49 protein-coding genes and 1 pseudogene (1 of these 50 only partly in view) are annotated in these 57,671 nt (G+C 38.6%); 37 read left to right on the top strand and 13 right to left on the bottom strand.

Going from position 1 to position 57,671, the window contains the following annotated elements; all coding sequences use genetic code 11:
- From rfbB to FZC41_RS08045, 18 genes are all read left to right on the top strand, one after another.
- A protein-coding gene (gene rfbB, locus FZC41_RS07960; protein WP_148566872.1) for a dTDP-glucose 4,6-dehydratase crosses the window boundary here: on the top strand, positions 1–33 show its final stretch. Its footprint begins 1,071 nt before the window's first position; 33 of the gene's 1,104 nt are visible here — the last part of the coding sequence; the start codon falls outside the window, past its left edge; it ends in the stop codon at positions 31–33.
- 66 nt (positions 34–99) lie between these two features.
- Entirely contained in the window at positions 100–909 is an 810-nt protein-coding gene (locus tag FZC41_RS07965) for an ABC transporter permease (RefSeq protein WP_148566873.1), read from the top strand.
- Between the two features lie 31 nt (positions 910–940).
- Positions 941–2,173, top strand: coding sequence for an ABC transporter ATP-binding protein (locus FZC41_RS07970; protein WP_148566874.1), 1,233 nt, complete (start codon positions 941–943; stop codon positions 2,171–2,173).
- Positions 2,151–4,427 carry a glycosyltransferase family 2 protein gene (locus FZC41_RS07975; RefSeq protein WP_148566875.1) on the top strand — a complete coding sequence of 759 codons (2,277 nt, stop codon included), beginning with the start codon at positions 2,151–2,153 and terminating at the stop codon, positions 4,425–4,427. Before FZC41_RS07970 ends, FZC41_RS07975 begins: the two co-directional genes overlap by 23 nt.
- A gap of 64 nt (positions 4,428–4,491) precedes the next feature.
- Positions 4,492–7,317 carry a GBS Bsp-like repeat-containing protein gene (locus tag FZC41_RS07980; protein ID WP_148566876.1) on the top strand — a complete coding sequence of 942 codons (2,826 nt, stop codon included), beginning with the start codon at positions 4,492–4,494 and terminating at the stop codon, positions 7,315–7,317.
- A gap of 189 nt (positions 7,318–7,506) precedes the next feature.
- Positions 7,507–9,462 carry a GBS Bsp-like repeat-containing protein gene (locus FZC41_RS07985; RefSeq protein ID WP_170253910.1) on the top strand — a complete coding sequence of 652 codons (1,956 nt, stop codon included), beginning with the start codon at positions 7,507–7,509 and terminating at the stop codon, positions 9,460–9,462.
- 90 nt (positions 9,463–9,552) lie between these two features.
- Positions 9,553–10,536, top strand: a complete 984-nt coding sequence (locus FZC41_RS07990; protein WP_148566878.1) for a glycosyltransferase family 2 protein — start codon at positions 9,553–9,555, stop codon at positions 10,534–10,536.
- A gap of 92 nt (positions 10,537–10,628) precedes the next feature.
- Positions 10,629–11,495 (top strand): glycosyltransferase family 2 protein, encoded by an 867-nt coding sequence (locus tag FZC41_RS07995; protein ID WP_148566879.1) that lies wholly within the window; start codon positions 10,629–10,631, stop codon positions 11,493–11,495.
- A gap of 24 nt (positions 11,496–11,519) precedes the next feature.
- Positions 11,520–12,917, top strand: coding sequence for an undecaprenyl-phosphate glucose phosphotransferase (locus tag FZC41_RS08000; RefSeq protein ID WP_148566880.1), 1,398 nt, complete (start codon positions 11,520–11,522; stop codon positions 12,915–12,917).
- A 23-nt stretch (positions 12,918–12,940) separates the two neighbouring features.
- Entirely contained in the window at positions 12,941–13,288 is a 348-nt protein-coding gene (locus FZC41_RS08005; RefSeq protein ID WP_148566881.1) for an EamA family transporter, read from the top strand.
- Positions 13,289–13,295: 7 nt separating this feature from the next.
- On the top strand, positions 13,296–14,018 hold the full coding sequence (locus FZC41_RS08010) for a glycosyltransferase family 2 protein (RefSeq protein WP_148566882.1): 723 nt from the start codon (positions 13,296–13,298) through the stop codon (positions 14,016–14,018).
- Positions 14,015–14,380 carry a DUF2304 domain-containing protein gene (locus FZC41_RS08015; protein WP_148566883.1) on the top strand — a complete coding sequence of 122 codons (366 nt, stop codon included), beginning with the start codon at positions 14,015–14,017 and terminating at the stop codon, positions 14,378–14,380. The genes FZC41_RS08010 and FZC41_RS08015 overlap by 4 nt, the downstream gene beginning before the upstream one ends.
- Positions 14,377–15,153: a glycosyltransferase family 2 protein gene (locus tag FZC41_RS08020; protein ID WP_148566884.1), complete on the top strand. Its 777-nt coding sequence runs from the start codon at positions 14,377–14,379 to the stop codon at positions 15,151–15,153. The genes FZC41_RS08015 and FZC41_RS08020 overlap by 4 nt, the downstream gene beginning before the upstream one ends.
- A gap of 34 nt (positions 15,154–15,187) precedes the next feature.
- On the top strand, positions 15,188–17,044 hold the full coding sequence (locus tag FZC41_RS08025) for a DUF2142 domain-containing protein (RefSeq protein WP_148566885.1): 1,857 nt from the start codon (positions 15,188–15,190) through the stop codon (positions 17,042–17,044).
- A gap of 162 nt (positions 17,045–17,206) precedes the next feature.
- A complete protein-coding gene (gene galE / locus FZC41_RS08030) occupies positions 17,207–18,178 on the top strand; it encodes a UDP-glucose 4-epimerase GalE (RefSeq protein WP_148566886.1) in 972 nt (323 codons plus the stop codon).
- Between the two features lie 46 nt (positions 18,179–18,224).
- Positions 18,225–20,393, top strand: a complete 2,169-nt coding sequence (locus FZC41_RS08035; protein WP_148566887.1) for a DUF7657 domain-containing protein — start codon at positions 18,225–18,227, stop codon at positions 20,391–20,393.
- Positions 20,394–20,491: 98 nt separating this feature from the next.
- On the top strand, positions 20,492–21,853 hold the full coding sequence (locus tag FZC41_RS08040) for a DUF3329 domain-containing protein (RefSeq protein ID WP_148566888.1): 1,362 nt from the start codon (positions 20,492–20,494) through the stop codon (positions 21,851–21,853).
- A 14-nt stretch (positions 21,854–21,867) separates the two neighbouring features.
- The gene (locus FZC41_RS08045; protein WP_148566889.1) at positions 21,868–23,232 is read left to right on the top strand and encodes a DUF6056 family protein; all 1,365 of its coding nucleotides are present in this window, start codon (positions 21,868–21,870) and stop codon (positions 23,230–23,232) included.
- A 90-nt stretch (positions 23,233–23,322) separates the two neighbouring features.
- Here the strand turns inward: FZC41_RS08045 and FZC41_RS08050 are convergent, their stop codons facing one another.
- Positions 23,323–24,321, bottom strand: coding sequence for an LCP family protein (locus tag FZC41_RS08050; RefSeq protein WP_243136674.1), 999 nt, complete (start codon positions 24,319–24,321; stop codon positions 23,323–23,325).
- 489 nt (positions 24,322–24,810) lie between these two features.
- Here FZC41_RS08050 and FZC41_RS08055 point away from each other — a divergent pair, with 489 nt between their 5' ends.
- The 6 genes from FZC41_RS08055 (at position 24,811) to FZC41_RS08080 (ending at position 30,731) form a co-directional block, all read left to right on the top strand.
- The gene (locus FZC41_RS08055; RefSeq protein ID WP_148566891.1) at positions 24,811–25,380 is read left to right on the top strand and encodes a hypothetical protein; all 570 of its coding nucleotides are present in this window, start codon (positions 24,811–24,813) and stop codon (positions 25,378–25,380) included.
- 4 nt (positions 25,381–25,384) lie between these two features.
- Entirely contained in the window at positions 25,385–26,908 is a 1,524-nt protein-coding gene (locus FZC41_RS08060; protein WP_148566892.1) for a hypothetical protein, read from the top strand.
- Between the two features lie 285 nt (positions 26,909–27,193).
- A complete protein-coding gene (locus FZC41_RS08065; protein WP_148566893.1) occupies positions 27,194–27,964 on the top strand; it encodes a transporter substrate-binding domain-containing protein in 771 nt (256 codons plus the stop codon).
- 152 nt (positions 27,965–28,116) lie between these two features.
- A complete protein-coding gene (locus FZC41_RS08070; RefSeq protein WP_148566894.1) occupies positions 28,117–28,782 on the top strand; it encodes an amino acid ABC transporter permease in 666 nt (221 codons plus the stop codon).
- The gene (locus tag FZC41_RS08075) at positions 28,763–29,494 is read left to right on the top strand and encodes an amino acid ABC transporter ATP-binding protein (protein ID WP_148566895.1); all 732 of its coding nucleotides are present in this window, start codon (positions 28,763–28,765) and stop codon (positions 29,492–29,494) included. The genes FZC41_RS08070 and FZC41_RS08075 overlap by 20 nt, the downstream gene beginning before the upstream one ends.
- Before the next feature lie 112 nt (positions 29,495–29,606).
- A complete protein-coding gene (locus FZC41_RS08080; RefSeq protein WP_148566896.1) occupies positions 29,607–30,731 on the top strand; it encodes a hypothetical protein in 1,125 nt (374 codons plus the stop codon).
- A 54-nt stretch (positions 30,732–30,785) separates the two neighbouring features.
- Here FZC41_RS08080 and FZC41_RS08085 read toward each other — a convergent pair whose 3' ends face one another.
- Entirely contained in the window at positions 30,786–32,024 is a 1,239-nt protein-coding gene (locus FZC41_RS08085) for a glycosyltransferase family 2 protein (RefSeq protein ID WP_170253911.1), read from the bottom strand.
- 291 nt (positions 32,025–32,315) lie between these two features.
- Between FZC41_RS08085 and FZC41_RS08090 the strand changes: the two genes are divergently transcribed.
- Genes FZC41_RS08090 through FZC41_RS08110 form a run of 5 tightly spaced genes read left to right on the top strand, consistent with a single transcriptional unit; the run spans position 32,316 to position 37,064 of the window.
- Entirely contained in the window at positions 32,316–33,185 is an 870-nt protein-coding gene (locus tag FZC41_RS08090; RefSeq protein ID WP_148566897.1) for an efflux RND transporter periplasmic adaptor subunit, read from the top strand.
- Positions 33,185–33,874: an ABC transporter ATP-binding protein gene (locus FZC41_RS08095; protein WP_148566898.1), complete on the top strand. Its 690-nt coding sequence runs from the start codon at positions 33,185–33,187 to the stop codon at positions 33,872–33,874. The genes FZC41_RS08090 and FZC41_RS08095 overlap by 1 nt, the downstream gene beginning before the upstream one ends.
- Positions 33,867–35,039: an ABC transporter permease gene (locus FZC41_RS08100; protein ID WP_148566899.1), complete on the top strand. Its 1,173-nt coding sequence runs from the start codon at positions 33,867–33,869 to the stop codon at positions 35,037–35,039. The genes FZC41_RS08095 and FZC41_RS08100 overlap by 8 nt, the downstream gene beginning before the upstream one ends.
- A 21-nt stretch (positions 35,040–35,060) precedes the next feature.
- Positions 35,061–35,732: a response regulator transcription factor gene (locus FZC41_RS08105; protein ID WP_148566900.1), complete on the top strand. Its 672-nt coding sequence runs from the start codon at positions 35,061–35,063 to the stop codon at positions 35,730–35,732.
- Positions 35,733–35,750: 18 nt separating this feature from the next.
- Complete coding sequence (locus FZC41_RS08110; protein WP_148566901.1) at positions 35,751–37,064, top strand: HAMP domain-containing sensor histidine kinase; 1,314 nt, start codon at positions 35,751–35,753, stop codon at positions 37,062–37,064.
- An 83-nt stretch (positions 37,065–37,147) separates the two neighbouring features.
- On the opposite strand, the gene FZC41_RS08115 is transcribed toward FZC41_RS08110, so the two are convergent.
- From FZC41_RS08115 to FZC41_RS08130, 4 genes are all read right to left on the bottom strand, one after another.
- Positions 37,148–37,384 carry a hypothetical protein gene (locus FZC41_RS08115; protein WP_148566902.1) on the bottom strand — a complete coding sequence of 79 codons (237 nt, stop codon included), beginning with the start codon at positions 37,382–37,384 and terminating at the stop codon, positions 37,148–37,150.
- 221 nt (positions 37,385–37,605) lie between these two features.
- Positions 37,606–39,477, bottom strand: a complete 1,872-nt coding sequence (locus FZC41_RS08120) for an ABC transporter ATP-binding protein (protein ID WP_148566903.1) — start codon at positions 39,475–39,477, stop codon at positions 37,606–37,608.
- Positions 39,474–41,708, bottom strand: coding sequence for an ABC transporter ATP-binding protein (locus tag FZC41_RS08125; RefSeq protein ID WP_148566904.1), 2,235 nt, complete (start codon positions 41,706–41,708; stop codon positions 39,474–39,476). Before FZC41_RS08125 ends, FZC41_RS08120 begins: the two co-directional genes overlap by 4 nt.
- Entirely contained in the window at positions 41,705–42,175 is a 471-nt protein-coding gene (locus FZC41_RS08130; RefSeq protein ID WP_170253912.1) for a MarR family winged helix-turn-helix transcriptional regulator, read from the bottom strand. The genes FZC41_RS08125 and FZC41_RS08130 overlap by 4 nt, the downstream gene beginning before the upstream one ends.
- Positions 42,176–42,418: 243 nt before the next feature.
- Here FZC41_RS08130 and FZC41_RS08135 point away from each other — a divergent pair, with 243 nt between their 5' ends.
- Together FZC41_RS08135 and FZC41_RS08140 are read left to right on the top strand one after the other, a co-directional pair.
- Positions 42,419–43,132 carry an AzlC family ABC transporter permease gene (locus tag FZC41_RS08135; RefSeq protein ID WP_148566906.1) on the top strand — a complete coding sequence of 238 codons (714 nt, stop codon included), beginning with the start codon at positions 42,419–42,421 and terminating at the stop codon, positions 43,130–43,132.
- Positions 43,129–43,461: a branched-chain amino acid transporter permease gene (locus FZC41_RS08140; protein ID WP_148566907.1), complete on the top strand. Its 333-nt coding sequence runs from the start codon at positions 43,129–43,131 to the stop codon at positions 43,459–43,461. The genes FZC41_RS08135 and FZC41_RS08140 overlap by 4 nt, the downstream gene beginning before the upstream one ends.
- A gap of 95 nt (positions 43,462–43,556) precedes the next feature.
- Here the strand turns inward: FZC41_RS08140 and trmB are convergent, their stop codons facing one another.
- The 3 genes and pseudogenes from trmB to FZC41_RS08155 form a co-directional block, all read right to left on the bottom strand.
- Entirely contained in the window at positions 43,557–44,210 is a 654-nt protein-coding gene (gene trmB, locus FZC41_RS08145; protein WP_148566908.1) for a tRNA (guanosine(46)-N7)-methyltransferase TrmB, read from the bottom strand.
- A gap of 72 nt (positions 44,211–44,282) precedes the next feature.
- Positions 44,283–44,537: pseudogene (locus FZC41_RS08150) on the bottom strand (ATP-binding cassette domain-containing protein); the annotation flags it as partial.
- A 417-nt stretch (positions 44,538–44,954) separates the two neighbouring features.
- Positions 44,955–45,857, bottom strand: coding sequence for an SPL family radical SAM protein (locus FZC41_RS08155; protein ID WP_148566910.1), 903 nt, complete (start codon positions 45,855–45,857; stop codon positions 44,955–44,957).
- A 161-nt stretch (positions 45,858–46,018) separates the two neighbouring features.
- Between FZC41_RS08155 and FZC41_RS08160 the strand changes: the two genes are divergently transcribed.
- Positions 46,019–47,164, top strand: coding sequence for a transglutaminase domain-containing protein (locus FZC41_RS08160; protein ID WP_148566911.1), 1,146 nt, complete (start codon positions 46,019–46,021; stop codon positions 47,162–47,164).
- A gap of 51 nt (positions 47,165–47,215) precedes the next feature.
- On the opposite strand, the gene FZC41_RS08165 is transcribed toward FZC41_RS08160, so the two are convergent.
- Genes FZC41_RS08165 through thrC form a run of 3 tightly spaced genes read right to left on the bottom strand, consistent with a single transcriptional unit; the run spans position 47,216 to position 50,043 of the window.
- The gene (locus FZC41_RS08165) at positions 47,216–47,650 is read right to left on the bottom strand and encodes an ACT domain-containing protein (RefSeq protein ID WP_148566912.1); all 435 of its coding nucleotides are present in this window, start codon (positions 47,648–47,650) and stop codon (positions 47,216–47,218) included.
- A gap of 4 nt (positions 47,651–47,654) precedes the next feature.
- The gene (thrB, locus tag FZC41_RS08170) at positions 47,655–48,545 is read right to left on the bottom strand and encodes a homoserine kinase (RefSeq protein WP_148566913.1); all 891 of its coding nucleotides are present in this window, start codon (positions 48,543–48,545) and stop codon (positions 47,655–47,657) included.
- Positions 48,538–50,043: a threonine synthase gene (gene thrC, locus FZC41_RS08175; RefSeq protein WP_148566914.1), complete on the bottom strand. Its 1,506-nt coding sequence runs from the start codon at positions 50,041–50,043 to the stop codon at positions 48,538–48,540. Before thrC ends, thrB begins: the two co-directional genes overlap by 8 nt.
- Positions 50,044–50,183: 140 nt before the next feature.
- Here thrC and FZC41_RS08180 point away from each other — a divergent pair, with 140 nt between their 5' ends.
- The 5 genes from FZC41_RS08180 (at position 50,184) to leuD (ending at position 56,785) form a co-directional block, all read left to right on the top strand.
- Complete coding sequence (locus tag FZC41_RS08180; protein WP_148566915.1) at positions 50,184–51,440, top strand: homoserine dehydrogenase; 1,257 nt, start codon at positions 50,184–50,186, stop codon at positions 51,438–51,440.
- A 20-nt stretch (positions 51,441–51,460) separates the two neighbouring features.
- The gene (locus FZC41_RS08185) at positions 51,461–52,669 is read left to right on the top strand and encodes an aspartate kinase (protein ID WP_148566916.1); all 1,209 of its coding nucleotides are present in this window, start codon (positions 51,461–51,463) and stop codon (positions 52,667–52,669) included.
- A gap of 160 nt (positions 52,670–52,829) precedes the next feature.
- Positions 52,830–54,497, top strand: a complete 1,668-nt coding sequence (locus FZC41_RS17275; protein WP_170253913.1) for a C39 family peptidase — start codon at positions 52,830–52,832, stop codon at positions 54,495–54,497.
- A gap of 465 nt (positions 54,498–54,962) precedes the next feature.
- Positions 54,963–56,249, top strand: coding sequence for a 3-isopropylmalate dehydratase large subunit (locus FZC41_RS08195; protein ID WP_148566917.1), 1,287 nt, complete (start codon positions 54,963–54,965; stop codon positions 56,247–56,249).
- A 14-nt stretch (positions 56,250–56,263) separates the two neighbouring features.
- On the top strand, positions 56,264–56,785 hold the full coding sequence (gene leuD, locus FZC41_RS08200; protein ID WP_148566918.1) for a 3-isopropylmalate dehydratase small subunit: 522 nt from the start codon (positions 56,264–56,266) through the stop codon (positions 56,783–56,785).
- A gap of 227 nt (positions 56,786–57,012) precedes the next feature.
- On the opposite strand, the gene FZC41_RS08205 is transcribed toward leuD, so the two are convergent.
- A complete protein-coding gene (locus FZC41_RS08205) occupies positions 57,013–57,576 on the bottom strand; it encodes a PadR family transcriptional regulator (RefSeq protein WP_148566919.1) in 564 nt (187 codons plus the stop codon).
- Positions 57,577–57,671: the final 95 nt, after the last annotated feature.

Raw genomic sequence — 57,671 nt, forward strand, 5'->3', positions numbered from 1 at the left:
GCGTATTATCAGAAAATGTATTCAAAAAAGTAAAATAGTTCGGAAAAAAAGCACATTAGATTGTGCTTTTTCAATTAAGATTTATGATGAGGTGTTAATTTGTATTTATTCAAAGATTTATTGGAGTATTTCAAAGATTTATATCAGAATCGTGAACTGATCGCAAAATTTTCGAAAAATGATTTTAAGTCACGGTATGCCGGCTCGTTTTTAGGGATTCTATGGGCATTTATTCAGCCGACGGTTACCATTGCCGTGTACTGGGTTGTTTTTGGTCTGGGTCTGAAATCAAGCCCGGCTGGGGGGATGCCCTTTGTTCTGTTCCTGATAACCGGAATTATTGTCTGGTTTTTCTTTTCAGAAGGCCTGGTTAATGGAACAAACTGTTTTCGAGAATATAATTACCTGGTTAAAAAGGTGACTTTTAATATAAAAATATTGCCAACGGTAAAAATAATATCTTCTTTATATACCCATGCTTTCTTTATTGCCTTTGCAGTGGTAATGGTGCTGCTTTATGGGTATTCGATCACGCCCTATTTTTTGCAGATTTTCTATTATTTGTTTTGTTTAATTGTTTTTTTAACCGGACTAACTTGGGTAACGGCCTCATTACAACCCTTTTTTACGGATATTCTGCAATTTATCAATGTGGCAATGCAGGTCTTATTCTGGGGAACCCCTATTTTAGTACCGATTGAAACATATCCGGTTGGTTTATTACGGATTATGAAATTAAATCCCCTCTATTATATTGTGCAGGGATATCGGGAGTCCTTTTTCGGGCAAGGCTGGTTTTGGCAACATCCCGTGATGACGGCTTATTTTTGGGGATTTACATTTGTGCTGCTGCTGGTCGGGATTGCAGTTTACAGAAAATTAAGACCGCATTTTTCTGATGTCTTATAGAAAAGCGGATTCAGTATCTTTGGAGGACAAAATGTCAGAAGTGGCAATAAAAATAGAAGACGTAACGAAGATTTATCGTTTGTACAAACGTCCCATGGATCGATTGAAGGAATCCATGAGTCTGATTCGAAAGAAAGAATATCATCATAAATTTTATGCCCTTAAGAATATAAATTTGGAAATTCTTAAAGGAGAATCCATTGGCATTATTGGCAGGAATGGCTCGGGAAAATCGACGCTTTTAAAAATAATTTCAGGGGTTTTGACTCAAAGTGAAGGCAATGTTTATGTCGATGGAAAAGTTTCCGCGCTGTTAGAATTAGGAACGGGTTTTAATCCGGAATATACCGGAATCGAAAATATTTATGCAAATGGCCTGATCATGGGCTACAATAAAAAAGAAATGGACAAACGCGTTGACAGTATCATTGATTTTGCTCAAATCGGAGAATATATTGATCAGCCGGTAAAGACCTATTCAAGCGGAATGTTTGCTCGCCTGGCATTTGCGACAGCCATCAATGTTGATCCGGAAATACTCATCGTTGATGAAGTATTGGCCGTTGGTGATTCCAAGTTTCAGATTAAATGTATCAATAAAATGGAAGAATTTAAGGCATCAGGCAAAACGGTTTTGTTTGTTTCACATACCCTTGAACAAATTAAACGTTTTTGCACCAAAGGCGTTTGGATTGACAAAGGTGTGATGCGCATGGTTGGTGAAGTGAACCATGTGATTGATATGTATGAAAGCGAAATTTTAAGAGAGTCAATGGAACAAAAAGCAGCGGAGAGCGGAAGTTCACCAGTAAATATGGCAGAACTTGAAACGAATCTTGGAAAACTAAAATCAGTGAGCTGCAACAGCGAGGAACTGACAACTTTTGATGATTTTATCGTTGATATTGAGTATGAATTATATGATGATATTTCAAGTAAACCCTTAGTGGGAGTGGCATTCTATACCATTGATCGACAGTATATTTTTGGGCCCAATACCTATTTGGATGGAGTGGATATTCCGCAAACAAAGGGAATTCACCGCGTTTCCTATGTGGTGCCAAAATTACCGCTGCTGGGGGGGAAATACGAGGTTGATATTGGACTCTTTGCAAATAAAAGCATTGTAAATCTGGATTACAATACTTGTGCTTTTGTAATAACCGTTTCGGCCGATTATTTTACAGAAGGTCTGGTCCACATGGAACACCATTGGGAAATTATTGAAGAAGGGATTGAAAATGGAAAGAAAATCAGTTGTTGAACAAGAAGAGATAAAATATTTTATCGATAAAATAGTGAAAGATGAAGAAAATCATTGTGCAAGTGTTCAAGGATGGGCCTTTAATACCAAAACGAAGGAAACGGTTGAGCTCTATATCGTTGGTCATGAATCCGAAGGGGTTACCTTTAAACGGGATTTTAGAATTGATGTCAATAATAAGTATTGCTTGCCTGATGATGCAAAAGCCGGTTTTATTATTGAATTTGATGAAAAAACTTATGGTAAAATATTAAATCTGAAATTTAAGAATGGACAGGTATCAAAAGTAGTAAAATTAAATTTGAAGAAAAATTATGATTACCTGAAAAAGCCAAATCTTTTTAATGCAACAAGACTGGTTAATACAGCAACGAGGACAATTGGGTATTTTAGCCGAAATGGATTAAAGAACACAATCAGAAAAATCAAGTTTGAAGTTAAATATAAAAATCAGGAAAACTATAATTTCTGGATTGAAGTTCATGAAGATTATGATATAAAAAAAGTGCTGGACGATATCAGAAAATTTGACTATTCGCCTAAAATATCCATTGTGATGCCGGTTTACAATGTGGAAGCAGAGTGGCTAAGTGCCTGCATCGATTCTGTTTTAAACCAGCATTATAAAAACTGGGAATTGTGCATTGCCGATGATTGCTCAACGGATGAACATATCAAACCACTATTAGAATCCTATAAAAGACAAGATCCTCGAATAAAGGTTATTTATCGGGAAGAAAACGGACATATTTCCCAAGCTTCCAACTCAGCCCTGGAGATTGCGACGGGTGAATTTGTTGGACTTCTGGATAATGATGATACCTTGTCAGACTTTGCCTTATATGAAGTGGCGAAATTATTAAATGAACATCCGGAAGCAGATCTTATCTATAGCGATGAAGATAAATTAAGTGAAGACAACAAACGGAGCCAACCGTTCTTTAAAACAGACTGGGCACCGGATATACTATTGGCAACAAACTATATTTGTCATTTCGGTGTTTATCGAAAAACAATCGTTGATGAAATCGGCGGATTCAGAAAAGGATATGAAGGCGCCCAGGATTATGACCTGGTGCTGCGTTTTACTGAAAAGACAGATAAGATTTTTCATATTCAAAAGGTTCTGTATCACTGGCGGATGATCAGCAATTCCACGGCAGTCAATCCTGATTCCAAGGGTTATGCCTTTGAAGCGGGAAAAAAATCATTGGAAGATGCCCTCACGAGAAGAGGCATTAAAGGAAGCATTGCCCATGGCGCTTTTCCTGGGGTATACAATGTTGACTATGAAATTGTGGATGATGGATTGGTATCGATTATCATTCCAACCCGGGATAATGCCGTGGACCTGAAAGCCTGCGTGGATTCGATTTTTGAAAAAGCAGCAGATGAAAAATTTGAAATCATCATTGCTGATAATGGTAGTGAAAAAGAAGAAACCTTCAAATTATTTGAATATTATACGAAAAAGTATAAAGATCAGTTCAAAGTGGTTCGTCTGGATATGCCATTTAACTTTTCACGGATCAATAATCTGGCAGTTAAGGAATCAAACGGTAAATACCTGCTCTTTTTAAATAATGATATCAAAGTCATCACCCCAGGATGGATTAAGCGGATGATGAGTCTTGCTCAGCAGGAACGAATTGGTGCCGTCGGAGCGAAACTTTATTATCCGGATAATACCATTCAGCACGCTGGGGTTCTCCTTGGCATGGGGGGCGTGGCCGGACATGGTCATTGCGGATATCCTCGTGGGGATTACGGCTATTTTGGAAAATTAGTAATTAATAATAATTATTCGGCAGTGACTGCCGCTTGTATGATGGTGAAGCGCAAAGATTTTGATGCCGTTGGTGGATTTGAAGAAAAATTAACAGTGGCATTTAATGATGTTGATTTTTGTTTAAAACTTTATGCAAAAGGAAAATTTAATGTTTGGATCCATGATGTTGAATTGTATCATTATGAATCAAAATCCCGGGGATCTGAAGATACCTATCAGAAATATAAGCGCTTTAACAGTGAAATAGACTTCATGAAAAAACACTGGCTGAAATATGTAAAGAATGATCCCTTTTATAATACAAATCTTACCAGAGTTGATGGAAATTATGCGATTTGCGTTGATATTGTGGGTTATGTTAAAGGAAAAAAAACGGACTCTGATTTTGATGAAATTGAAGACGAAAAAAAAGTAAAAGATAAGCGTAACAAATGTAACAAAAAAATTGACGAGCATATTATTTAGTGATATTATCGTGACAAGTAAAATATAGAAATTTTCTATAATTATAGAAGAAAGGAGGATTATTTTGGAAAGTACGAAAAGCAGTAAAAGATTAGTAAGTATGGGGGTAATTATATTACTTTTGTTTCTAACAGCATTTTCATATTACAGTCCGAAAGCTGATGCGGCAGGACAGACAATCATTATCAATCCCGGACATCAGGTAGGAACAGATAGCGGTGCGGTAAACAGCACAACGGGCATTACCGAAGTTGGGCTTAACAATGCTTTGGCGATTAAGATTGTAACGACTTTGAGAAATAACGGTTATAATGCGATGCTGAGTCATCAAATTCCCGAGAATACAATGGGTTTGCCAACGTTGCTTGCGACGACAACGAATGATTCAACACAGATAGCTAATGCAGCCAATAAACTGGGGGCTGATTTATTAATCAGTGTTCATCATAATTCAGGTGGCACAGCAGCCAGCGGTTATGAGTTCTACTGGAGCAGTTATCACCCGTCCGTTGATACCAATGGGCTTTATGAAGTAACCGGTTTATGGTCAGATGGCTCGTCGGCAACATTGGATTCAACTCCTTGTGCAATAGCTTTGAAGTCCAAGGAATTGGCCAATCTTTTTAATACGAATTTTAAATCTTTGGACTATGTTCCCAGCAGAAATAAGATAGTTGAACGCGATGACGCTTTCACAAGAAAGACCAGCATGCCTTCAGTGCTAATTGAAGCGGGTTTTGTATCCAACGATGCTGAATCTTTGGCAATGGCCGACGGCGGCAATCAGCAAAAAATGGCAGATCAGGTTTTGGTCAGTATCAATCAGTTGTTTGGAAATGATACGAGTACGACAGTTATTACAGCCGACAGTGTCAAAGCAACGGTATCCGGGAGTCAGATTACTGCAACTGTCAGCGGGATTAATACACCGAACTCGGTAAAAACCATTCAGTTCCCGGTATGGAGTGATGCAAATGGACAGGATGATATAGTATGGTATACGGCAACCAAACAAAGTGATGGAAGTTACCAGGCAACCATAAATATTAGTGATCACAATAATGTTGGGGGAGTTTACAATGTTCATTGCTATGCAACAGATACTAATGGTAAGGTGTCAATGCTTGGCCATACGACGGTTGGCGTAGCGGTAGAAACCATGACTGCCAGTCTGACAACCAGTGTGTCTGGGGATAAGATTAATGTTAGTATAAAAGGCCTTGTAGCCCCGTATGGAGTAAAGACCATTTATGTGCCAATATGGAGTGAAACCGGTGGACAGGATGATCTAAAATGGTATACAGCGACCAAACAAAGCGATGGAAGCTATAATCTAAGTGTTGATATTAAAGATCATAATTACAACAGCGGAATATACAATGTTCATTGCTATGGCGTGGACAGTAGTGGAAATTATACTTTGTTGGGAACAACAACAGCTACTGTTAGCGGCAGCGTACAGACGATGACCGCCAGCACCGTTAGCAATAGTGTATCTGGTAATAAGATAACCGTAAGTATAAGTGGGCTGGCGGCGCCAAATGGTCTACAGACTATTTATGTGCCGACATGGAGTGATGTTAACGGACAGGATGATATCAAATGGTATACAGCAACCAAACAAAATGATGGAAGCTATAGTTTAACGATCGATATCAAGGATCATAATTATGATAGTGGGGTTTACAATATTCATATTTATGGTGTGGACGATACCGGAAAATATACATTCTTAAAGGCAATGACAACCAGTGAAATAGTTCCGGAAATAATGTCAACAAGCAGCATTAAAGCTAGCGTAAGCGGTAACCAGATTACGGCAACAATTCAAGGCATCACCTCACCAAATGGGGTTAAAAACATCAGTGTACCTGTTTGGAGTGAGACCGGTGGACAAGATGATATTAAGTGGTATTCAGCAACGAAGCAAAGTGATGGGAGCTATAGCGTAACAATTGATATTAAAGATCATAACTACGATTGCGGAACCTATTATATCCATTGCTATGGAACCGATACATCAAATTTGACGACATTTTTGGGAGATACCAGTGTTAATATAAGTACAACTCCGATGACGGCAAGTAAGATCACGGCTTCGTTTGCGGATAATATGATTACAGTTAATATCGATGGCATTACAGCTCCAAATGGAATTCAAAGTATTTTGGTTCCGACATGGAGTGACAATGGCGGACAGGATGATATTGTTTGGTATACGGCAACCAAACAAAGTAATGGAAGCTACCAGGTAACCATTGATGCAAAGAATCATAATGGAGACAGCGGACCATACTCCATTCATGTTTATGGCGTTGAAGCGGATGGTCGAAATGTATTCCTTGGAAATACGTCCGTGAGTGTGAGATATGTGGAAACACCTATTATGGGAGCGACCACGGTAACTGCGGCTGATTTGATCGCCTATTATAACAGAACCGGATGCACATATCCACAGATTTATACGAATATTGGTGTTAATCTGGAAACTTTTGTTAATATGTATATCCAAGAGTGTGAGGCAGAAGGGGTTCGGGCAGAGGTCGCTTTTGCCCAGGCGATGTTGGAAACCGGCAATCTTCAATTTGGCGGCGATGTCAAGGCCAGTCAATTTAATTTTGCTGGGTTAGGCGCAACCGGTGGAGTGCCTGGTTACGATTTTTCGGCAACTTACGGCAATACCAGTACTGGTCTGCGGACTGGGATAAGAGGTCATGTACAGCATTTGAAATGCTATGCCTGTGATGAGCCATTGAATCAGACGAAAGTCGATCCCCGGTGGAATGATACATTACGGCTAAGGGCGCTTTCAGTTGAGGAATTGGCGGGAACCTGGGCTGCTGATAAGACCTATGCACCTAAAGTTAAAGCGATTATGAATAAGTTCTAGATTTAAAAAACAGGATTGATTTTCAATCCTGTTTTTTTAGTGGAAGATTTTTGCCGGAAGTAAGGTCTTTTATGTCAGTATAATTGCTTCCTAATAATTATACTGAATTGGTCGATATATAAAAGAATAGTTTAATTGGTTTATTATAATGAGAACATGAGAAATAAAATTGTGGAAGAAGAGGGAATAATGCAAATCATACGTGAGAAGTTTGGAATGAAGTGGTTTGCTCTGTGCGTGGCACTCGTTTTGATTTCGGGATGCTTGCCTTGGCATATTGAAGCACAGGAAAACACTGAAAACGATTCATCTGGAGCGGATAAAGAGGTTGGTTCTGAACAGCATGAAGAGGACACGCCTGCTGTTGAAAAACAGATTCCAGAAACAACAGGTGACGGTGTCAAAGAAGACAGCTCAGAAATAAGAACAGAAAAGAATACCATCAGCATCAGTGCCGGAGATATTGCTGTGAATATCGCCCAGAATCCGGATAGGACAACTCAATTTACAGTCAGTACGGTTGGTTGTGCAGGAAAAAACGGGATTGGCAGTGTGTTGTTTCCAACCTGGACCGAAAGAAATGGACAGAATGATCTGGTGTGGTATCAGGGAACGCTGGGAAGCAATGGAGAATACAGTGTTACCATCGACAGTAAGGATCATGGGTTTGAAACTGGCATATATAATGTACATACCTACATTTACGGATTGCAGGGGGATGTAATCAAAACATGTGTTAATACTTATAAAATGGCTGATCCTATGGCCAATATCAGTGTTGGTGAAGTGAGCAATGACAGCTACAAAGTGAGGGTTAGCGGTGTCAGCAGTTCAGAAGGTGTCAGCGGGGTCATGTTTCCGACCTGGAGTCAAATCAATGGACAGGATGATATTCACTGGGAAAGCGGGAGCTATGTGGGAAACGACACATGGGAAGCAACGATAAATCTCAAAAATTACAGGAGTAGTTATGATACATTTATAACGCATGCCTATGTGGTAAAAGAGAATCAACAGTTGAAATATATCAGCCAAACGGAGAAAACCATAAACAATCCTTTTCAGGCCGAACCTTTGGAATTAGAAATACAGCCGGATCGGGATGTTTCAAAATTTGTCATCAGCACAAAGAACTGCAGCGGCAAATCCGGAATTGGCTATGTGCTTTTTCCGGTATGGACAACAAGAAATGGGCAGGATGATATCCAGTGGATTCAGGGAATATTAGGGAGCAATGGTGAGTATAGTGCGGTGGTGGATATCGAAAATCATGGCTTTGAAACAGGACCTTATCTGATTCATGCTTACCTGTACGGTAATGGAGATGAAAATATCGCATTTTCGAACAATTCTTTCACTCTGGAGAAAACGACACCTACCTTTGAGTATGATAATGCCGTCTTAAACAATGTATTTAAAATGAGAATAAAAAATGTCAGCAATGAAAATGGAGTATCAGGAGTCATGCTTCCAACTTGGAGCAATATCGATGGGCAGGATGATATACATTGGGAACAAACAACATATATTGGAAATCATACCTGGGAAACAACGGTGGATTTAAAAAAATACAATCAAATTGTTGATACGTTTATTACCCATGCTTATCTCATTGATAAAAACGGGAATTTTGTTATGGCGGCGCAATCCTCCAGAACGATTAAACAAAACACGGCAACGGTTTATGGCTACTTTGCATATCCTTTGGATACACAGTATCAGCCAAATCCGGATGATCCCACCGATTGGTTTGGAGCGAGGTGGGGAGACATTCATGAAGGGATCGACATACCGGCCGATCGATACGCTAACTGCTATTCGGTCTGCAACGGAACGGTTGAAAAAGCGGGCTATTTTATGGGATATGGTAGATATGTTCGAATTCGAACGACTGACCGCTATGGAGAGAGTGTGTCTTTCTTTTATGGCCATCTTCAGGAAATAAATGTCAGTGTTGGCCAAAATGTGGGAATAGGAACGAAAATTGGAGCAGTTGGCGGATCTGGTTTCGATGCCAATGGAAATTATATTGATAATGCCTATGGCTCCCATCTCCATTTTGGAGCTATTGCTAATGCAGACGATGCCTGCGTTGATCCGGAAATATGGATTGATTTCCACAATCCCTACAACAATATTAATTAAAGGAGACTGATGATCGTCTCTTTTTTATTTAGAGAAAATAAGATCCTATGTTATAATAAAATGAAATTATTATCATACAAGGAAGTATTTATGAAGAGTGATGTTTCTGTTATTATTCCGAATTTCAATGGAGAAAACTATATTGCCAATTGTCTTGACAGTATTCTCGATCAAAGTTTCAATCAATGGGGCCAAATAGAAATCATTGTTGTTGATGACTGTTCCAGTGATGACAGCATCAATATTATTAAAGGATACAAAGATGTAAAGCTGAGAGAAAATGCTGTTAATTCAGGTTTTGATAAATCGGTTAATGAAGGCATCAAGGCCAGCAGCGGGAAATACTGTTTGCTTTTAAATAATGATGTGGTTGTTGATCACAATTTTGTTAAATATTTATATGAACATATTGATAAAAATCCCAAAATATTTTCGGTTAGTTCGAAAATGATTCGTTATTTTGAACGGAATAAGCTCGATGATACAGGAGATTTTTATAACATTTTTGGTTGGGCATATAAACGCGGAGACGGAAAACGGATTGGGTCTTATCAAAAAGAGACATCGGTTTTCAGTACTTGTGCCGGAGCAGGCATCTATCGCCGATCGATTTTGGATGAGATCGGTTTATTTGATGAAGCTTTTTTTGCCTACCTGGAAGATGTGGATATTTCTTACCGAGGGTTGATTTTTGGTTACCAAAATCAATATGAGCCTTGTGCAGTATGCTATCATATTGGAAGTGCTACTACCGCCAAGGGACAAAAGTATAGTCCTTTCAAAGTAAAAATTTCGGCAAGAAATAATATTTATATGGCTTACAAAAACATGCCATTAATTCAACTTTTGATAAATAGCCCTTTTTTAGTTGTTGGGTTTTCAATAAAATATATGCTTTTTTTAAAACGGGGCTTTGGAAAAGACTATGCTGCTGGAATTAAAGAAGGACTAAAAACCTGCTCACAGATAAAAAAGGTGCCGTTACAGTCTAAAAATATAGGTCATTATTTTTTAATTGAAATACAGCTTATTTTTAATGTGTTTCGCTTTATTTTGAATAAACTAAGCAGATAGGTCTGAAATTCATTCTTTTCTTCCATAATTGAAAAGTGCGTGGTATAATATAGTGTCTTTTGGATGAAAAAATAGCATAAGAAAGGCTTAAAATGGATTTATCAATTATCATTGTTAATTATAAAACACAGCAAATGACATCAGATTGTATTGACTCAATTATGAAAAGCAATACAAAAGGATTTGACTACGAAATAATTGTCGTGGATAATGCTTCGGAAGATGGCAGTATTGAAGCAATTGAAAAGCAGTTTCCGCAAGTAAGAACAATCACAAACCAAGAAAATCTTGGCTTTTCCAAGGCAAATAATATGGGCATAAAAATCGCGGATGGCGATTATATTCTGTTGCTGAATTCTGACACAATTGTGGAATTCAATACGTTAAAAGGAGCACTTCAGTTTATAAAAGATCATCATCACATTGGCGCTTTAGGTTGTAAAATACTCCTGCCGTCAGGAAAGCTGGATGCGGCCTGTAAGCGGAGCTTTCCAACTCCGGCCAACGGTATTTATCACAGCTTGAATCTGGATACGGCCTTTCCGGATAACGTGCGCTTTGGAGCTTATAATCTCACGTTTGCAGATGAAAACAAAACGAGCTCCATCGATTGTATCATGGGGGCCTTTATGATGGTTCCCCGGAAGGTGATTGACAAGGTTGGCATGCTGGATGAGGATTATTTTATGTATGGGGAAGATGTGGATTGGTGTTATCGCATAAAAAATGCCGGTTACCAAATCATGTATTATCCGGAGGTTCGAATTTTTCATCATAAAAAGGCCAGCGGTATTGGCAAGCGAAATCCCAAAGTGATCGAAGCCTTTTATGATTCCATGGGAATTTTCTACAACAAACATTATCAAAAGAGGTATAGCAAATTTACACGGTGGTGTGTGATTACCGGAACAGCTGTAATGAAAAAAATGGCGCTGTACAAAAATAAACGAAGAAAATAGAAGACAAATGAGGGGAAACTAAAAATGATCAAGAGCAATCAGCGCTTTTTTAATTTTATACTGGTATTGTTTGATATCGTCGTTGTTACCATATCTTTATTGTTGGCGTGGTACATTCGGTTTGTATCGCCCTTTTTTGATGATGGGGTCCGTACCATGGATCTTGGTGCTTATTTGGATCTGCTATTTGTTATCATACCACTTTATCTTATTTTATTTGCTGCTTTTGGACTATATAAGCCCTATCGAAAACAACCATTTTATAAAGAGTGCCGAGAAATAATTGTTTCAAATATCATCGGCATCACGATCGTAATGGCGATCCTGTTCACCGGAAAGAACATCCATTTTTCCCGATACATGCTGGGAATGTTTTTTGCGTTCTCAACCATTTTGATGATGATTGAACGTGGCTTAATCAGAAAGATTTTACGAATGGCCCGCGAGCGGGGATTCAATATCAAGTATATTATCATTGTTGGAGCCGGAAGCATCGGTCAGACTTTTGCCACGAAAATTATCGGGGACCGACAACTTGGCTATAAAATCACCGGTTATGTTGATGACTATTATCATAAAATGGAAAAAAACGGGATTCCTATTTTAGGTACGACTCATGAAATGAATGAAATCCTTGAAGAATATCAGGTGGATGAAGTGATCATCGCGCTGCCGAATACCAGTTATAAACGGATTGATGAAGTGATTGATATTTGTGAATATCAGGGAATAAAAACCCAAATTATACCGGATTATTTTCATTTGATTCAAGGGACAAAAGCTTACTTTGATGAACTGGATGGGATACCACTGATTAATACGCGTTATATCCCATTGGATCAACCCTTCAACAATTGGATAAAACGGATTGCAGATATCATTCTTTCATTGATCATCTTGATTTTGGTTTCGCCAATTATGCTGGTGACGGCAATTCTTGTAAAACTAACATCGCCCGGCCCGGTTATTTATAAGCAGATACGGGTGGGCATGGGACGCAAAGAATTTTGGATTTATAAGTTCAGATCGATGCGATGTAATGCATCTGTTCCCGGTGATATTGGGTGGACCACAGAGGATGATCCGAGAAAAACAAAATTTGGGTCGTTTATCCGGAAAACGAGTATTGACGAGTTGCCACAGTTTTTTAATGTTTTAAAGGGGGATATGAGCATTGTTGGGCCAAGGCCGGAAAGACCCCATTATGTGACTCAGTTTCAGCATGAGATTCCGAAATACATGATTAAACATCATGTTCGGCCCGGAATCACCGGCTGGGCACAGGTTAACGGCTGGCGTGGTGATACTTCAATTCACAAACGGATTCAGTTTGATATTGAATATATTGAAAAATGGACACTGTGGTTTGATGTAAAAATATTTTTTATGACGTTTAAAGCGGTGTTTGAAAGTGGATATTAAGTGTCCATAAGTGAAAGGATTTTATGATTATATTATTTTTATGTTATTTAGTTTGTACGGTGAGCGGATTGACATTGGTAAAGGTTGGAGCGAATAATAATGCATTTGCCTTAAACAGCAGTTTTTTTAATTTATCGTTGTCCTATACAACGTTATTAGGACTGTTTCTTTATATCATTAGTTTCTTAATGTGGATAGTAATTGTGCAGAAATACAACTTGAGTTACATTGCACCAATGGCAACGGGTTTATCACAAGTACTGATCATTCTGGCTTCGATTTTTATCTTAGGAGAGAATATTGGGACATTTCAATGGCTGGGGATTGCCTGTGTTTTAGGTGGGGTAGTTCTGATGAATATTAAAGGATGATGGTCGAATGAAAGTATTAATGATTATACCAGCTTATAATGAAGCGATGAATTTAGAAAATGTTGTTGAAGATATAAATTCGAATTTTAAGGAAGCAGACATATTATTTGTAAATGATTGCTCCAAAGATAATACTTTGGAAGTAATAAAAAAGATAAAAAATGTTGAATATGTTGATTTGCCTATAAATTTAGGCTATTCTTATGCCGTTCAAACCGGATTGAAGTATGCAGTTGAATATGGTTATGATTATCTTATTCAATTTGATGGAGATGGACAGCATTTAGCTTCAGAAGCAAAAAAAATGTATGAATATGCTTTGGATAAAGATATTGGAGTTGTGATCGGCTCCCGATTTTTAAAAGAAACATCTTATTCACATTCTTTTTTTAGAAAAGTTGGAACGGGATTATTTCAAAAAATAATCAAAATGTTGACTGGGAAAAAAATATCGGACCCAACATCAGGTCTTCAAGTTATTAAACGGGATGTTTTTTTGCCCCTTTCAAAAATGTATGGCTATCCAGAATTCCCAGATGCAAATCTATTGATTCAACTAATTTATCAAGGGGTAACAATTGACGAAATTCCAGTTGAAATGAAGAATCGGGAATTTGGAGAAAGTATGCACGGGGGGATTATAAAACCGATAAAATATATGATAAAAATGTTTTATTACATTATCATTGTATTCGCAACAAATTTATATGGAAAGGCTAATAAAAAATGATAACAAATTTATTTTATATTGCAATTGGCATTTTGTTGATTGGTTTTATTTTTATTAATGTACAAAAACATATGATGTCTGAAGGCGAAAGCATTTTATGGATGGTTGGTGCATTTTTCATTTTAATATTAGCGATCTTTCCTGATATTATAATATTTTTAGCCAATTTGGTAGGAATTACATATGCACCTTCATTGCTGTTCTTTTTAACATCAATTTTCTTATTGATTTTTTCATTTAGGAACAGTCAACAATTAAGTATTCTTGCTGAAAAAAATAAAGAGCTTATTCAATTTAATGCTTTATTAGAAAAGAGAGTAAGGGCTCTGGAAGCTTTCAGAACCGAGAATAAAATAAAATGAAAAAGCATATATTTGTGATTTGCGCATATGGAAAATCTCGCTTTTTAGAAGAGTGTGTCGATTCAATCCTAAAACAGACAGCAAAAGAAAACATTATCATATCGACCGCAACACCCAATGAACTGATTGAAGGAGTAGGAAAGAAATATCAAATAGAAATCAGAACGCATGATGTTAGTGGCATCGGGATTGATTGGAATTCCGGATATGAATGTGCAGATTCTAAATATGTCACGTTGGTTCATCAAGATGATGTATATAAAGAAGATTATCAAGAAAAGATATTAATGAGTATGGATAAAAATGAAGATAGTCTAATTGCATTTTCTAATTATCGTGAAATCAGAAAAGATGAAATCGTTTCTCCAAATAGAAATATTAAGATAAAAGAGCTGATGCTTTCTCCATTAAAACATGCAAATCGCAATCGCTTTATTAGAAGAAGAATACTTTCTCTTGGAAATCCTATTTGTTGTCCATCTGTGACTTATAACAAAAGTTTGTTAAATAATTTTGCTTTTGATATGGAGCTAAATACTAATTTAGATTGGGCAGCATGGGAAAAAGTTTCTAAATACAAGGGAAGATTTATATATGTATCTGAACCCCTGATGTACCATAGAATTCATGAAGACAGTGAAACATCTAATACAATTGAAAACAAGAAAAGAGCTGAAGAAGATTTATTGTTGCTGAAAAAATTTTGGCCTTCACCCATTGCAAATTTTATATTTCATTTTTATAAAAGCAGTGAAAAATCAAACGTGTTATAAAAATTGAAAACCAGAATTAAATTATGGTATAGAGATGAAAAAAAAATTAGTAGTAACCGGTATTATAATAATTATATTATCTCTCATTATAGAGATTTTTATCTTCAACTTGAATTTTTTTATTAGAGGAAATGAAAGTGAAAGAATTTCGAAAATAACATCTGACAATCTTATGGTTCTTGAAAATGGAAATTATAAAATACTTGAAAATGGGGCATCTATTCGCTTTGATGACATCAATAATTTTATTAATAAATTAGAATTTAAGACGAATTCATTTAATAAAAATGTTAATATTCAAATTGCTTATAATGGCATAATAAAAGCAGACAATATTAATAATATCGATAAAAAAAGTATCTGTATCAATGACTGGGTTGATTCTATTCAAATAACTTTCCTGGATGGAAAAGGGCAAGAAATTTATATGGATGAATTTTTTGAAGCTAATTATTTTCAATTCAATCCTTTTAGATTTTTGATGATATTATTGTTTTTTATATTATCGGGAGTAGTTGGTTATACCGTTTTTAATAAAGAAAAAATAAAACTGGAAGTAGTATTTCTAATTTTAATTTTATGCTTTGGGTTATTAAATTCAATCATGACACCTATATTTTATTCCTGGGATGAAGCGGAACATTTTATAAGGGCTTATAATTTAGCGAATAACAATTTAGTAATGCAAGACGGAGATAAAATAGCATATCCGAGTCATTTAAAAGAATTTTTTGATAAAAAGCTTCAAATTGAAAACCCCAATTATCGTACATTTGAAGAATATAGTGTTGTTACACAAAAAAATTTATCAGTAAATTATGCTGATACTGAAATGGCATATTATCCGAGTACAGCAATTAGTTATACATTTATTCCTTACTTGTTCAGCTCACTCGGTATAGTAATTAGCAAAATAATGAATTTCCCTTTTTTAATTTCTTTTTATTTTGGGAGAGCGTTTAATTTGTTGATGTATGCAGCACTTGTTTATTTTGCCATCAAAATTATTCCATGTGGGAAAAAGCTATTATTTTTATGTGCCTTACTGCCAACAATTGTTTTTCAGGCAGCTTCCTACTCAGCTGATGTTGTAATTAATGGTTTATGCTTTTTTGTTTTTGCATTGATTATAAAATTGAGCGTTGAGAAAAAGACGCTGGGAATAATTGATTTAGTAATGATGTGTAGTTGCTTTGTTTTAATAACAGCGAGTAAGTTAGCTTACGTACCCATCTTCCTGCTAGTAATGATTTTAAAACACGACAATTTTACTACCAGAAAAAAAGAATGGATTATAAAAATTAGTATCTTTTTATTGGGATGTTTAACTTTTGTGGGTGCTTTTATATATGGGCAAAAGTTTGGATTATCTCAATGGAACATTCCCGGAGTTAATGCTAAAGAACAGATAATATCAATAATTTATAATCCCATAAATTATGCTGCGGTAATACTAAGGACAATTATGACACAAAAGGAATATCTGCTAGGCGGAGCGAGTGTTTCATTGGCATACATTGGATATTTAGGAAGAGATGCATTGTTAATTGTATTTTTTATGTTATTCTTAATATCAGGAATTGATACAGATAACAGCACGTCAATAATAAAAATTCGTGACAGAGGAATTATCTTTATGGTTTGTTTGCTGACTGTAGGTTTGTCAATGACAGCTTTGTATATTACATTCACACCTGTTAAAAATACTACAGTATTAGGATTTCAGGGGCGTTATCTCATCCCATTGATATTTCCGTTTTTGTTTTTGTTTCAAAGAAAAGCAAATAGTACTTCAGTCAAATCGGAAATAGTGAATACAATCGTGATTTTGTTTTCGGTATGTATTTTATTCATTTCAATCGTGTATGTTTTTAATCTCTATTATGTCTGAAAGATAGAGCAATAATATTTTAGTCCAAATAATTAAGGATATTGTGATTTTAAATGCATAAATAATGAATTGATATGAGAACCTTAAGATAAATAATGTAATATTGTCGAGAAAATAAAATTTAATCAAATTGACATTTAGATAGAAAAATAGGAGTATATTATGAAAGTAATGGTTTCAGGCGGTGCAGGTTATATCGGAAGTCATGCGGTTGTCCAGTTGTTAGATCAAGGTTATGATGTTGTCGTTGTTGACAATTTATCAAAAGGTTTTATAACTGCAGTCGATACGCGGGCTATTTTTTATCAATGCGATATTCGAGATAAAAAAGCTTTAAATGAAATTTTTAAAAAAGAAAAAATTGATGTTGTGATGCAATTTGCAGCAGATATTGTCATTGCTGAGAGTGAAAAAGATCCTTTGAAATATTTTAATAATAATGTGGCAGGAACAATTTCTTTATTAGAAGTGATGGTTGAAAACGAAGTAAAGAAAATTATCTTTTCTTCAACGGCAGCAATATATGGTAATACAGAAAAAATTCCGGTTGAAGAGACAGATGCGATTGATCCAATTAGTCCATATGGAACGACAAAAGCATTTGTAGAAAAGATTTTAGACAGTTGTAGACAAGCATATGGGATGAATTATTGTGTGTTTAGATATTTCAATGTAGCCGGAGCGCATGAAAAATATCCGATTGGACAAAATGTGAAAAAGAATACGGCACTGATTCCAATTATACTGGAAGTTGCTGCAGAAGAAAGACCATATATAGAAATATATGGTAATGATTATGAAACAAAGGATGGTACTGGCGTTCGTGATTTCATTCATGTAGTTGATTTGGTAGATGCTCATATTTTAGGAATCATGCAACTTAATAAAAATTTAAGTGGTATTTATAATCTTGGAAATGGCCAGGGCTTTTCAGTTAACGAGATGATTGAAGCAGCTCGCAAGGTAACAAAAAAGGATATCCCAGTGAAAATATCACCAAGACGAGAAGGTGATATTGCCGTTTCAATAGCATCGAGTGATAAGGCTAAGAAAGAACTAGGATGGAAACCCCGCTATACAAGTGTTGAAAAAATAATTGAGACAGCCTGGAATTACAAAATAAAAAAGTACTAAAATCACCTTAGTAAATACTATAAATATAGAATGAAAGAGAAAAATAATGATGATGAATCAAAAAGAGAAATATCTGAGTAGAAATACAGAAAATAAAATACTCTTTTGCATATTGGGGTTTCTAATTGCGATTTTGCTATGTGGCTTAGTATATTATTGGAAAAATGATTTTCAGAACATTGTTGTTATTGGAAAACAAATTGCTTTTATTTTTTTCGCAGTATGGATGTTCCTATTTTTAATTGTGACAATATATTTTATAAAAATGAATCAACTGGGAAAAAGTTTTTTGGTAACAACAAAAATATTGCTCGATTTTTTTATCAACTATCGATACCGAATAGCTGCGATTGTGTTTGTAATATTGGTCGTTTTAGGAATCAATTTTTCATCTCTGGCATCTTGGGAGACAACCACTTATGAGGAATCGCATTCGGTTATATTTGGGCAAGCAAGGTCAATTCGATCTGATGAATGGCTGGTGGAAACACCTTGGGTTTTATCTCAATACAATGAGAGATTTCCAACCGTAAATGATGACATTCGAGTTGATGGTCAAAATATGCTGTTTATGAGTACAAAAACACCAATAGAACACATTTCTACAATTGGAAATCCTTATAATTGGGGATATTTTTTCTTGCCTATCGAACAGGGCTATGCCTGGCATTGGGTCTTAAAATTATTATTATTACTTTTGTTTTCATATGAATTTCTACATATTATTACTAAGGAAAGCCGATATGTTTCCTTTGTTGGTGCATTTTGGATTGCTTTTTCGCCAACGATTGCATGGTGGTTTGATACTTCGGTTATTGAAATAGTTATTGCTTTTCAAGCGCTGTTTATTGCAGTGTTTTATTATTTTAGGGTCAGTAAGGTTTATCAGAAAATTTTGCTGCTCGTAATGGTTGTTATTTTTGGATTGAATTTTATTTTAGATTTATATCCCGCATTTCAAATTGTATTGGGATACGTTTTTTTAGGGTTGCTTATTTATTTAGTAATTAAAAATTATAAAAAACTAAAAAAACAGGATATTATCTTCATTACTTTATCCGTTTTTTTTATAATAGCGGTAGTAGCAGTTACAATTATCCCGTCAATTTCGGATATAACCATTATGATGTCAACGTCATATCCTGGAAGCAGAATGATAACGGGCGGGGGAATGAGAATATCTGATTTGACCAGATATTTGTATAACTGGTTGATTCCTTTTGTTGATGTTCCCCCGGAAACATTGTTGAATAATTGCATTGCCAGTGCTTATGTAACCTTTATTCCGGCATCACTAATAATAATTTTGAAAAGCTGGAAAGAAAAAAAGTATCTTGACAACGGCTATTTAAAAATATTTATAGCGTTTTATATTGTGTTTGCTTTATGGATACTACTACCCTTTCCAGAATTATTTGCAAAATATACTTTGTTGTATATGGTCACGCCGCAAATGTCGTTAATGGGGGCAGGGCTAATGGGAGTCTATATTAGTTGCATTGTTATTAGTCAATTAAACGAAAGACCGGGCTTCAGTAAAAAAGGAATAATAGCTTTTCTTTCAATTTTGGGCTGTTACTTTTTGTTGGCGCTTTATTTTAATCAGGCAATCAGTTATTTAGGAATAATCGGAACAAGTATTACAATAATAATTTTTTTATTGGCGAATTACTTTTTCATTATGGGGAAAAAGTATGCCGTTTTGATTTTTGTTTGCATTGTTTCAATCATTCCGGGATTTTTTGTCAATCCTGTTAATGTGGGACTTGCGCCGATTAAAGAAACGGTACTTGCTAAGTCAATACAAGAAGTGGTTAAAGAAGATCCGAAAGGATTATGGATGGGATATGATTCGGTAACATTACCTAATTACATCCTTGCTGAAGGAGGAAAAGTACTAAATAGTGTCCACTATTATCCAAACAACAGATTATGGGCGCAGATAAGTAATGACACAAATGATTATACAATATATAATCGTTTTGCACATATTCAAATAGAATTTAGTGCTTCGGAAAAAACTAAATTTGAATTGGTTGCCACAGATCATATAAAAATCACACTGAATGTAAATGACTTAGAAAAACTTAATGTAAAATACATTGTATCTTATAATCCATTAGAGAAATTTAACAATCAAAACGTTTCATTTATTAAACAAAGCCAGAATGATGCCGGTACAATATTTATTTATCAAGTGATCTATAACAATTGAATTTAAAGTGGATATAAACAAACTAGGGCAACAATGAAAAATTCATATAAAGCTATTTTAAACAAAATGAATAAATTAAGAATGGATGGTTTTGATTATTGAAGAAGAAAGAAAAATATTTTAAACTTGTTGATAGGGAGATAACTCCAAGAACAAATATTATTATTTTTGGGGTTATCCTTATTGTCACTTTTTGTTATATGTTGTTTCTAAACATTAAAACCCCTTTGATTGCTGACGATTATGTTTATAAATTTATTGCCGGTACCAGTACTCCCATTAATTCTTTTGGGGATATTGTGCAATCCCTGATTCTTTTTTATCTAAGCTGGGGTGGAAGGCTTGTCGCCGAGCTTTTTAACCGACTGTTTATGCTGTGGGGAAAAGAAGTTTTTAATGTGGCGAATAGTCTGTGTTATATTGTATTTGTTTTATCTGTTTATTTTTTAGCCGTTGGACGCAAAATCAGGGCGTTTAAATTACTGCTGGTCACGATCCTGGTTTGGTTTTTCACCCCGGTATTTGGGCAGACTGTTATCTGGCTGACCGGTTCCTGCAATTATTTATGGTGTGGAACTCTGATTGTTCTGGCCCTTTTGCCTTTCCGTTTTTACGAAGAGAAGCAGACCGCGATCTTAAAGAGTAAGTGGCTGGCCGTCGTTTTAATCCCGTTGTTTTTTGTCAGTGGGATAACCAATGAGAATTCAGCAGGAGCAATGATTCTTATTATGATCTTGTTCAGCTTGCTTTTTTATAAACGCAAAATAAAAATTCCTTATTTTGCCTGGACTGGCATCATTTTTTCGATGATTTCTTTTTTATGTATGATTTTTGCGCCCGGAAATGGAATGAGAACAACCAATGAAGCCCCCATCGCGGAAGTAACGCAGATGGTAGGTTCCAATCCTATTATTACGAAGTTTTCCTATTTTGCCTATAATTTATATGATTTAATGCCTTTGCTGATTTTAGCAGTGATTGCTGGATTGTTATTATATAAGAAAAAGGATCGAAATGTTTTGATGGTATTTGGCATTTTTATTATTGCCGCAGCGGCGGCGATGTTGGTGATGCTGGCACCTCCTAAATTTCCGCCTCGAGCCATGTTTGGCTTATCGGCAATGATTAGCATTGCCATTGTTTATGCGGTTGATCAACTCGAAATAAAATGGAATCATCAGTTGATTCTAATACCCTTTGCAGCGGTGCTGCTATATTATGTGATGTCGTTAGGGTATGTGGGTATTGATGCGATTACCGTTTTCAAGGAGTCGGAAACCCGCATTGAAATCATAAACGAAAATAAAGCCGAAGACGTCATTGCGGTTCCGGGAATTACACCGTTAACCGACCATAATGGCATGTATGGCCTGAAAGATGTTCAAATGGATCCCAATCACTGGGTAAATCGTGCCCTTGCAGATTATTATGGTGTCAAAAACATTGTTTTAGAACCATAGAAGGAGAGAAAGTTGTGGAAATAATAAAAACAAAAATAAAGAGTGTGACACATTGGAATTACTTTCCAATACTGGTTTTTACCTTTTTCATTTTGATCATGCACTTTTTTTTAAGTCCATCAGGAGATGATATCACCTATGGAACGATTTTTTATAAAGAACCGGTATTAACTTTTATTTCACAGTCTTATTATGAATGGAGTTCCCGAATTATCATTATGCCGATAGCGGCGTTTTTTGCGGGTAATTCATTTTTTCTGTTTTCGATTTTTGATGTTTTCGTTTATTTCTTATTGGCCTTTATGATTTCAAAACTCTTTGTTTATGATAATCAACGAAAAATGAATTGGATTATTGTGCTGCTTTTAGCCTGTGTACCGTTTGTTTCAATGTTGACAACGGCAGGATGGGTCGTCACCAGTATTCATTATTTTTGGCCGCTTACGTTGAGTCTGGTGGCGTTATACCCACTCAAAAAAATACTGTTCAATGAAGCGATTAAATGGTACGAATATCCGGTGTATTTTATTGCCACCGTTTTTGGCATGAACATGGAAATTATGGCGGCAATTTTAGTGTCATTTTATTTTATATTTTGCATTTTCTTTATAGCCCAAAAAAACATTTCTCGCTACACGATTTTTACCACCATTGTTTTAATTGGTAATTTGATTTTCATTCTTCTTTGCCCGGGAAATACCGTTCGAGATATCGCGGAAATTGCTTCTCAATTTCCGGAATATGCTTCTTTTGGCCTTCTTCAGAAGATGACCTTATCAGCCACATCATTTATTGTCACGATTGATCAAAATTTTATCATGCTAACCGTTTTAGGGTTAGCTTGGCTTTATTCCTGGAAAAAGTATCAGACTGGGGTTCCAAGAATAATGGGGATATTGCCGTTTGTTATTTGCGCACTGATTGATATGGCTCGGGTTGTCGTTTTGAGCCCCAAATTTGCCTGTGGTTACAAGTTATTAACGGGAAATAATATTACTGACTGGATTTCTTTTCAAGGTATTACCAGCGGAACTTTGGGAGTTTACCATTACCTGGTACTTGCGGCAATGACAATATTCGTGATTTCATTAATGGCGATGACGATTACTTTGTTCAAAGATTCTCAGAAACTATGGATTGCAGTTCTGGTAATGGGCGCAGGGATCATGTCGCGGGTTGCGATGGGATTCTCTCCAACCGTATATAAGTCTGGGGCACGGACATTCTTATTTCAATACATTGCCATGGCTATTTTGGGACTTTTGATATATCAGGAATTTAATTCAAGCTTGTCTCCTAAAAATCAAAAAAGAGTTATCTGGGGTTTGGCGCTTTTGGCAATTTGCGGTTATTTGGAGTCGCTTTGTAAATTGTGTTAAAAAAAGATGAAGTTGGAAAATAATAGTAAGTTAGAAAAAGGCTCCGAATGGCGATTCAAATCGCCATTCGGAGCCTTTCCTCACATCGCTTTACTTCGTTTTGCTGACAATCTCTTTGCTGATTTTTGTTGCGGCACTGGAGGGGCTGTAGGAGTCCTCGTAAATAAATTGATATAAAGCTTTAATATTATCAACTAAAGTATTTGGGACAACATAAGCGACTCCATCAAGTGTATCCAGAGAAACATAGTCATCTGTTGGGAAGCGACTCTGTTCAATATCTTTTGAAGGCATAAGGGCAAGGTTGATACCGTATTTGATAAGTTCCAGGGTACTCAAGGATGTTTGTACATAAGGCAAGGTTGACTGAACGAGTTTAAATTGATCAATCGGAGTAAGATCCATTGCCTTAGATAACACTTGTTCAAAAACATCTCGCTGCCGCTGGGTTCGATCAAAGTCACCATCGCCGACATAACGCACCCGACAGTAAGCTAAAGCTTGAGAACCGTCAACAACTTGAGAACCGATTTTTTTGAGATCCGGTGAGCTGGTATTAACTTTATCATTAATATCCATCAGATACTCATTTACCCAGTCTAATTCATCTTGGCTTTTAATATCAATGGTAACTCCGCCGACCGCATTGACCATCGAGACCATCGCATCGAAGTTAATCGTGACATAATCGGTAATCGGTGTATCAAAGTTTTCATTAATGGTTTGAACGGCTAAATTTGGTCCGCCATAAGCATAGGCGGCATTGAGTTTATCATAACCATACTTTTGGTTAATATACGCATAATCATCGCGCATAATGGATGCTACCTTCAGTTTGCTGTGTTCATAGTCGGCTGTGGCGACCATGATGGTATCGGTACGGTTACCGTCAACGTCATCTCGGCCGTCAACACCAAAAACGGCGATATTGACAATTTTATGCTGCTTGGCAAAAGCGGCAGCTTCATTACTGATGCCATAACTGCTTAAATTTCCTTGCAGATCGCTGGTTACATTTTGTAAGAAAAATGCATAAATGGCAAAGGCAGCGATCAAAAGAAAAAGGATAAGCAGAAAAATCGTTTTCAAAAATTTTTTAAACCTACTTTTACCTTTTTTCTTTTTCTTGGGCGTGGGTAGGGCAGTTGATTGCGGCCTCGATTTTTCCTGCTTTGAATTATTTTGTCGTTTTTGGTCCGGTTGACTTGTTGATTGTCTTAAGCTTGCATTGCTTTTTTGTTTTGATGAAGGAGTACGTCTATTTTCGATTACGTTTTTTTTTCGTGCGCTCAATACTAATACCTCATTTGGAAATCGTTCATTTGCAAAAACAGTATTTGCAAATTAGTGCAAAGATGTGCATTTTTAGGGTTTCTAAGGGTAAAAGGTACACTTGAATTTTAAAATGCGTCTGAATTTTAACTTCTAGTTCAATATTATATCATATTTGTAAAAATATGTAAAAAAAAATATATTAATAGAAATTATCAGGGAACCGTAAATCTTGTTATACATTTCACTAAAACTTTGTTATAATATTGATTATAGATTCATATTGAATATAGGAGTGGGGTTAATATGGCAAATAAACAGGAACTCAAGGGGAAAAATGAGTACTTTGAATATGTTGAATCACGCATTGAAAATTTAGAGAAACTAATTTTACAAAAAGATGATGAGTTAAAATCTTTAATTCTTAAAACTGCCCAAAATGGGGCGGGTCAATGGAGAAGTAATCCGAGTGAAGAGACGGTAACGATAAAAGGAAAAGGAAATTTTGATCGGGTGTTTCAAGATATAAAGGAAGAGGAAGCACGCTTTTTAAAAAATGAAGGGGAGTTGCCTCAATACAAGGCTGAGGAACTGAATGAACAACTTTTCAACATCGAGAAAAGAGAGAAAATAGTTCAGGAAATGTTGGACTCTCTTGGATCAGCGCTGTCAATCCTAAAACAGCGTCATGAAGAGGTTAACCGTAAGGAAGAAACCCTTAATTCTGAATATCAAAAGCTATTAAAAATTGAAGAGTTATATAGAAATACCCAGGGGAGCGATTCTTTAGGATCATCTTTTGGACAGTTCCCTATTGGCAAAGGAAGTTCTAAAGATGAAAAAAGAACTCCCGTAAATAAAGACAGCAAGGAGTGATTCGATGAAATTAAGTCTTGGAAAATGTTGGGGTTTGTTGATTTTTGATATGATTGGTTTAGCCATTTCCGGTTATGCTTTTTTATTGGTTTATCAGATTATAACAACCCTATCAAATGCAAATGCTTTTATAATATTAATGGGATTTTTTGTTGGAATTAAAGTTGTGGTATTGTCGTTATACGATTTGAACCGGAATATGTTACATAAAAACATTCCGTTTTTAGGTGCTCTAATTTCTGTTCTTGGGAACGGGATTATTTTTGGCTTGTGCTGGTTCCTTATTCCTGAAGTTCCGGCAACCTTTTTTATTGGATTGGCAATTATTGATTTTTTGATGGTTACGCTATGTCATCTTTTATGGTGGGTACTGATCGGAAAAGATGAAGAAATCGGTAAGGAAAACGGTAAGGTTAAAGAAAAAGTTGTCAAAAAAAAAGAAGAAGCGGCCAAGATGAAGGAAGAAGTGGTCAAGAAAAAAAAAGGAGCTAAAGAAAAAAAAACATGGCTAGCCCCCACTGACGATGAAGAATCAGAGTACGATAGTATTTTTACCAGTCTATTGGAAAATGAAAAAAAAGGACAGAAAAGATATCCAGAACCAGAAAATAGAAATGTATTTGAAGAAGAAAAACGATATCAAACCAGCGATTTTTTAGATGAAATTAAACAAAATTTAAAAAAGGATCATCAGCTGCCAGAGGAAAGATCGGGAGTCAGAGCACCATCCGTTTTTCAAAGCCCGTCTCAAAAGCCAGGGTTCGTTGAAAAAAAAATAGAACCTGAACTGCCAGGTAAAAAAAAAGATGAAATAAATGATCATTTACCAATCAATAAAAATAATGAAATCGCAGAACCTTTTCAGAAAACGACTGAAAAGCCGGCTTTAAGTCCAACAAATTCGTTATCTACTAAAGATACTAATGAATTATTTGTTCCTTTTCCTAATGTTCAAAGGAAAGAAAATACGGTTCCCGTCAAAAGTGAAGACCGCTCTGATAATGCGTTGGGAATAGGTGAACCTACTGTAGAAAGAGAAGAAGATTTTCTTTCCATCGAAAGAAGATTGAGTTATCTCTTTAATGAAATTGAAAAATCAATGAAGGAAACACAGTATCTTCAGAGCGCTGTGGGGGCTTTTCAAAAAGAAGTGGAAACCTACACCCCAATTACTGGTGATGAAAAAATTATTGCCACCGGCAATTTGATTCGAGAGAAGCTGAAGATGATTATTGATAAACAATTTGTTGTCGACGAAGTGTTGGATGATCTCATTCGTTTATCTAAACTGATTAATAATCGGATTAATGATTTGGATGTCATTGAGGCGGGTCTTAATCAACGAAAAATAGCTTTGGATCAAAAAGATGTTCTTTTTGTAGAAGGGCATGGTCGCGGTGAAATGGATACAGAGCTAGAAATAATGCCAGAGGAAGTTGTCCTGGAAAATCTCGATTCAGAGTTTATAGTTGCCGGAGATGATTATGAAACAGTGCGCAAGTATTTGATTCAGAACCCTGAAAAATGAGCAGTAAAAAACATCCTCTCAATTGTAAGGGATGTTTTTTTTATTATGAATATTAATTTCCGCTTTTTTTGATTTTTTCAGGAAGTGATTGTAACTATTATGGGGATTAAAAAATTCACTTAAGAAAGAGTCGCCAAAACAATGAAAAAAGGGGATGCTTCTGCCAATGAATAATTATTTTTTTATTGCGAATGTTTAAGAAAAATGGTATACTGCTACCTGTATAAAAAGTTGGAGCATTGATTAAAGATGCATCAAAACTTATTATTATTAGGAGGAAAAGAAATGAAAAAGATCACAAAGCTCGGTATTTTGATGATGGCTGTTGCCATGATTTTTTCTCTTGCTGCCTGTTCCAGTGGAAAAACCACAACAAGTACTGCAAAGAAATATGTTATTGCGACAGACACAACATTCAAACCATTTGAGTATGAAAATGACAAAGGTGAACGTGTTGGTATCGATATTGACCTGTTAGCAGCGATTGCTAAAGACCAGGGATTTGATTATGAACTTAAAGCAGTCGGTTTTGATGCCGCTTTAGGAGAGGTAACATCAGGTCAGTCGGATGGTATGATTGCCGGCATGAGTATTACTGATGCAAGAAAAGCTACTTTTGATTTTTCTGATCCATACTTTGATTCAGGCGTTGTCATGGCCGTTTCAGCTTCAAACACTACTGTTAAGACTTATGCAGATCTGAGCGGACAAAAAGTTGCTGTTAAAAATGGTACCGAAGGCGCTACTTTTGCAGAATCAATCAAAGCACAATATGGTTTTGAAACCGTTTCTTTCCCAGATTCAGCAAACATGTATGAAGATGTTAAAGCGGGAAATTCAGCTGCTTTGTTTGAAGACTATCCAGTAATTGGTGATGCCATTGCCAGCGGTGTGCCACTAAAAATGATGGGAAATATGGAAGCCGGGAATTCTTACGGATTTGCTGTTAAAAAAGGACAAAATGCTGATTTGCTTAAGATGTTTAATGCTGGTTTAGCAGATGTTAAAGCTAACGGTGAATATCAAAAAATCTTAGATACCTACATCAAAAAATAATTTATCAAAAATAATTTAGTCGTTATTTACTAAGAAATCATCTGTCAGTGAAATATGCTACTGACAGATGATTTCTCTAAGTTATCTAAAAGTGTTTACTCGCGGTGTGAGTAAAGACTATTGGACAACTGGACCCATTGAAGGAGGTTGACGTGAGTATACCAGAATTAGTTGTACAGAATTGGTCTCGTCTGTTAGCGGGACTCGCCATGACCGTTGAACTAACCATTATTTCTCTTATTATTGCAGGAATGTTAGGGTTGTTATTTGGTCTTTTGTCAGTTTCAAAGAAAAAGAGTTTACGTGCAATCGCACTTGTTTATGTAGATATTGTTCGCGGAACGCCATTATTGGTCCAGGCATTTTTTATTTATTTTGGTATTCCGGCCGCACTTGGTATCCGATTAGATGCCAATACTGCCGGGATCATTACCTTGAGTCTCAATGCTGGAGGCTATTTGGCTGAAATATTCAGAGGCGGAATTGAATCCATTAATAAAGGCCAGATGGAGGCAGCCCGTAGTTTGGGATTACCTTATAGCCTGGCAATGACTAAAGTTATTTTACCCCAGGCAGTCCGCACCATGACGCCGGCGTTGATTAACCAATGTATTATTACCTTAAAAGATACATCGATCCTTTCAATCATTGGTATTCAGGAATTAACCCAAACAGGAAGACTCATTATTGCCAATAATTATCAGGCATTTGAAATGTGGACAATCGTTGCGGTGATGTATTTCATCATTATTATGATTTTAACAAAAATATCAAAACGTATTGAAAGGAAAATGTCTTATGGGAAAAGTGAAAATTAAAAACCTGAAAAAGAGTTTTGGTGAATTAGAAGTCCTAAAGGACATTAACCTGGAAGTTTGTGAAAGAGAAGTTATTTGTATCATCGGTCCTTCCGGTTCTGGTAAAAGTACCCTTTTGCGTTGTATCAATGCCCTTGAGGTGGCCACCAGCGGAACGGTGGAGGTTGATGGGAATGATATTACCGGTGCTGCTGATAAAGACATTAATAAGTATCGGCAAAATATTGGTATGGTGTTCCAACAATTCAACCTTTTCCCCCATATGACCGTTTTGGAGAATATTTCATTTGCTCCGGTGACACTTAAGCTAAAAAGTAAGCAGGAAGCGAATGAGAAAGCCCTTAAGCTTTTAAGACGTGTTGATCTTGAAGAAAAAGCAAATGTTTATCCGGAACAGCTTTCCGGAGGACAGCAACAGCGTGTTGCTATTGCCCGGGCCTTGGCGATGGATCCGGATGTGATGCTTTTTGATGAACCGACTTCCGCATTGGATCCGGAAATGGTTGGTGAAGTGCTGAACGTCATGAAAAAACTCGCAAAAGAAGGAATGACCATGATTGTGGTCACCCATGAAATGGGCTTTGCAAGAGAAGTTGCAGACCGCGTTATCTTTATTGATGATGGCTTTATTGTCGAACAAGGCCCACCTCAGGAGCTGTTCGGTGCGCCGAAAAATGAACGAACCATTAATTTTTTGAATATGGTTTTATAAAAATAGCTGCAACCATCTCCTTATCCAGAGATGGTTTTTATTTTATAGCGGATGTTAAGGTTTTCAAAAAAAGGGTAAAAAATTTCGGACAGGGTTTTAGGGGGGAAATAAAATGATGATTAAACAGCGGTTGGGTAATGGTATTGAGTTTGTAAAAACAAAAATTATGGAAAACAAACAAAGAACTGGAGCAGTGTTTTGCATCCTGCTCGTGCTCATCGGCTTTTTTATGCCATTTATGAGCGCCAAGGCGGGGGTTTCAGTAACCGGGATCATGAATAATTCATTGGAAATAATAAGTCCCGAAAATAACATGCTTTCTGTTAGTCTGGGCGATTTCGTGCTCCAGAAGCCCATTGATGAAATTACTGTTTATAATACAAAACTGGGAGATATTAAACTATTTGATCAGTCGGTATTGGGAATGCTCAGAAATCCAATCCCGGATAAAGGTGTAATTGGTAATGTTAACGAAGCCTTATCCAGTTCGGCATTAGATTATCTTGTTGACCCAAAGGTTCAGGAAATCATTGCAACAAGGCTGGCAAGGGGCGACGAACTCAATGTTATCCTTGTGAATACCTGGAATGCGATTCAAGATGCTAAAAAAATTGTCGGTGCAGTCAATGATATCTCCATTCAAGCTCGCCAATCCATGAATCAGGTTAACGAGACTATGGCGATGATTGATGGGTATAAATCCACAGCAAATGGTTTTGTGTTTGTACTTTTTGTCCTAATGATTGGTTTAATGGCTTTGATTCTATATAAAAGGGCAAATATTAAGCTATCCATCGTTCTATCCGGGATTATGCTGTTCTTTTTTGCAGCGGTTGGGATTGGGACGTCCATTGCAAATAATCAGATTAATCTTCAAATAGCCGAATTGGTTGGACAAGTTAACAATAGTGCTATGGAGTTGATTCGCTCGGTATTAACCGGAACCTTTGGTGATATTGGAACATTTCTGGCAAACTTTATTGGGGAACAGGCTAACTTTTTAAAAATGTCTTTTTCCATTCAATTGAATGCGGGATATTGGGTTATTTTATTGGGACTGTTAGGGAGTTTTATATTATGCATCCTTGTCGGCCGGCAAAATAAAAAACAGAGTGACGATAAACAAGCAACAGCAGAAGTAACAACTGAAACAGAAGAAAAAGCGATCGAAATGATTGAAGGCAAAGCGTCACCCGAAAAAGATCAACTCGTTGAAGAAGAAAATTTAACAGTTTAAAATTTATTTGCAAAAAAAAAGGATGGCCATGACGGTCATCCTTTTTTGATGTGGCTATTTAACTAATTGAGAGATCTTAATATTTTGGGTGTGTTCAATGGGTTCCCAGATTTCAATCGGTTTAAGGAAACATAAAATGTTAATGGGAATCCAGGACATAAGGTAAAACCAAAAGGAAAAAATAGAAATATTGTTTACTTCACTAATCTTTTTACCTTCCAGCCATAAGACCATGACAGTAAAGATAACACTGAATGCGACTCCGCCAACGGCAATCAAGATAGCAAGGGTTAGGGCATTAGACCAGATACCGGTGGTGATAAATAGCATTCCTAAAATGATAAAGGAACAGATAGTGTAAATACAGGTCAGAACCTGCATAAAGGGTGCAATCAAGTACATGATCATGTCAAAAGAACAACGATTTTTATCTTTAATCACACGATCCCGCAATTGTGGTGAATAATGCTCAAAACATTGGATGGTGCCGGTTGACCATCGCTTGCGCTGGGACCAGGACTGTTCAAAGGTGAGTGGATGTTCGTCAAAGGTAATGGCATCTGGCGCCCAAGCGACGCGGTATCCTTTGATGACACATTGAGTGGTGAATTCAATATCCTCGGTCAGACTGAAAGTCTTAAACCCTTCTTTTTTAATCACATCGGCATGCATCATAAAACCGGTTCCGTTTAATGCAGCGGATAAACCCAACTTGTTACGTGCTAAATTCAAGAAACGATTCAGCGTCCAGTAGAAAACTGATTGACAGCCTGAAATCCAGGAATCATTTGGATTTTTGCTGTCCCGATAGCCCTGGGCAATTTTTTCGCCAGATTCGATGACATTATTCATTGATGTAAAAAAATGTTTATCAACGACATTATCAGCATCAAATATACAGAAAGCATCATAAACATCATTTTCACTAAAGATATAATCAAAAAACTGGGAAAGGGCAGTACCTTTCGACTTAACTTCACCGGTGCAGGTCATGATTTTCGCGCCATGAGCGATAGCAACTGCTTTGGTGTTGTCTGTACAATTGTTGGGGATAACATAAATATCCATTAATTCTTCCGGATAATCCTGTTGGTGCAGGCTTTCAATAAGATTGCCGATAACACCAGCCTCATTTCGAGCGGCAATAACTGCAGCCATGCGATTTCGGGGAGGTGCGGAGGTATATTTATTATTTTTTGAATAGCCAAATAAACCAACGATAAAAAAATAGATACCATAAATAAAAAACGGGATACCTAAAATAAATAATAGGGTAAAGATTTGTGAAACCATTTTTATTTATTTCTCCTTCATATTAAATTGTGAAATGTGATTAACTTTATATATTCTAACATGGAACGACACTTATAACAAGAAATCTTAAGGTAATCTAAAGGCTTGTATCCGTTTTGTGTCTTTTATAAAGCTTCCGGTTCCTTGTTCTCTTGTAATGTGCTTTGTTCAATTAATACCCCGAAAATCCTGATAGATAACATAACTTAAAGAACTAAAGAGTTCATTTTTAGTTTATATTGAATGTTTAGTATACAACTATAAAATAAATTCAATAGTTGGAGGATAAAAGTGAAAACGAAAAAGAAGATTATAATTGGGGGTATTGTTGGGGTATTAATTGTACTGGGCGCGATTGTGGGTTATCAGGTTTTGGGGAATAAGACAACTAATCAATATGACGAGTCCAAAGTTACCGTAGAGAACATTGTCAATGATAATCGGTTTACAGGAGTCATCGAAAGCCAGTCCAGGGAAAATATTATGGCGACAAGTTCTCAAAAGATAAGTGAGTTTTATGTCAGTGAGGGCGATGAAGTCGAGAAAGATACGGATCTTTATGAAACCTCAACAGGAGAAGTGATTAGCGCCACAAAAAGCGGTGAGGTATCGAAAATATATTATGAAGAAGATGATACGGTACCCGCTGGGGGAGAAGTTATGGATATTGTGGATTATACCAATTTGCAGGTTAGTATAAAAGTAGATGAGTATCAATTATCCAGTATTGCAGAGGGTTCACCAGTAACGATTAATATCGATAGTATTGGTCGAAGTGTTCAGGGAACAGTCAGTGAAATCAGTCGGGAAGCCAAAAACGAGAATGGGGTTGCTTATTTTACAGCAATTGTGGATTTTCAGGGTGATTCAGCAATCCGAATTGGAATGAATGCGGAAGTCATTATTGTGAAAGAAAGTGCGGAAAATGCATTAGCGGTTCCGGTTGCTGCGATTCAATTTGGGGAAAACAATCAAACTTATGTTATGGTGAAAAATAATTCGGATACCATTGAGAATCAAAACGTAACGACGGGCATTACCGATGGTGTGAAAATTCAAATAACTCAAGGTCTCAATGAAAATGATACGGTTATGATTCCAAAAATCACGACGTCAAAGACAACCAGCTTAAAACAGTCGGCTACAAGTGGTGGTAATTAATGTCAGAAAAAATTTTAGAAATGAAAGATCTGGTAAAAACCTATATTATGGGAGATGAAAAGCAAGTCGTTTTAAAAGGAATCAATCTTGAAATAAATCGGGGCGATTTTCTTTCAGTATTGGGACCTTCGGGTTCGGGGAAATCCACCCTGATGAATATCATCGGTTGTTTGGATGTTCCCACCAGTGGAACTTATTATCTATCCGGCCAATTGATTCGTGATTTATCGGAAGTGAGTCTTTCCCATATCCGAAACCGTGAAATCGGATTTGTGTTTCAGCAGTTTCAATTGTTGCCGCGGTTATCCGCTCAGAAAAATGTGGAGTTGCCTCTCATTTATGCAGGTGTTTCAGAGAGAAAAAGACATGAGCGAAGCGCTTATATTCTGGAGCGGGTGGGATTGGCAGAAAAAATGAAAAACCGACCCAATCAGTTGTCTGGCGGTCAGCAACAGCGGGTGGCAATTGCCAGAGCTCTTGTGACGGAACCTACCATCTTACTGGCCGATGAACCCACCGGAGCATTGGATCAACAAACCGGTCATCAGATTATGGATCTGTTTAAAGAACTTCATGCCGAAGGTAAAACCATTGTCATGATCACCCATGATCCGGGGGTTGCTAAAAATGGCAGCCGGATTGTGCGGATTGTGGATGGAAATCTCAGTGAGGGGGTATACAATGCTTAAAGAAAGTATTAAAATGGCACTAGAAAATATTGTCAGCAATAAAATGCGATCCTTTCTCACCATGCTGGGGATTATCATTGGGGTTGGGTCGGTGATTGCGCTCATTACCATTGTCTCTGGAGCAACCAGTACTGTTACTGATCAGGTGGCGTCCATGGGAGCAAATACGGTGACGGTTCAGGTAATGGGGACACCGCTAAAACAGGGATTAACTCAAGGTGATGTGGATAAAATATCAGAACTTTCGAATATCTCAGGCATTGCCCCGACGATTTCAGGAACAACAACCGTGGCTTTTGATGGCAATACGATGGATGACATTACCCTTCAGGGTAAGAATGATGTGTATTTCAAAAACACCGAAGACGTTATTTCCACGGGACGAATCATCAACACCATTGATACTGAAAATAAAAGTAGAGTTGCTCTAATCGGAAATGATATTGCGAGTGAATTATATGTTGGGAAGAATCCCATTGGACAGCCAATAAAAATAGGCGGCATTACCTATACTGTGATTGGTATTTTACAGGAATCAAGCAGCTTTGCATCCGCTGATACAAATAAATCAGTGATCATACCCTATACTACTGCCATGGGGGCTGTTGGTGCAAAATATATCAACAGCATGACCATTTATATTGCCGACGAAACGATGGCCGATACGACAACCCGGGAAATTGAAGCGGTTTTAACAAAAGCATTTAATGGAGATGATGATGGTTATTCCATCGTCAACATGCAAAGTATTCTCGATACCATCAAAAGCATGACCAGCATTCTCTCCATGATGCTAGGAGGAATTGCATCGATTTCGCTGGTAGTAGGCGGTATCGGCATTATGAACATGATGCTGGTTTCAGTCTCGGAACGAACTAGTGAAATTGGTCTTCGCAAAGCCCTGGGAGCAGAGCCAAAGCAAATTCAGCTCCAGTTTCTGATTGAATCGGTGGTGCTCTGCCTCGTCGGTGGAATCATTGGGTTTATTGTGGGGGTCAGCCTGGCATGGATTGTGGCCAACATCATCGGAATCGGATTTGCTCTGACAGCTTCCACCGTTATTTTGGGAATTGGTTTCTCGGCAATCATTGGCATTATTTTTGGATTTATGCCAGCCCGAAAGGCATCCCGACTCAACCCCATTGATGCCCTTAGGAGTATTTAGAAGAAAAAACAGGAGAATAAGATGTTAAGTATTTTGATTTGCGAGGATGACAATCACATTCGGCGTCTGTTTCGGGATACCCTGGAAAAAGAAGGCTATTCAATTTTTGAAGCAGCCGACGGCATGATGGCTTTGGAGGTGCTCAAAAAACATCACATTGACTTGCTGATCACTGATGTGATGATGCCTCATTTGGATGGTCATGCCCTGACTCAGGCACTAAGGGATGGGGGATTTGAACTCCCCATCCTCATGATTACGGCAAGAGAAAGTATTGATGATAAAAAAAACGGCTTTAAAGCCGGAACCGATGATTATATGGTAAAACCCGTCGACATGGATGAAATGCTGCTGCGGGTTTTTGCCCTGTTGCGTCGTTCCAAAATTGTCAATGAACAGCGGTTGGCGGTGGGAAAAACCGTTATGGATTATGGAGCGCTGACATTAAATATTGGTGATGAAACCATTACACTGCCTAAAAAAGAGTTTCTATTGCTGTTCAAACTGCTGTCCTCGCCCAATCGGATTTTTACCCGAGCCCAAATAATGGACGAAATCTGGGGGTATGAAAGTGAAAGTGATCATCGTACGGTGGATGTTCATATCAATAGATTACGCGAAAAAACAGAATCAAATACAGATTTTAAAATTGTTACGGTAAAAGGATTGGGATACAAAGCCACAATAAAATAATGTCAAAAGAGGAGCTTCATGCGAAAAAGATTTTTTAATTCAATCTATTTTAAATTCATACTGATTTTTTTAAGCATTCTTTTTTTCTCGGCAACGGTTACCTTCAGCGTTGTTAATTATACACAATTTGGGAATTTTTTTGATGAGGCCAGGTCAGAACTGGTAAACCAGACCGAGGCCGTTCAAACCTTGAGCCAGAAAGGTTTATCAAATGAGGAGATTGTCACTTTGTTTAATAAAGGCGTTATGGTTTCCTGGACAGTATTAACCCTTAATGAAACCGGATTTGATTTGTCCGAAGAAGACCGACAAACAATTGAAAATGGCGGCATTATTTTAACCAATCAACATGATAAAAATCACCTTCCCGGGGCGATTGGAAAAATTCAAAACGGATATGCTGTTACTTCGGTTAATATGGAAACTCAGCAAATATCCGGTTTTTTTGATCGTCAGAAAGCGACACTGTTTTTAACACTATTGCTTGGTACTGTTCTGACGCTTATTATGGTTGCTATGATTGTGAAACCCATTAAAGCTGTTTCGGAAGCGACAAAAAAAGTGGCTGAAGGTGACTTTGATCTGAGACTGAAGGTGAAAGGAAATGACGAATTAGCTGTTTTAGCCAGAAATTTTAATATCATGACGGAAGCGCTTTCCAAGAATGACTACATTCATCGCGATTTTGTCAGCAATGTTTCCCATGAATTCAAAACGCCCATTGCTTCCATTAAAGGATTTGGAAATTTATTAAAAGATCCCCATATTTCGGAGAAACAACGACAGGAATACGTGGATATTATTGTGGATGAAAGCGACCGACTGTGGAAACTTTCCGCTAATGTCTTAAAGCTTTCCGAACTTGAAAATGGGATTCTTGGACTCAAAAAAGAGCTGTTTTCTTTGGATGAAGAAATTCGTAGAGTCGTTCTGCTGCTTCAGGAAAAGTGGGAAACGAAAAATATTAATCTGGATATTCAGATGGATGAAATAGTTTATCGGGGTGATGAGGAGATGATGGCTCAGGTTATCATCAATATTTTTACAAATGCCATCAACCATAGCCCGGCGGATGGAACGATTAATATTGAGCTTCATGGCAATACTGAAGAAATTGTCATTAAAATAAAGAATTCCGGAGCGGGTATTTCCAGAGAAGAACAGGAAAAAATATTTGATCGTTTTTACAAGGTGGATCAATCTCGAAGTACACCGGGAACAGGACTTGGTCTGACGATATCACAACGAATTGTTAATCTTCACGGTGGTAGTATTACCGTGGAAAGCGTGGTTGAGGAAGGCAGTACCTTTATTATCAAGCTGCCTAGATAACTGAATCCATCTGACAGTTAAAAGAAAAAGTCCAGGAATGCTTGCATTCCTGGACTTTTTTGGAATAATTATTTTTGTGTCGGTTATAGATCTTCCGGTCTCTTTTTTATGAGTTGGGTTCGTGGCAGTTTGCTCTTTTGGGTATCATCCAAATAGCGCCATAACATGAAAATACCAATTGGCCAAATTAGAAGACTCCAAACAGCAAGCCATACTTTGGTATAATAAAATGGAATTCTCGATGATTCAGATTCTGTATTAACCTGATCAATCGGCTTTAAGGATTCATCATCAATTCTTTTTTCTTCTTCTGATAGCATTTTTTCTTCCCCCCCTTGTTTTTAGTTTGTCATTTAAGTGATACCCGGTATTAGGAAGAATAATCAAATTATAATAAAATTAAGGAACAGAGCGCTTTTTTTGAGACAGGAGCGAAGTAAATTGATAAACTATAAAAATAAAGGCCAACGTTTATCTGAGTGTATACTGCACACATTGATAAGGTTGGCCTTTAATATATAAGTTAACAAGCTAAATTATATTAATCTTCTTCATCTGCTCCGGCATTCTCAAATTGAGAATTATAAAGATCGGCGTAGAAACCGCCTTTACTCAGAAGAATATCATGGGTTCCTTGTTCGACGATATCGCCATCTTTCATGACCAGGATCAAATCAGCATTTTTAATGGTAGACAATCGATGGGCAATGATAAAACTGGTTCGGCCTTCCATCAGGTTGTCCATGGCTTTTTGGATCAGTACCTCAGTACGGGTATCAACTGAACTGGTGGCTTCATCCAGAATTAAGACTTTTGGATCGGCTAGAATGGCACGGGCAATAGTCAGGAGTTGTTTCTGTCCCTGGGAAACATTGCTGGCTTCTTCATTTAAAAACATGTCGTAGCCATCCGGCAGCGTATGGACAAAATAATCAACTTGAGCGGCGACAGCGGCGGCTTCAACTTCGGAATCGGTGGCATCTAAACGTCCATACCGGATGTTTTCACGGATGCTGGCATTGTAGAGCCAGGTATCCTGGAGGACCATGCCAAAAAGATCACGGAGATCACTTCGGCTGAAATTCTGAATATTATGTCCATCTACTAAAATTGCTCCGGTATTCACATCGTAAAAACGCATGAGGAGCTTGACCATGGTGGTCTTGCCGGCGCCGGTAGGTCCGACAATGGCGATTTTTTGGCCCTCGGTGATATGAGCAGAGAAGTCGTTAATAACGATTTTTTCCGGATCATACCCAAAATGCACATGATCAAAGTCAACATTGCCATGGATTTTTTCAAGATCAAAATCGGTCTTGTTTTCTTCAACTTCTTCTGGTTCGTCAAGGAAGGTAAAAACCCGTTCCGCGGCGGCAGTGGTTTGCTGTAAAATGTTTGATATGTTGGCAATTTGCATGATAGGTTGGTTAAATTGTCTGACATATTGGATAAACGCTTGTATATCACCGACAGTCAGTCTTCCGTTTGCGGCTAAATAACCACCAAGAATACAGACAGCGACATAGCCTAAATTTCCGATGAAGTTCATCATGGGCATCATCAGCCCCGATAAAAATTGAGATTTCCAGGCCGAACTGAAAAGCGTGTCATTATAATGATCAAAGGTTTCAAAAGAGGATTCTTCGCCATTAAAGGCTTTTACCACATTGTGTCCGCTGTACATTTCCTCAACATGGCCGTTGATATGGCCCAGATAAGTTTGCTGCTCGCTAAAATATTTCTGGGATTTTTTTACAACGAGAATGACTAAAACAAAGGAAAGCGGCACAATGCAGATGGCAACCAGGGTCATCTGCCAACTGATCGAAAACATCATGACAAGGATTCCGATGATCGTTGCAATTGAAGTGATGATTTGGGTAACACTTTGATTTAGGGTCTGGTTTACTGTTTCAATGTCATTGGTAAGGAATGAAAGTACCTCGCCATAACTGGTTTTATCAAAATATTTGAAAGGCAGTCGATTAATTTTTGAAAAAATATTTTGTCTCAGGTTATAGGTTACCTTCATGGAAATTCCGGTCATAATGAATCCCTGAATGCAGGAAAAAATGACGGAAATGCCATAGAGTCCAAGCAGGATAAGGATGATCTGCCCAATATAGTTAAAATCAATCCCTTTGCCATTATCGGCAATGATGTTCATAATGCCTTCAAAAATTGCAGTGGTTGCATTTCCCAGAATTTTTGGGCCCACAATATTAAAGATGGTGGATGCGACGGCAAAGATAAAGACAAAAATCAATCCTATCTTGTAGGCCGCTAAATAATGCATGAGTTTTTTAAGACTTCCTTTGAAATCTTTCGGTTTTTCTCCCGGCATCATGTTTCCCGCCGGGCCATGACCCATGCCACCACGTTTTGGTTTTGGCTGTTGTTGTTCGTTTTTCATATTGTCAGTTCCTCCTCGGTAAGTTGTGAGGATGCAATTTCCCGGTAAGTCTCACAGCTGTTCAATAATTCCGTGTGAGTCCCTTTTCCGACCACGCGGCCGTGTTCCAGAACAATGATTTGCTCGGCCTGCATAATGGTATTGATCCGTTGAGCGACGATCAGCACGGTACTGTTGCCGGTGTATTCTTTGAGTGCCCGTCTTAAAGTGACGTCGGTTTTGTAATCCAGGGCTGAAAAACTGTCATCAAAAATATAGATATCCGGTTTTCGAACCAGCGCTCTGGCAATGGAAAGTCGCTGCTTTTGTCCGCCGGAGACGTTGCCTCCGCCTTGAGCAATCTCTCGTTCAACGCCTTCTTCACTGGATTCAATAAAGCTGGTGGCCTGGGCAACCCGGGCGGCAATGGCTAAATCCTCCTCAGTGGCTTTATTATCGCCATAAAGAAGATTCGAAGCGACGGTTCCTGAAAACAAGGTGCCTTTTTGGGGGATATATCCGATTTTTTCACGAAGATCGTGTTGTGTGACTTCCCGAACATCGATGTTATCAATGCGAATGGCACCGGAAGTAACATCAAAGAATCGCGGAATCAGATTAACCAGCGTAGACTTCCCAGAACCGGTTGAACCAATAAAAGCGGTTGTTTCACCAGGGTTGGCAATAAAGCTGATATCGTGGAGAACATCTTCGTCCGCCCCTTCATAGCGAAAAGAAACGTGGTCGAAAGCGAGCGTGGTTCGGTCATTTGTTGGCAGTTTCTTGGGTGTAGCGGGATCGATAATGCTTGGTTCTATGGCAAGTACTTCCTGGATACGATCTCCGGAAACGGCGGCCCGGGGGATCATAATAAACATCATCGACATCATCAGGAAGGACATAATAATCTGCATAGCATATTGCATGAAAGCCATCATATCACCGACTTGCATGGTTGATTGGGCAATTTGGTGAGCACCAACCCAGACAACCATAACACTGACAATATTCATGATAAACATCATCGTTGGCATCATAAATACCATAATACGATTAACAAAAAGGTTGTTTCGGGTGCTGTCTTTATTGACTGCATCAAAGCGATTTTCCTCGAACTTCTGATTGCCAAAAGCGCGAACCACCATGAGGCCGGTCAGGTTTTCTCTGGTGACCAGATTCAGTTTATCAACCAAATTTTGAATTATTTTAAAGCGGGGCATCGCAATGGTAAAGACAATTCCGATGATGAGGACAATGGTAAGGACAGCCACAAGGATGATCCAACCCATGGAGGTCGTCCGTCTCAAGGCCATGATGATACCGCCGACGGCAAGAATGGGTGAATAGCAGAGAATCCGGATGCCCATAATCAGGATTGTTTGGATCTGGGTGATATCATTTGTGCTTCTTGTGATTAAAGAAGCGGTAGAAAATTTATCAAACTCGGCATTAGAAAAACATTGTACCTTTCTAAAGATATCTCGTCGCAGGGTTTGAGCAACCCCGGCAGCGATTCTTGCTGAAAAAAAGCCAACCGCAATAGCAGCTGAAATACTGAGTAAAGAGAGCAGCAGCATCAGGCCGCCAATTTTTAAAATATACAGGTTTTGGACCGAGCCTAAATCAATACCAAGCTGGGTGTAAAATTGATTTGTAAATTGTATCGCAGTTTGAAGCTGGATGGATTCAGGGGTTTGGGAAGCCTGCGCCCGTGCATCATCAAAGGTTGATGAAGGTAAGCGGGTAAGCATCGGCAAGGCTTTATAAACTTGCGAGAAATCCACATTAGACATGCTTTCAGTTGCGGTCGAATCAGCAGTATTGGTGCTTAGCGAACGCATGTAATAAATGAAGGTCCAGGTTGACTGACCAAAAATGGGGTCAAGAACTTCATATGTTTGAGAATCCGACTGATTCAATACGTAAATACTTTCTGTTTGCAGAAGCGGATATTTTTTAAGGGTGGAATCATAATTGGATTTTGATGTATCGTTCGGAGTCATGAGGGTGTAGTTCTTGTCAACCTCTGATTTATTAGCTGCGGTCATGAAAGTCGTCATGAGAGCATAACCATCTTGGCTGATGGCTTCAGGAGTTGCATGCTCAATACCGTTTTGCTGAATCCCAACGTTGACAATATCAGACATGAAATTGGGAAGATTAAGTTCTGATATGGCTTGGACGAAAAGCAGCGCCAAAGCGATGAGCAGCATAACAAGATAAGGCTTTAAATAGCGTGCGAGTTTTATCATGGTGTTTTCCTTTCGGTATTTTCATTTTGTTTTTCATTATTTTGTTTTCCTTCAAGGGTATCTAATGCCGCCGATAACTTGTCCAATAATGAGATAAGCGACGTTGTCTCTTGCGTACCCAGAATGGCGGCGGCATCTTCATAAATTTGAAAGCAGGATTGAGAATATTCTTTTTCCAGCGCTTCGCCTTTTTCGGTAAGATTGACATAAACTAAGCGACGATCCATATCGGTGGTGATTCGCTTGACATAACCCTGTTTGACTAGGTTGGTTATGACTTGGGAAACGCCGGGCATGGAAATTTCTGAACAGCGGCTGAGTTCGGAAATTTTGAGCCCCGGGGGAATGGGAAGACCGTTGGCTTCATGCTCGGTTTTTAAAGCTGCATAACGGTTCAGGATGGTGACGAGCATAAAAAACTCATGGGGTTTGAGACCGTCAAAGCGCTTATGGTTAAGTCTATTCATGCTGGATTTCTTTACTCGATGAAAAGATTTAAAAAGTTGTTGTCCGTAATTGATCAAAAAAATCTCCTTTCTGAAATAAATAGTTAAAATCATTAATAGTTAATCTACTTAAGCATAAAATATTATAGCTTAAATAAGGGGAAATGCAATAAAAATATAAGATGAAACGGTTTTCTAAAAAAAAATATGCTATAATAACCAAATGAATTAAGGGAAATTAAGAAAAGGAGCAGAGTCACGGGAATGACAACGAAAAAGGAAATACTAAAATACGCATTTATCCAAACACTGCCGGTTCTGTTTGGCTATGTTTTCATGGGAATTGCATTCGGGATTCTTCTGGAAGAAGCGGGATATAATTTTGTTTGGGCGCTTTTTATCAGCTTGACAGTGTACTCTGGTTCCATGCAATTTGTGTTAATCGGATTATTGGGCGGGGGCATGGGAATCATCTCAATGATTATTTTAACCTTATCGGTTCAATGCCGTCATATTTTTTATGGCTTATCTTTTATCGAAAAGTTTAAAGCGATGGGTAAACGGGGATGGTATATGGTGTTTTCATTAACCGATGAAACGTATTCCCTACTTTGCGGAATGAAGATTCCTGAAGAATTGAATAAGAAAAAAGTGTTTTTCGCAGTGGCAGTTTTGGACCAAAGCTATTGGGTTTTAGGCTGTACCATTGGCGGCATCCTCGGAAGTTTTATTGGATTTGACACAACCGGAATTGATTTTGCTATGACAGCTCTGTTTGTTGTTATTTTTATCGAGCAGTGGTACAGTTTTCCATCCCATATTCCGGCCATTATCGGAATTTGCTGTGGAACGGCAGCACTGATTATTTTTGGCGCCAATGCTTTTATTTTGCCGGCTCTGATTGCTTCGGTATGCCTGCTGTTATTATTGAAAAATACTATTGTCAAACAGGATGATTGTCAGGAGGCCTGTGAATGAGTTCAAGTTTATTTACCCCATTTCTCATTACCTTACTGGTGGCGGGTCTTACCTTTTTAACTCGCTTCTTACCGTTTGCCCTTTTCGGGGGAGGAAAGAAAGTTCCTGCGATCATACAGGCTTTGGGAGAACTTTTGCCGCCGGCAGTCATGGCGATCTTAGTCGTGTACTGTCTGAGAAACGTCAGTATCATGACGGCCCCCCATGGTTTGCCCGAGTTTATCGCAATCGGAATTGTCGCAATCCTTCATATCTGGAAGCGTAACAACCTTCTGAGTATCGGCGGCGGAACGGTTATCTATATGGTATTGGTTCAGATGATATTTTAAAAAGTGCCGGCAGGAAAATAATATTTCATGCCGGCACTTTTGTTTTTTGAAGTTGAAACTTTTTAACAATTAATAATTAGCCAGAATATGGCAGCTTATAGCTCGGCGATTAAAAACTTGATTTTGATGCCCTGAGAGGCATACATCTTTTCGTGCTCGGTTTCGATATTTCCAGGATAATCCGAAGCGTGGAGATCCCAGATCAGAGTTTTGATCTTAAAATCAGAGGCTTCGAAATATCTGATGGAGTCCTGAAACAGCCCATCATTATCGGTTTTAAAATAAATTTCGCCATTCGAGGCTAACAATTCCGCATATTTTTTAAGTTGTTTGGAATGGGTGAGACGTTTTTTATGATTGCGCCTTTTGGGACAGGGATTGCAAAAATTAATATAAATCCGTTCAACATCGTCTTCCGGGGAGAGAATGTTATCAATACGTTCGACATCCCAGGACATCAGCTGAATATTGTCAAGGGGCTGTTCAAACCGGTTATAGACGGATTCGATATTACGTTTAGCGACTCCTAAAACTGCGTCAATTAAATCAATGGCAAGGTAATTGATCTGCGGATTTTGACTTCCTAAGTCTGCCACAAAGGTCCCCTTACCGCAGCCCAATTCGATATGGAGGGGTTGCTTTTTTTTGAAAATATTTTGCCATTGGCCCCGATGCTCTGGTGGATTGGCCTGGAAAAATCCGGAGGCTTCCAATTCTGGACGTGCCCATGGTTTAGGTCGTATATGCATGGTGATGCTCCTTTATTATTGATTGTTAGGCAATTGCGAAAGCGTCATAAGCTTTCGCAATTGCCGGTTTGATTAAAGCTCAATTATTTTTGTAGCCACATGATCAATAAAGGAACGGTCGTGTTCCACAAAGATCATGGTTGGCGGGGTTTGAAGCAATAGATCTTCAATCTGTACCCGAGAGAGCACATCGATATTGTTTAGGGGTTCGTCCCACAAATATAGGTGGGCAGACTGACAGAGGCTTTTGGCCAGGCAGACCTTCTTTTTCTGGCCTTCGCTAAAGGTCGCCAGATCCTGTTCAAATTGATCCCGGTTAAAGCCCAAGTTTCCAGTTGGTATCAATGGTAAACGAAACATTTTCGAAAATATTTTCATAGCTGTCTTCATAGTTAAATGTTAAATGTGATATGGTGATTTGTGACATGATTGTACCTCTCTTGCAAAGCCTTTAGCAATACACAGACTTTGACAAGTAAAAAACCGCAAGAAAATTTTCCTGCGGCTCAATCATATACAGCACAAAAAATCCATATTCTAAGAAGTTTGTGGTGCTAAAGAGGCAGTGACTTTTTCGTAATTTTCTTGCTTGAGCGCGCCAAAACAAGAGGCTTAACCTCTGGGTTTGAATGAGCGTTCCAGTTGTTGATTAGCAAGATAAATTACGCATCCTCTTTACTCCTTTTTGTTATTTTAGTTACAGTCTAACATTTTTTCAAAGATAATTCAATACCTGCAAGTGTTTTAAGGGGTTAAAAATGAAACCTGTTCTTCTGAAGGCCCATAGACCTTCAGCTTTTCCTTCATCGGCTTACTGTAACTGTTGGAGAGGCCAAATGATTTTCGAAGAGGATTCAAACGTCCGTAGAGTTCGTCTTTATACTCTTTTGAAGCCCCGCCTTTTTTATACAGGGACTGAAGCGGCTCATGTTTTTCGGGATACTCTGTTTTTATAAAGTCAAAGAATGAGGGACGTGTTTTCCCGCGGAGATAAAGGGCTCCCGGAAGAACATAATGCACATCAGCCTCTTTCCCGGCTTCAAACAGAGCAGAAAGTGTATCGGAATCATCCGTGAGATAGGGGATAATCGGCATGAGATGATGTCCTACAGAAGCGTTTGTTTTACGGAAAGCCTTAAGCATATCAAAACGGGACTGGCTCTTTACTGCTCTGGGTTCTGTTTTTCGGCGAATGGATTCATCCATCGTAGTGACCGTAGCGGCAATATTGATATAAGTAATCCGGGACAGGGCGTCAATGAGATCATAATCTCTCAGGACCAAATCGGATTTTGTGGAGATGATCGCCGGAGTCTTGTATTTTATGAGCAGTTTCAGAATTTCAGGCATGACCCGATACCTGGCTTCAGCTGGCTGATAGCTGTCGGTAACACCACCGATATTGATAATTTCTCTTTTCCATTGAGGAGCGCGTAATTGTTTTTCCAACACTTCAACAATATTCGTTTTCACGTAAATTTCATTGGAAAAATCAGAGGCGCTCAGATAATCATGAGAACTCAACGCATAGCAATATTGGCATCCATGGCTGCAGCCGCGATAAATATTCAAATCCCAGCCATAAGGAATTTTTCGTTTCAATTGATTTAATGCACTGGTGCATGTGATGCTGTGATACTGCGGCATAAATAGCTCCTCTTTTTAAACGTTTTCTTATTGTTTTCAAGTATAATAATAAAAATTAGACTTGTCTATAGGAAACTGTGATAAAATTATTGAGGATTTATTTAGAAAATTTATGATGTCAATCATCAAAAAGTTATTCTAAAATAGCGAGGAGATTTACCATGGGCAATCATAAAAGTGGAAATGCAGCAGCAATTATTATTATCTCGATGCTGATTATTTTACTGCTTTCAGGTGGAATATTTCTGGCCATCGGTGATTTAACCGGCATGATTGATATTGCGTCTTTGCTTAACACCGTTGAAGGTAATGGCGATCAGGATCGATCAGAAATTCAAGCACAGAAATATGACGCTTATTCTTTTTTAAATACAAATGAAAAACAGGCTTATGCGAAAGTGGTTGATATGCTTTCAAATTATGATACCGAGGTTAAAGTCAATGGCGTAACGACGGATGAAGTGGAACGAGTCCTCAGTGCCATCGACTATGATCATCCGGAAATATTTTGGATCGGCGAAATGTCCTATTACTTTGATGAAACAGATCACAGTGTCAGTAAAGTAATGGTAACCTATCCCTATAATGAAGATGTGAAAAATCAAAGACAGGCAGAAATTGATGCGGCTGTCGCGGATTACCGGACTGGAATGACAGCAGATATGGATGAGTATGAAAAGGTTAAATATACCTATGAATATGTGATTAGGAACACTGTTTATCGGGAAGACCCTCAGGATGATCAAAATATTTACAGCGTCTTTGGAAAAAAAGCGTCCGTTTGTGCCGGATATTCAAAAGCGATTCAGTATCTTTTAAAAGATACGGGAATTGAGTGCTCATATGTTGCCGGTGAAGCCATCGGTCAAGGTGCTCATGCCTGGAATATCGTTCGGGTGGATGGCGAATACTATTATCTGGATGCTACCTGGGGTGAATTTAGTGTTGAAGATAATGTTGAACCTGAAAAAAGTATTTTTTATGATTTCTTTTGTGTAACAACGGCAGAATTAGAAAAATCACACCAAATTGATCAGACCCTGGTACAATATCCGGAATTAACAGCAACGGCGGCAAATTATTTTGTCCGGGAAAATAAACGCTATGATCTTAATCAGACTGAAGAGCAGAATCGATTTGTAAAAGACATCGAAACGGCCATCAATCAAGGGGAAAAGTATTTTCATTATGCAATCATGGATTCTAGTACCATCGGTGTGGCGGAAGATCTGATGGATAAGACGCTTGGTTCTTATTATTGGTTTTCAAGCGATGACAGTCTGTCAAATACAATTGAACTTTATTAGAAAGAACTGTTACCCCCCATTCCATATTAATCAGAATGGGGGGTGTTGTAGTTACTCCATCGCGATCAAGTGGACGCTGTAGACACCATCAAGTGCTTCCAGCATAACAATGAGATCATCAATCGTGATGGTCAAGTTTTGGCCGTCCAGGGTTACGATGACAATCGCTGCTTGATTGATGGGAATATCCTGATGAATTGTAATAATACTGGTTTCATGATCTCTGAGGAGATTTAAAATATTGGATAGAATTCCCTGATGATCTGCCAGTTTGAAAGAGAGTGTGAACTTTCTCCCGTAATTTTCGGAAGGCGTGAAAATATAGTCCTTATACTTGTAATAGGTGCTGCGGCTGATGCCCACTTTTTTGACGGCATCACTGACTGATTTGCATTGCGAGGATTCCATTAAAATGCGGGCTTCCACTACTTTGGAATAATAGTCCGGCAATATTTTTTTATTGACGATAAGATAATCTTTAATCACTGGCTTAACCTCTCAAAATTTGAACGCCGGCATTATCGGGAAACAATGCAATGAGCTGCCAGCCTGGCATTTTTGCCATTAAATACGCGGCCATTTCAGGCTGAAAGCGGTGGTTGTTCACTGAATTAACAGCCAGAATGGTCGGCCCGGCACCACTGATACAGGTGTTGAGACACCCCATATCCCGAGCTTTTCTGGTAATCACATCATAATGAGCGATGAGCTTTTTGCGGTAGGGTTGATGAAGACGATCCTTCATGGAAGCCTTCAAGATATCCTCGTTCCCATTTGCCAGGGCAAGATAGGTCATCGTTGCCCGGGAAAGATTGTGAGTGGCATCGCTGAAATTTATTTTTTTTGGTAAAATTTGGCGGGCGTCTGAGGTGGATAAAGGAAAATCAGGAACTAAAGCATAAAATTCAAAACAGGGATGGACTTCGCTTTTGATATAGAAGTTTTTTCCCTGATCGTTCAGAGAAACCACTAATCCGCCGAAAATAGCCGGGGCAACATTATCCGGATGTCCCTCCATTTCAACTGCGATATCAAAAAGTTCTTCAGTCGTGAGCGGCGAGCCAATGAGCGCGTTGGCCCCGAAAAGTCCGCCGACGATACAGGTGGCCGAGCTGCCGAGGCCACGGCTTATGGGAACGCCGACGTCACTGTGAATATAGAGCCCGTTAGGATGATGATCGGCTTTTTTAAAGACTTTCAGCATTGAACGATAAACGAGATTGGTGGTTCCCTGATATTTCTTTTCAACTCCGCGGATGGTGAGCTTGCCATCCGTTTTTTCTTCAAAACTAAAGGTGTTGTAAATCGTAAGGGCCAGGCCAAAAGCATCAAAACCGGGACCAACATTGGCACTTGTCCCGGGAACTTGAACTTTAATCATGGTTTTCCACCCTTTCGTTTAAAAAGCTTATGATAGCTCGGGACATTTCAGATTTTTTACACTGGGCATGGTGTTGATTTTCCTTTTGGTCGAGGTCTTTCAGCGGCTGGGGGATGGCGGTGTCGGTTTGTTGGGCCAAAAGATCCAGGAGGGCATAATCATCAAGTTCGGAAGCACCAAAAATACTTTCATAAACCGAGCGGCCAAATTTATAAGGGCTGGCTGTGGATACGATCACCGTCTTGGTTGGATCACCGGTTTCACGGAGATAATCCTCATAAACTTTGTTGGCAACGGCGGTGTGCGGATCCATCAGATAGTGGGTGTCGTCAAAGATGCTTTTTATGGATTGGGCCGTTTGAGCTTCATCGGCAGTTCCGGCATAGAAAAGATCCGCTTTTTCCATCAGTGCTTTTGAGGCCTGATAACTACCCTGGCTTTTAAGTTCTTCCATGAGTTCGCTGACTTTTTCCGGATCAGAACCGGAAACATCATAGAGCAACCGTTCCAGATTGCTGGAAATTAAAATATCCATGGAGGGGGAAGAGGTTTTATAAAACTCCCGATTCCGATCGTAGGTACCAGTCTTGAAAAAGTCGGTGAGGACTTTATTGGCATTGGATGCGCAAATCAGTTTATTGACTGGTAAACCTAACAGCGAGGCATAATAACCAGCAAGAATATTTCCGAAATTTCCGGTGGGTACCACAAAATTAATTTTTTCTCCGGCAGTAATTTCGCCGCGTTTTAAGAGCTCGTAATAGCTGTAAAAATAATAGACGACTTGGGGAAGCAGCCGACCAATGTTAATGGAATTGGCGGATGAGAAAAGAACATTGGCTTTTTCAAGTTTTTTGGCTAATTGGGAATCATTAAGAATTTTTTTGACGCCGTTTTGGGTGTCGTCAAAATTCCCATCGACACCAACCACACAGGTATTATCACCAAGCTGAGTAAGCATTTGTTTTTCCTGGATCGTGCTGACCCCGTCTTTAGGATAAAAGACGATGATGCTAATATTCGGAACATTGGCAAAGCCTTCTAATGCGGCTTTGCCGGTATCTCCCGAAGTGGCGGTAAGGATTAAAATTTTGTTGCTGCTGTTCACATTTTTCATGGCTTCCACCATAAAATATGGTAAAATAGTCAAAGCCATATCTTTAAAGGCACAGGTCGGACCATGGAAGAGTTCCAGAAAATACCGGTCTTTTATTTTTTTTAAGGCGACGGGCTCTTCATCTTCAAATTTTCCGGAATAATAGGCGCCTTGAATTGAATCAGCAATTTGCTTTTCACTAAAATCATCCAGGAAAGCGGCGAATATGACCTGGGCCATTTCCCCATAGCTTTTTCCAATCAAATTTTTTTTATCCAGTTGGATGTTATGAATAAAATTGGGAACAAATAGGCCCCCATCTGGGGCTAATCCCTGCAGGATTCCCTGGGATGCAGTAACGTTGATGTCTTTGGATCGTGTGCTGTTGTAACCGTTTTTCATGAATTTCCTCCAAATATTTATGGTATAATGGGAAAAAATCTTCCCATCAGGGTATTGAATATCCCTTAAGTATATGATAAAATGTTTTTCAGGAAAAAACAAGTGTTTTTAAAATAAATACATAAATGAGGTGAAATTTTTTGAATATTGCACTTTTAGGCTTTGGAACCATCGGTTCGGGGGTCTACGAACTGATCAATTTAAATAAAGGAAAGTTTGCGAGCAATTTTACAGACTTGGAGGCAAGAAAATCAAGCCCTGTGATTACCAAAGTTTTGGAGCGTGATACGACTAAAGATCTGGGGGATGACGTGGGCAGGATTGTTACCGATCCCAGGGAGATATTAGAAGATGATAGCATCGGTCTTGTCATTGCTTTAATGGGTGGGATGGACTTTGAATATAAAATGATCAAGGATTGTCTTAAGGCCGGTAAGCATGTCGTAACCGCAAACAAGGCGGTTATTTCAGAGTATTTTCAAGAGTTATTGACTCTGGCGGAAGAAAATGGCGTGGTTCTTCGCTATGAGGCATCTGTTGGCGGCGGGATTCCCATCATCGGCAGCTTAAAAGAAGAAATGAAAATCAACCGTGTTACCGAGATTAAGGGAATCCTTAATGGCACAACGAATTTCATTTTATCTAAAATGACTGAAGAAGGCGCAGATTTTGGAGAAACCTTAGCCATGGCTCAATCCATCGGTTTTGCCGAGGCGGATCCGACGGCGGATGTTGAAGGTTATGATGTATCCCGAAAGCTTTCTATTCTTTCATCGATGGCTTATGAGGGAATTATCAAAGATGAAGATATTTACAAGCGCGGTATTACGGATATCCGAGCCGTGGATATTGAGATGCTCACCAGCATGGGTTATGTGGTCAAATACCTGGGACATTCCATTCTTGAAGAGAAAAACAATGTTTATTCAACGGTAGAACCGGTGTTGTTTAAAGAAGCTTCCATTATGAGTAATGTCAACAGTGAATTTAACATTATATCCATTACCGGAGATATCATTGGAGAATTGCAGTTTTACGGTAAGGGAGCAGGAAAGGATGCAACGGCCAATGCGGTGGTCGGAGATGCGCTTTATATTCTTAACATCGTGGGAGATCAGAATTTACCAAAACCCTTACGGCTTAATCGAAAGCTAAACAAAGTAGGAACCGCTATCTTTAAAGGAAAATACTATTTAAGAGCTAATCTTAATGATAAAGAAATGCTGAATCAGGTATTGGGAGCAGTGGAAACCATTGCTGAGCGTAAAACGGTTATTGTGAATGATAATCGGGCGTATGTGGTGACAAGTGTCATCGCGGCGAATGATTTTAATATGATGGCAGAAAAATTGAAGGAAACAGTTCCGGAAATTTTTTATGCTCGTATCTACGAATAGGAAAAGAGTGACTGAGGTAAATGCAAGATTTAATTGTACAAAAATATGGCGGCTCGAGCGTCGCCAATGTAGAGAGAATAAAAAGAGTTGCCGGTCGAATTATTGAGACCAAGGAAAAAGGGAAAAAGGTTGTGGTTGTTGTTTCAGCCATGGGTGATACAACGGATGAGCTCATTGATTTGGCAATGAAACTCAATGCAAATCCACCCAGTCGGGAAATGGATATGCTTCTTGCAACCGGGGAACAGGTATCAATTTCATTATTAGCGATCGCGATACAAGCTAAAGGACATGATGTGGTGAGTTTAACCGGGGCACAGTGTGGTATTATTACCTCAAGCGTTCATAAAAAGGCCCGGATCAATGATATTCAGACCTATCGGATTGAAAAAGAGTTGGCAGCGGGAAAAATTGTTATTGTCGCAGGGTTTCAAGGGGTTGATGAAAACAGAGACATCACGACGCTTGGTCGAGGCGGCTCGGATACATCGGCAGTGGCTTTAGCAGCATCGTTAAAAGCAGAGTTATGCGAAATATATACAGATGTTGACGGGGTTTACACAGCGGATCCCCGAGTCGTTGAAGAAGCATCAAAAATAGATGAAATTTCTTATCAAGAGGTTTTAGAAATGGCAAGTACCGGGGCCAAAGTCTTACATCCCCGATCAGTAGAAATGGCTGAAAAGTTCAAGGTGCCGCTGGTGGTGCGATCAAGTTATAATTACAACGAAGGAACGATTATTAAGGAGGAAGTTAAAATGGAAAAAGTATTAGTTCGAGGGATATCCCTGGATGAAAATATTGCAAAAATATCAATTTTTGAAGTGCCGGATCAACCGGGGATTGCATTTCGATTATTTAGTGCATTGGCAAAATCCAATATTCATGTGGATATGATTGTCCAAAATGTTAACCGAACAGCCGTTAATGATATCTCATTTACCATTGATGTCGATGAGCTTCAGGAAGCGGTATCAGTGGCCCAAAAGTTTGCGTTTGAAGTTAATGCTCAAAAGGTAGAGTATGATCAGGGGGTGGCAAAACTTTCCGTCATCGGTACGGGAATTGTTGCCAATGCTGAAATTGCCTCTAAATTCTTTGAGGCGCTGTTTGAATTGGGCATCAATATTCAAACCATCAGCACCTCTGAGATTAAGATCTCGTGCTTGATTGATAAAGAACGCGGGAAAGAAGCCATGGTGCATATTCATAAAAAGTTTGACATGTAGCTTTTTAAAAGCCTTGAAACCGTTGATATCAAATGGTTCCAAGGCTTTTTTTGTTTCTGGTTTCACGCATGAAAATTGCAAGCATTATAATTACTTGAGCCAAAATATAGATAGAGCTATAATAACCTTAAGGGAAAACTAAACTTGGAGAGAAGAAAAAATGAAAAGTTACTTAAAACGAGGATCGGGATTACTGTTTGCTTTATTAATGATCGTTGGATTAGTTCCGAACAGTGTTTCGGCGGCAACAAGTCCCAGCGTATCCTATCAGACACACATTGAAAACATCGGTTGGGAAGTCGATGCGGGTATTGGGTTAAAAAGCAATGGAGAAACGAGTGGAACGTCCGGTAGAAGTCTGCGCTTAGAAGGTATTAAGATCAATCTGGATAACCAGGGCTATGATCTTGGGGTATCTTATCAGACGCATATCCAGAATATTGGCTGGGAAGCTGATACCGAAAGAGGCTGGAAAAGCAACGGCGATATGAGTGGCACATATGGTCAAGCTTTACGTCTGGAAGCCATCCAGATTAAATTAACCGGATCCGATGCTGACAAATTCGATATCTATTATCAAGTTCACGCCCAGAATATGGGTTGGCTGGGCTGGGCAAAAGACGGTGAAAGTGCCGGAACGGCTGGGTACAGTTATCGTCTGGAAGCCATTAGAATTCAAATTGTACCAAAAGGTCAAGGTGCTCCAACGGAAACAACTGCCATTCCTTTCCATGAAAAAAAGTTAATTGATGGAAATTTATTAATTAACTCATCTTCAAATGATTTTAATGAAAATGCTTTTTCCCTAGAAGATGTTGAAATTTCCAATAATAGTGGAGATGGAGGAATCGTACTTAAATCCGGTACCCAAAGTGGTGTTTATACGTCAAATCCATTTAAGACCAATCCATTTACTAAATTAGTTCTTTCCTGGAGTAGTGATACCCCCGAGGGAACCGCAATTCAGGTTGAAGCAAGGGTATCTAAAAATTCATGGGATTCAAATGGACAATTAACAGAAAATTGGTCGAATTGGCTGACTTGGGGAACTTGGGGAACAACAATACGAAGGGCGTCTGGTACTGGTATCACAGATGATTCGGTGGCTAAAGTTGATGTTGATACCTTAGTTGTAAGTGGTGGAGAAACGGCCAGTGAAATTCAATATCGTGTTATATTAAATTCGAATACATCTGGCGTAACACCGATCGTTCATTTAATATCAGGAGCACTAAGAAATACAATCCCTGGGCAGGGGATTAATAAGGTGTTTACAGATAATCCGGATTTATCAAATCTCAAGGTCCTTGATGTACCGCAATTGTCTCAGATGGTCAGGGATCCTTCAATCGCTGATTCCATCTGCAGTCCAACTAGTGTTGCCATGATATTGAATTATTATGGAACACAAGTACAACCTGAAGAAGTCGCCTGGGGGGCGTATGATTATAGTTATGAAGACTTTGGCAACTGGCCATTCAATACCGCCTATGCTTCAAGTTTTGGCTATCAAGCTTATGTTGATTATTCAACGATAGACGGTTTAAAGAGAGAAATTGCTGCAGGACATCCGGTTGCAGTTGCCGTGGCCTATAAAAATAGCGATTATGCTGATGGCGATTTGCCTGTTATAGACGGTGCCCCAATCACATCAACATACGGTCATTTGATTGTTGTATGTGGTTTTACAAACGAAAATGGAACGGACTATATCATAATCAATGATCCGGCGGCTTCGAGTAATGCCGGAGTCAGAGTGAAGTATCGGCTTGATCAATTTGCTGCGGCCTGGGCAGAGTCTGGAAATATAGCTTATATTATCCATTAACAGAAAGAATCATGAAATTTTATTGAAAGGAAACTTTTAGAGCGGGTAGGAGCTAATTAGATTAGTACCTACCTTCTTTTAGTGATTAAAAAACAAGTTTTAACTGTTCTTGTTTTCGATCAAAATTTCACCGCCAGAAAGGGTATTGGCAAAAGCCATGTGTTCTCTAGCTTTCAGATTTGACTGCTCGTTCAAGATGTTTCCCAATCAGGAAAAGCTCGCAGCTCTAAATGCCTACGGGGATGATGTGCAGACCGAAGGCAGATCCTCATTAAGCGCAAAGGACAACCGCAATGGTTGTTCTTTTTAAATACAATAAATAATTTAGGACATTAATTGATATATATACTCGTTTTATGTCATAATAGTATGGATGATTCATATTGAAAATGAATGACAATACAATTTAAAGCCAGAAAAAATGAAGAAATTGTCAATTTAGATAATTAAGAAGAGGAGAAAAAAATGGGAAAAACAATTGCTGAAAAAATATTTGATGCGCATCGCGTAGACGAGCCATTTCCTGATACACATGTGTTAAAACTGGACCGGGTATTCTGTCATGAAATCACCACCCCAATCGCCATCACAGATCTGATGGCACGGGGACTGGACCGGGTTTTCGACCCCACCAAAATCAAGGCCGTGATCGATCATGTGACACCGGCTAAGGACTCAAAAACCGCTGAGCAGGGAAAAATCCTCAGGGACTGGGCAAGACGACACGACATCAAAGACTTTTTTGATATTGGTAAAAACGGTGTCTGTCATGCCATCTTTCCAGAAAAAGGATTTGTCAGACCGGGATTCACCATCATCATGGGAGACTCCCATACCTGTACCCATGGTGCCTTCGGTGCCTTTGCGGCCGGGATTGGAACGACGGACCTGGAAGTGGGGATTCTCAAAGGCGTCTGTGCTTTCCATTTTCCTAAAACCATCAAGATTGTTCTAACCGGTGAATTAAAACCCGGGGTGTACGCCAAAGATCTAATTTTGTTTATCATTAAGGAGTTGACGGTCAACGGCGCCACCAATATGGTCATTGAGTTTACCGGACCAGTGGTGGATGCCATGTCCATGGAATCCCGAATGACCCTTTGCAACATGGCCATTGAAGCTGGCGGAACCTCTGGCATCTGCTACCCGGATATGACAACAGTAGACTACCTGTGGAAATTCATCAAGGATGAGTTTGCCACCAAAGAGGATGCCCTGAAAGAGTATTCGAAATGGGTATCCGATGACGATGCCGACTATGAACGGATTTGTGAATACGATGTTTCAAAATTGGAACCGATGGTGACGGTTGGTTACAAACCCGATCAGGTTAAGACCGTTAGCGAAATGGCAGGGACAAAGGTTGACCAGATTTATATCGGCAGCTGCACCAACGGACGGATTGAAGATTTGCGAATCGCTGCCAGTATCTTAAAGGGCAAGACCATCAGTGACGCGGTTCGCGCCATTGTGAGTCCGGCAACACCGGCTATTTATTCCATGGCCTTGAAGGAAGGTTTGATTGAAATTTTTCAGGATGCCGGTTTCTGTGTGACCAATCCGACCTGCGGTGCCTGTCTGGGCATGAGCAACGGTGTCCTTGCAAAAGGGGAAGTGTGCGCATCTACCACCAACCGTAATTTCAACGGCCGCATGGGTAAAGGCGGCATGGTTCATCTGATGAGTCCGGCAACGGCTGCGGCGACGGCCATTGCCGGAACCATCACAAATTCCGATTTATATCAAGCATAGGAGGCGGCGTAAAAATGAAAACATTTAGTGGAAAAGTATTATTTTTAGACAGAAGCGATATCAATACTGATGAAATCATTCCGGCAAAATATCTGACGGAAATTACCAAAGCGGCATTAAAACCTAATTTGCTCGAGGATCTGGTTCTGACCGGTTTCAATAAGGAAGATATCCAGGATAAAGCAGTCATTGTTACCCGGGAAAACTTTGGTTGCGGTTCATCAAGAGAACATGCCCCCTGGGCACTGGAAGTCAATGGCATCAATGTCGTCATTGCCGAAAGTTTCGCCCGGATTTTCAGACAGAATATGTACAACTGCGGCATGTTTGCCATTGAGCTGCCCAAAGAAACCATCGCGTCTCTTTTTGAAAAATATGCCGGGAAAGAGGTATCCATGGAAATCGATGTGGATGGCAATAAGATAATCATCAATGCGGATGGCAAATCTGAAACCATTAACTTCGAAGTCGGAGCGTTTGATCAAACGCTGGTTAAAGAAGGCGGCTGGGTCGGCTACGCAGATAGGAATTACTAAAGCATTCGATAGGCAGCAATAAAATCCCTCAAGCCATTGTAATCAAAGGCTTGAGGGATTTTTTGCTTTTAACCGTTATTGTTTTTTGTGAAACAGCGATGAATAATAATTTATGGCGCCAGGTGTTCATATTGCCAGGCTCTCCAGGATATATAAAATCATTGACAAGGCAGATAAATTAAAAGAGGAGATGGCAGGAAAGATCAATCGCAGTTATCTTAATTGGACTATAGAGAGGATAAATTGCGATCTTGATTTTTACAGTAAGCTATAAAATTTTCCAACCATTGGATGGTTGCTTCTTCACGTGAAATTGCACCAGATAAAACAAGATAATCACCAAATTCTTCGCTTTCAAGAGGCGGAATATCATCATAACGTTCTTTATTTTTGTTCAGGTGGGCAAGTCTGTCCCGATGTTGAATCAATTGACGATCAAGAAGGTATAATCGGGTGGCACCATCCAGATTATTTGAAAAATACATCCTCAAGCGAAAGATATCTTTGGGGGTTGGTTCCATTGGTTCGTCTTTTTTTAACCAGTTTAGAAAGGCTTCTTTTCCCTTTTCTGTAATCGAGTATCGTTTTTTTTCTAATATTTCGCCACTGATTTCGATTTGGTAAACAATCAGTTCTTCGTCAAGGAGCTTTTTTAATTCCGGATAGATTTGACTGTGTTTAGCAGTCCAAAATTCAGCTAAATCTTTATTGTTAAATTCTTTTCCGATGTCATAACCAGTCATCGGTTTTTTGTTGAGCAATCCTAAAATTGCATATTTTAAAGTACGCATGATGTTCACTTTCCTTATCCATTGGTTGATTATACCTGTTGATTATAGCATAGTTATTTGGAATCAACAATGAAGCAGAATTTTGTAAAAACATA

Source organism: Acetobacterium paludosum (genome assembly GCF_008086595.1).
Classification (GTDB): Bacteria; Bacillota; Clostridia; order Eubacteriales; family Eubacteriaceae; genus Acetobacterium; species Acetobacterium paludosum.

Bases quoted from the DNA above. Each gene is read 5' to 3' on its own strand.
- FZC41_RS08130 (WP_170253912.1), bottom strand. From the start codon at position 42,175: ATGAATAGACTTAACCATAAGCGCTTTGACGGTCTCAAACCCCATGAG.
- FZC41_RS08155 (WP_148566910.1), bottom strand. From the start codon at position 45,857: ATGCCGCAGTATCACAGCATCACATGCACCAGTGCATTAAATCAATTG.
- FZC41_RS08020 (WP_148566884.1), top strand. From the start codon at position 14,377: ATGAAAAAGCATATATTTGTGATTTGCGCATATGGAAAATCTCGCTTT.
- FZC41_RS08105 (WP_148566900.1), top strand. From the start codon at position 35,061: ATGTTAAGTATTTTGATTTGCGAGGATGACAATCACATTCGGCGTCTG.
- FZC41_RS08085 (WP_170253911.1), bottom strand. From the start codon at position 32,024: ATGGTTTCACAAATCTTTACCCTATTATTTATTTTAGGTATCCCGTTT.
- FZC41_RS07995 (WP_148566879.1), top strand. From the start codon at position 10,629: ATGGATTTATCAATTATCATTGTTAATTATAAAACACAGCAAATGACA.
- FZC41_RS08015 (WP_148566883.1), top strand. From the start codon at position 14,015: ATGATAACAAATTTATTTTATATTGCAATTGGCATTTTGTTGATTGGT.
- FZC41_RS08000 (WP_148566880.1), top strand. From the start codon at position 11,520: ATGATCAAGAGCAATCAGCGCTTTTTTAATTTTATACTGGTATTGTTT.
- FZC41_RS08060 (WP_148566892.1), top strand. From the start codon at position 25,385: ATGAAATTAAGTCTTGGAAAATGTTGGGGTTTGTTGATTTTTGATATG.
- FZC41_RS08115 (WP_148566902.1), bottom strand. From the start codon at position 37,384: ATGCTATCAGAAGAAGAAAAAAGAATTGATGATGAATCCTTAAAGCCG.
- FZC41_RS17275 (WP_170253913.1), top strand. From the start codon at position 52,830: ATGAAAAGTTACTTAAAACGAGGATCGGGATTACTGTTTGCTTTATTA.
- FZC41_RS07970 (WP_148566874.1), top strand. From the start codon at position 941: ATGTCAGAAGTGGCAATAAAAATAGAAGACGTAACGAAGATTTATCGT.
- FZC41_RS08075 (WP_148566895.1), top strand. From the start codon at position 28,763: ATGGGAAAAGTGAAAATTAAAAACCTGAAAAAGAGTTTTGGTGAATTA.
- FZC41_RS08025 (WP_148566885.1), top strand. From the start codon at position 15,188: ATGAAAAAAAAATTAGTAGTAACCGGTATTATAATAATTATATTATCT.
- FZC41_RS08005 (WP_148566881.1), top strand. From the start codon at position 12,941: ATGATTATATTATTTTTATGTTATTTAGTTTGTACGGTGAGCGGATTG.
- FZC41_RS08010 (WP_148566882.1), top strand. From the start codon at position 13,296: ATGAAAGTATTAATGATTATACCAGCTTATAATGAAGCGATGAATTTA.
- FZC41_RS08205 (WP_148566919.1), bottom strand. From the start codon at position 57,576: ATGCGTACTTTAAAATATGCAATTTTAGGATTGCTCAACAAAAAACCG.
- FZC41_RS08125 (WP_148566904.1), bottom strand. From the start codon at position 41,708: ATGATAAAACTCGCACGCTATTTAAAGCCTTATCTTGTTATGCTGCTC.
- galE (WP_148566886.1), top strand. From the start codon at position 17,207: ATGAAAGTAATGGTTTCAGGCGGTGCAGGTTATATCGGAAGTCATGCG.
- thrC (WP_148566914.1), bottom strand. From the start codon at position 50,043: ATGAAAAACGGTTACAACAGCACACGATCCAAAGACATCAACGTTACT.
- FZC41_RS08185 (WP_148566916.1), top strand. From the start codon at position 51,461: ATGCAAGATTTAATTGTACAAAAATATGGCGGCTCGAGCGTCGCCAAT.
- FZC41_RS07985 (WP_170253910.1), top strand. From the start codon at position 7,507: ATGCAAATCATACGTGAGAAGTTTGGAATGAAGTGGTTTGCTCTGTGC.
- thrB (WP_148566913.1), bottom strand. From the start codon at position 48,545: ATGATTAAAGTTCAAGTTCCCGGGACAAGTGCCAATGTTGGTCCCGGT.
- FZC41_RS08140 (WP_148566907.1), top strand. From the start codon at position 43,129: ATGAGTTCAAGTTTATTTACCCCATTTCTCATTACCTTACTGGTGGCG.
- FZC41_RS08095 (WP_148566898.1), top strand. From the start codon at position 33,185: ATGTCAGAAAAAATTTTAGAAATGAAAGATCTGGTAAAAACCTATATT.
- FZC41_RS08195 (WP_148566917.1), top strand. From the start codon at position 54,963: ATGGGAAAAACAATTGCTGAAAAAATATTTGATGCGCATCGCGTAGAC.
- leuD (WP_148566918.1), top strand. From the start codon at position 56,264: ATGAAAACATTTAGTGGAAAAGTATTATTTTTAGACAGAAGCGATATC.
- trmB (WP_148566908.1), bottom strand. From the start codon at position 44,210: ATGCATATACGACCTAAACCATGGGCACGTCCAGAATTGGAAGCCTCC.
- FZC41_RS07975 (WP_148566875.1), top strand. From the start codon at position 2,151: ATGGAAAGAAAATCAGTTGTTGAACAAGAAGAGATAAAATATTTTATC.
- FZC41_RS08135 (WP_148566906.1), top strand. From the start codon at position 42,419: ATGACAACGAAAAAGGAAATACTAAAATACGCATTTATCCAAACACTG.
- FZC41_RS08160 (WP_148566911.1), top strand. From the start codon at position 46,019: ATGGGCAATCATAAAAGTGGAAATGCAGCAGCAATTATTATTATCTCG.
- FZC41_RS08080 (WP_148566896.1), top strand. From the start codon at position 29,607: ATGATGATTAAACAGCGGTTGGGTAATGGTATTGAGTTTGTAAAAACA.
- FZC41_RS08065 (WP_148566893.1), top strand. From the start codon at position 27,194: ATGAAAAAGATCACAAAGCTCGGTATTTTGATGATGGCTGTTGCCATG.
- FZC41_RS07990 (WP_148566878.1), top strand. From the start codon at position 9,553: ATGAAGAGTGATGTTTCTGTTATTATTCCGAATTTCAATGGAGAAAAC.
- FZC41_RS08100 (WP_148566899.1), top strand. From the start codon at position 33,867: ATGCTTAAAGAAAGTATTAAAATGGCACTAGAAAATATTGTCAGCAAT.
- FZC41_RS08110 (WP_148566901.1), top strand. From the start codon at position 35,751: ATGCGAAAAAGATTTTTTAATTCAATCTATTTTAAATTCATACTGATT.
- FZC41_RS08055 (WP_148566891.1), top strand. From the start codon at position 24,811: ATGGCAAATAAACAGGAACTCAAGGGGAAAAATGAGTACTTTGAATAT.
- FZC41_RS08035 (WP_148566887.1), top strand. From the start codon at position 18,225: ATGATGATGAATCAAAAAGAGAAATATCTGAGTAGAAATACAGAAAAT.
- FZC41_RS08120 (WP_148566903.1), bottom strand. From the start codon at position 39,477: ATGAAAAACGAACAACAACAGCCAAAACCAAAACGTGGTGGCATGGGT.